General features: G+C 68.8%; 57 protein-coding genes and 1 tRNA gene (2 of these 58 running past the window's edge). 32 read left to right on the top strand and 26 right to left on the bottom strand.

The window, feature by feature from the left end; genetic code table 11:
- Together ACWEV3_RS00530 and ACWEV3_RS00535 are read left to right on the top strand one after the other, a co-directional pair.
- Positions 1-1,215, top strand: the 3' portion of a protein-coding gene (locus ACWEV3_RS00530; RefSeq protein ID WP_452611824.1) for a carbon starvation CstA family protein. The gene continues 945 nt to the left of window position 1, outside the view; 1,215 of the gene's 2,160 nt are visible here — the last part of the coding sequence; the start codon falls outside the window, past its left edge; the stop codon is at positions 1,213-1,215.
- Positions 1,212-1,418 carry a YbdD/YjiX family protein gene (locus ACWEV3_RS00535; RefSeq protein WP_452611825.1) on the top strand — a complete coding sequence of 69 codons (207 nt, stop codon included), beginning with the start codon at positions 1,212-1,214 and terminating at the stop codon, positions 1,416-1,418. The genes ACWEV3_RS00530 and ACWEV3_RS00535 overlap by 4 nt, the downstream gene beginning before the upstream one ends.
- 153 nt (positions 1,419-1,571) lie before the next feature.
- Here ACWEV3_RS00535 and ACWEV3_RS00540 read toward each other — a convergent pair whose 3' ends face one another.
- The 4 genes from ACWEV3_RS00540 to ACWEV3_RS00555 all read right to left on the bottom strand — a co-directional run bounded on the left by ACWEV3_RS00540 (position 1,572) and on the right by ACWEV3_RS00555 (position 5,384).
- Positions 1,572-2,201 carry a LysE family translocator gene (locus tag ACWEV3_RS00540; protein WP_452611826.1) on the bottom strand — a complete coding sequence of 210 codons (630 nt, stop codon included), beginning with the start codon at positions 2,199-2,201 and terminating at the stop codon, positions 1,572-1,574.
- Between the two features lie 93 nt (positions 2,202-2,294).
- The gene (locus ACWEV3_RS00545) at positions 2,295-3,461 is read right to left on the bottom strand and encodes an acyl-CoA dehydrogenase family protein (RefSeq protein ID WP_452611827.1); all 1,167 of its coding nucleotides are present in this window, start codon (positions 3,459-3,461) and stop codon (positions 2,295-2,297) included.
- Between the two features lie 2 nt (positions 3,462-3,463).
- Entirely contained in the window at positions 3,464-4,522 is a 1,059-nt protein-coding gene (locus ACWEV3_RS00550; RefSeq protein ID WP_452611828.1) for an acyl-CoA dehydrogenase family protein, read from the bottom strand.
- Positions 4,523-4,778: 256 nt separating this feature from the next.
- Complete coding sequence (locus ACWEV3_RS00555) at positions 4,779-5,384, bottom strand: TetR/AcrR family transcriptional regulator (protein WP_452611829.1); 606 nt, start codon at positions 5,382-5,384, stop codon at positions 4,779-4,781.
- Between the two features lie 130 nt (positions 5,385-5,514).
- On the opposite strand from ACWEV3_RS00555, the gene ACWEV3_RS00560 reads away from it, so the two are divergent.
- Positions 5,515-6,687: a 4-hydroxybenzoate 3-monooxygenase gene (locus ACWEV3_RS00560; RefSeq protein WP_452611830.1), complete on the top strand. Its 1,173-nt coding sequence runs from the start codon at positions 5,515-5,517 to the stop codon at positions 6,685-6,687.
- 4 nt (positions 6,688-6,691) lie between these two features.
- Here ACWEV3_RS00560 and ACWEV3_RS00565 read toward each other — a convergent pair whose 3' ends face one another.
- The 3 genes from ACWEV3_RS00565 to ACWEV3_RS00575 are packed head-to-tail and all read right to left on the bottom strand — an operon-like array spanning position 6,692 to position 9,684.
- Positions 6,692-8,074, bottom strand: coding sequence for a toll/interleukin-1 receptor domain-containing protein (locus tag ACWEV3_RS00565; protein ID WP_452611831.1), 1,383 nt, complete (start codon positions 8,072-8,074; stop codon positions 6,692-6,694).
- 27 nt (positions 8,075-8,101) lie between these two features.
- Positions 8,102-8,797, bottom strand: coding sequence for a hypothetical protein (locus ACWEV3_RS00570; RefSeq protein ID WP_452611832.1), 696 nt, complete (start codon positions 8,795-8,797; stop codon positions 8,102-8,104).
- Positions 8,719-9,684, bottom strand: a complete 966-nt coding sequence (locus ACWEV3_RS00575; protein WP_452611833.1) for a hypothetical protein — start codon at positions 9,682-9,684, stop codon at positions 8,719-8,721. The genes ACWEV3_RS00570 and ACWEV3_RS00575 overlap by 79 nt, the downstream gene beginning before the upstream one ends.
- Positions 9,685-9,859: 175 nt before the next feature.
- Here ACWEV3_RS00575 and ACWEV3_RS00580 point away from each other — a divergent pair, with 175 nt between their 5' ends.
- The 3 genes from ACWEV3_RS00580 to ACWEV3_RS00590 all read left to right on the top strand — a co-directional run bounded on the left by ACWEV3_RS00580 (position 9,860) and on the right by ACWEV3_RS00590 (position 12,312).
- Positions 9,860-10,558 carry a class I SAM-dependent DNA methyltransferase gene (locus tag ACWEV3_RS00580; RefSeq protein WP_452611834.1) on the top strand — a complete coding sequence of 233 codons (699 nt, stop codon included), beginning with the start codon at positions 9,860-9,862 and terminating at the stop codon, positions 10,556-10,558.
- Positions 10,559-10,612: 54 nt separating this feature from the next.
- Positions 10,613-11,434: an LLM class F420-dependent oxidoreductase gene (locus ACWEV3_RS00585; protein ID WP_452612225.1), complete on the top strand. Its 822-nt coding sequence runs from the start codon at positions 10,613-10,615 to the stop codon at positions 11,432-11,434.
- An 89-nt stretch (positions 11,435-11,523) separates the two neighbouring features.
- On the top strand, positions 11,524-12,312 hold the full coding sequence (locus ACWEV3_RS00590) for a CPBP family intramembrane glutamic endopeptidase (RefSeq protein ID WP_452611835.1): 789 nt from the start codon (positions 11,524-11,526) through the stop codon (positions 12,310-12,312).
- On the opposite strand, the gene ACWEV3_RS00595 is transcribed toward ACWEV3_RS00590, so the two are convergent.
- A complete protein-coding gene (locus ACWEV3_RS00595) occupies positions 12,313-13,101 on the bottom strand; it encodes a TetR/AcrR family transcriptional regulator (protein ID WP_452611836.1) in 789 nt (262 codons plus the stop codon).
- 115 nt (positions 13,102-13,216) lie between these two features.
- Here ACWEV3_RS00595 and ACWEV3_RS00600 point away from each other — a divergent pair, with 115 nt between their 5' ends.
- Positions 13,217-13,819, top strand: coding sequence for a GNAT family N-acetyltransferase (locus ACWEV3_RS00600; protein WP_452611837.1), 603 nt, complete (start codon positions 13,217-13,219; stop codon positions 13,817-13,819).
- A 398-nt stretch (positions 13,820-14,217) separates the two neighbouring features.
- Here the strand turns inward: ACWEV3_RS00600 and ACWEV3_RS00605 are convergent, their stop codons facing one another.
- Together ACWEV3_RS00605 and ACWEV3_RS00610 are read right to left on the bottom strand one after the other, a co-directional pair.
- A complete protein-coding gene (locus ACWEV3_RS00605; protein ID WP_452611838.1) occupies positions 14,218-14,625 on the bottom strand; it encodes a RidA family protein in 408 nt (135 codons plus the stop codon).
- Positions 14,626-14,774: 149 nt separating this feature from the next.
- Positions 14,775-15,668 (bottom strand): LysR family transcriptional regulator, encoded by an 894-nt coding sequence (locus tag ACWEV3_RS00610; RefSeq protein WP_452611839.1) that lies wholly within the window; start codon positions 15,666-15,668, stop codon positions 14,775-14,777.
- 82 nt (positions 15,669-15,750) lie between these two features.
- On the opposite strand from ACWEV3_RS00610, the gene ACWEV3_RS00615 reads away from it, so the two are divergent.
- Positions 15,751-16,680: an EamA family transporter gene (locus ACWEV3_RS00615; RefSeq protein ID WP_452612226.1), complete on the top strand. Its 930-nt coding sequence runs from the start codon at positions 15,751-15,753 to the stop codon at positions 16,678-16,680.
- A complete protein-coding gene (locus ACWEV3_RS00620) occupies positions 16,677-17,309 on the top strand; it encodes an NAD(P)-dependent oxidoreductase (RefSeq protein ID WP_452611840.1) in 633 nt (210 codons plus the stop codon). Before ACWEV3_RS00615 ends, ACWEV3_RS00620 begins: the two co-directional genes overlap by 4 nt.
- A gap of 180 nt (positions 17,310-17,489) precedes the next feature.
- On the opposite strand, the gene ACWEV3_RS00625 is transcribed toward ACWEV3_RS00620, so the two are convergent.
- From ACWEV3_RS00625 to ACWEV3_RS00635, 3 genes are all read right to left on the bottom strand, one after another.
- Positions 17,490-17,627 carry a hypothetical protein gene (locus ACWEV3_RS00625; protein WP_452611841.1) on the bottom strand — a complete coding sequence of 46 codons (138 nt, stop codon included), beginning with the start codon at positions 17,625-17,627 and terminating at the stop codon, positions 17,490-17,492.
- A 118-nt stretch (positions 17,628-17,745) separates the two neighbouring features.
- Positions 17,746-18,537 (bottom strand): hypothetical protein, encoded by a 792-nt coding sequence (locus ACWEV3_RS00630; RefSeq protein ID WP_452611842.1) that lies wholly within the window; start codon positions 18,535-18,537, stop codon positions 17,746-17,748.
- A gap of 82 nt (positions 18,538-18,619) precedes the next feature.
- On the bottom strand, positions 18,620-19,288 hold the full coding sequence (locus ACWEV3_RS00635) for a YdcF family protein (RefSeq protein WP_452611843.1): 669 nt from the start codon (positions 19,286-19,288) through the stop codon (positions 18,620-18,622).
- 533 nt (positions 19,289-19,821) lie between these two features.
- Here ACWEV3_RS00635 and ACWEV3_RS00640 point away from each other — a divergent pair.
- From ACWEV3_RS00640 to ACWEV3_RS00660, 5 genes are all read left to right on the top strand, one after another.
- Complete coding sequence (locus tag ACWEV3_RS00640; RefSeq protein WP_452611844.1) at positions 19,822-20,079, top strand: hypothetical protein; 258 nt, start codon at positions 19,822-19,824, stop codon at positions 20,077-20,079.
- A gap of 215 nt (positions 20,080-20,294) precedes the next feature.
- On the top strand, positions 20,295-21,905 hold the full coding sequence (locus tag ACWEV3_RS00645) for a type I restriction-modification system subunit M (RefSeq protein WP_452611845.1): 1,611 nt from the start codon (positions 20,295-20,297) through the stop codon (positions 21,903-21,905).
- A complete protein-coding gene (locus ACWEV3_RS00650) occupies positions 21,892-22,704 on the top strand; it encodes a hypothetical protein (RefSeq protein ID WP_452611846.1) in 813 nt (270 codons plus the stop codon). Before ACWEV3_RS00645 ends, ACWEV3_RS00650 begins: the two co-directional genes overlap by 14 nt.
- Positions 22,701-23,924 carry a restriction endonuclease subunit S gene (locus ACWEV3_RS00655; RefSeq protein ID WP_452611847.1) on the top strand — a complete coding sequence of 408 codons (1,224 nt, stop codon included), beginning with the start codon at positions 22,701-22,703 and terminating at the stop codon, positions 23,922-23,924. The genes ACWEV3_RS00650 and ACWEV3_RS00655 overlap by 4 nt, the downstream gene beginning before the upstream one ends.
- Positions 23,921-26,986: a type I restriction endonuclease subunit R gene (locus ACWEV3_RS00660; RefSeq protein ID WP_452611848.1), complete on the top strand. Its 3,066-nt coding sequence runs from the start codon at positions 23,921-23,923 to the stop codon at positions 26,984-26,986. The genes ACWEV3_RS00655 and ACWEV3_RS00660 overlap by 4 nt, the downstream gene beginning before the upstream one ends.
- Before the next feature lie 534 nt (positions 26,987-27,520).
- Here ACWEV3_RS00660 and ACWEV3_RS00665 read toward each other — a convergent pair.
- The 6 genes from ACWEV3_RS00665 to ACWEV3_RS00690 form a co-directional block, all read right to left on the bottom strand.
- Positions 27,521-28,330, bottom strand: coding sequence for a hypothetical protein (locus tag ACWEV3_RS00665; protein WP_452611849.1), 810 nt, complete (start codon positions 28,328-28,330; stop codon positions 27,521-27,523).
- Entirely contained in the window at positions 28,290-29,336 is a 1,047-nt protein-coding gene (locus tag ACWEV3_RS00670) for an N-terminal phage integrase SAM-like domain-containing protein (RefSeq protein WP_452611850.1), read from the bottom strand. The genes ACWEV3_RS00665 and ACWEV3_RS00670 overlap by 41 nt, the downstream gene beginning before the upstream one ends.
- Before the next feature lie 81 nt (positions 29,337-29,417).
- Positions 29,418-29,492: transfer RNA gene (locus ACWEV3_RS00675), tRNA-Ile, on the bottom strand.
- Positions 29,493-29,703: 211 nt separating this feature from the next.
- Positions 29,704-29,910 carry a hypothetical protein gene (locus tag ACWEV3_RS00680; RefSeq protein WP_132493809.1) on the bottom strand — a complete coding sequence of 69 codons (207 nt, stop codon included), beginning with the start codon at positions 29,908-29,910 and terminating at the stop codon, positions 29,704-29,706.
- A 453-nt stretch (positions 29,911-30,363) separates the two neighbouring features.
- A complete protein-coding gene (locus ACWEV3_RS00685; RefSeq protein WP_452611851.1) occupies positions 30,364-30,573 on the bottom strand; it encodes a hypothetical protein in 210 nt (69 codons plus the stop codon).
- A gap of 132 nt (positions 30,574-30,705) precedes the next feature.
- Positions 30,706-31,959, bottom strand: coding sequence for an adenosylhomocysteinase (locus tag ACWEV3_RS00690; RefSeq protein ID WP_452611852.1), 1,254 nt, complete (start codon positions 31,957-31,959; stop codon positions 30,706-30,708).
- Positions 31,960-32,732: 773 nt separating this feature from the next.
- Here ACWEV3_RS00690 and ACWEV3_RS00695 point away from each other — a divergent pair.
- On the top strand, positions 32,733-33,926 hold the full coding sequence (locus ACWEV3_RS00695; RefSeq protein ID WP_452612227.1) for an MFS transporter: 1,194 nt from the start codon (positions 32,733-32,735) through the stop codon (positions 33,924-33,926).
- Positions 33,927-34,126: 200 nt separating this feature from the next.
- On the opposite strand, the gene ACWEV3_RS00700 is transcribed toward ACWEV3_RS00695, so the two are convergent.
- The 5 genes from ACWEV3_RS00700 to ACWEV3_RS00720 are packed head-to-tail and all read right to left on the bottom strand — an operon-like array spanning position 34,127 to position 38,209.
- Positions 34,127-34,984, bottom strand: a complete 858-nt coding sequence (locus ACWEV3_RS00700) for a Cof-type HAD-IIB family hydrolase (protein ID WP_452611853.1) — start codon at positions 34,982-34,984, stop codon at positions 34,127-34,129.
- A 23-nt stretch (positions 34,985-35,007) separates the two neighbouring features.
- A complete protein-coding gene (locus ACWEV3_RS00705; RefSeq protein ID WP_452611854.1) occupies positions 35,008-35,880 on the bottom strand; it encodes a hypothetical protein in 873 nt (290 codons plus the stop codon).
- 56 nt (positions 35,881-35,936) lie between these two features.
- Positions 35,937-36,644, bottom strand: coding sequence for an SDR family oxidoreductase (locus tag ACWEV3_RS00710; RefSeq protein ID WP_452611855.1), 708 nt, complete (start codon positions 36,642-36,644; stop codon positions 35,937-35,939).
- Positions 36,625-37,368: a phosphoribosylaminoimidazolesuccinocarboxamide synthase gene (locus ACWEV3_RS00715; RefSeq protein WP_452611856.1), complete on the bottom strand. Its 744-nt coding sequence runs from the start codon at positions 37,366-37,368 to the stop codon at positions 36,625-36,627. Before ACWEV3_RS00715 ends, ACWEV3_RS00710 begins: the two co-directional genes overlap by 20 nt.
- Before the next feature lie 34 nt (positions 37,369-37,402).
- The gene (locus ACWEV3_RS00720) at positions 37,403-38,209 is read right to left on the bottom strand and encodes an MTAP family purine nucleoside phosphorylase (RefSeq protein WP_452611857.1); all 807 of its coding nucleotides are present in this window, start codon (positions 38,207-38,209) and stop codon (positions 37,403-37,405) included.
- A gap of 808 nt (positions 38,210-39,017) precedes the next feature.
- On the opposite strand from ACWEV3_RS00720, the gene ACWEV3_RS00725 reads away from it, so the two are divergent.
- The 13 genes from ACWEV3_RS00725 (at position 39,018) to ACWEV3_RS00785 (ending at position 53,029) form a co-directional block, all read left to right on the top strand.
- Positions 39,018-40,022: a Gfo/Idh/MocA family protein gene (locus ACWEV3_RS00725; protein ID WP_452611858.1), complete on the top strand. Its 1,005-nt coding sequence runs from the start codon at positions 39,018-39,020 to the stop codon at positions 40,020-40,022.
- An 84-nt stretch (positions 40,023-40,106) separates the two neighbouring features.
- Positions 40,107-41,180 (top strand): hypothetical protein, encoded by a 1,074-nt coding sequence (locus ACWEV3_RS00730; protein WP_452611859.1) that lies wholly within the window; start codon positions 40,107-40,109, stop codon positions 41,178-41,180.
- A complete protein-coding gene (locus ACWEV3_RS00735) occupies positions 41,180-41,809 on the top strand; it encodes a DJ-1/PfpI family protein (protein WP_452611860.1) in 630 nt (209 codons plus the stop codon). Before ACWEV3_RS00730 ends, ACWEV3_RS00735 begins: the two co-directional genes overlap by 1 nt.
- On the top strand, positions 41,806-42,552 hold the full coding sequence (locus ACWEV3_RS00740; RefSeq protein ID WP_452611861.1) for an SDR family oxidoreductase: 747 nt from the start codon (positions 41,806-41,808) through the stop codon (positions 42,550-42,552). The genes ACWEV3_RS00735 and ACWEV3_RS00740 overlap by 4 nt, the downstream gene beginning before the upstream one ends.
- Complete coding sequence (locus ACWEV3_RS00745; RefSeq protein WP_132493820.1) at positions 42,549-42,971, top strand: RidA family protein; 423 nt, start codon at positions 42,549-42,551, stop codon at positions 42,969-42,971. Before ACWEV3_RS00740 ends, ACWEV3_RS00745 begins: the two co-directional genes overlap by 4 nt.
- A 7-nt stretch (positions 42,972-42,978) precedes the next feature.
- On the top strand, positions 42,979-43,938 hold the full coding sequence (locus ACWEV3_RS00750; RefSeq protein ID WP_452611862.1) for a carbohydrate kinase family protein: 960 nt from the start codon (positions 42,979-42,981) through the stop codon (positions 43,936-43,938).
- A gap of 306 nt (positions 43,939-44,244) precedes the next feature.
- Positions 44,245-45,687, top strand: a complete 1,443-nt coding sequence (locus ACWEV3_RS00755) for a hypothetical protein (protein ID WP_452611863.1) — start codon at positions 44,245-44,247, stop codon at positions 45,685-45,687.
- A 286-nt stretch (positions 45,688-45,973) separates the two neighbouring features.
- The gene (locus ACWEV3_RS00760; RefSeq protein ID WP_207954813.1) at positions 45,974-46,783 is read left to right on the top strand and encodes an S-methyl-5'-thioadenosine phosphorylase; all 810 of its coding nucleotides are present in this window, start codon (positions 45,974-45,976) and stop codon (positions 46,781-46,783) included.
- Complete coding sequence (locus ACWEV3_RS00765) at positions 46,780-49,254, top strand: adenosylhomocysteinase (protein WP_452611864.1); 2,475 nt, start codon at positions 46,780-46,782, stop codon at positions 49,252-49,254. The genes ACWEV3_RS00760 and ACWEV3_RS00765 overlap by 4 nt, the downstream gene beginning before the upstream one ends.
- A gap of 23 nt (positions 49,255-49,277) precedes the next feature.
- Entirely contained in the window at positions 49,278-49,997 is a 720-nt protein-coding gene (locus ACWEV3_RS00770) for a histidine phosphatase family protein (protein ID WP_452611865.1), read from the top strand.
- Positions 49,998-50,031: 34 nt separating this feature from the next.
- Positions 50,032-50,751 carry an HAD family hydrolase gene (locus tag ACWEV3_RS00775; RefSeq protein ID WP_452611866.1) on the top strand — a complete coding sequence of 240 codons (720 nt, stop codon included), beginning with the start codon at positions 50,032-50,034 and terminating at the stop codon, positions 50,749-50,751.
- Positions 50,730-51,956, top strand: coding sequence for an adenosylhomocysteinase (locus ACWEV3_RS00780; protein WP_452611867.1), 1,227 nt, complete (start codon positions 50,730-50,732; stop codon positions 51,954-51,956). The genes ACWEV3_RS00775 and ACWEV3_RS00780 overlap by 22 nt, the downstream gene beginning before the upstream one ends.
- Positions 51,953-53,029, top strand: a complete 1,077-nt coding sequence (locus ACWEV3_RS00785; RefSeq protein WP_452611868.1) for an NAD(P)-dependent oxidoreductase — start codon at positions 51,953-51,955, stop codon at positions 53,027-53,029. The genes ACWEV3_RS00780 and ACWEV3_RS00785 overlap by 4 nt, the downstream gene beginning before the upstream one ends.
- A 167-nt stretch (positions 53,030-53,196) precedes the next feature.
- Here the strand turns inward: ACWEV3_RS00785 and ACWEV3_RS00790 are convergent, their stop codons facing one another.
- A complete protein-coding gene (locus ACWEV3_RS00790) occupies positions 53,197-53,478 on the bottom strand; it encodes a hypothetical protein (RefSeq protein ID WP_452611869.1) in 282 nt (93 codons plus the stop codon).
- Between the two features lie 37 nt (positions 53,479-53,515).
- Positions 53,516-53,728 (bottom strand): zinc finger protein, encoded by a 213-nt coding sequence (locus ACWEV3_RS00795; RefSeq protein WP_452611870.1) that lies wholly within the window; start codon positions 53,726-53,728, stop codon positions 53,516-53,518.
- Between the two features lie 137 nt (positions 53,729-53,865).
- Between ACWEV3_RS00795 and ACWEV3_RS00800 the strand changes: the two genes are divergently transcribed.
- From ACWEV3_RS00800 to ACWEV3_RS00815, 4 genes are all read left to right on the top strand, one after another.
- Positions 53,866-54,726 carry a helix-turn-helix domain-containing protein gene (locus ACWEV3_RS00800; protein ID WP_452611871.1) on the top strand — a complete coding sequence of 287 codons (861 nt, stop codon included), beginning with the start codon at positions 53,866-53,868 and terminating at the stop codon, positions 54,724-54,726.
- Positions 54,727-54,783: 57 nt separating this feature from the next.
- Complete coding sequence (locus ACWEV3_RS00805; protein WP_452611872.1) at positions 54,784-54,918, top strand: DUF397 domain-containing protein; 135 nt, start codon at positions 54,784-54,786, stop codon at positions 54,916-54,918.
- A gap of 136 nt (positions 54,919-55,054) precedes the next feature.
- Positions 55,055-55,453, top strand: coding sequence for a hypothetical protein (locus tag ACWEV3_RS00810; protein ID WP_452611873.1), 399 nt, complete (start codon positions 55,055-55,057; stop codon positions 55,451-55,453).
- A 13-nt stretch (positions 55,454-55,466) separates the two neighbouring features.
- A protein-coding gene (locus ACWEV3_RS00815) for a DUF3558 family protein (RefSeq protein WP_452611874.1) crosses the window boundary here: on the top strand, positions 55,467-55,572 show its beginning. The gene runs 440 nt beyond the window's last position; 106 of the gene's 546 nt are visible here — the first part of the coding sequence; it begins with the start codon at positions 55,467-55,469; its stop codon lies beyond the right edge, outside the window.

The raw sequence follows: 55,572 nt of genomic DNA on the forward strand, positions 1-55,572 counted from the left end.
CAGGGTCCGGTGTTCGCCGGCTCGCTGTTCCCGTTCGTGTTCATCACGATCGCCTGCGGTGCGCTGTCCGGCTTCCACGCGCTGGTGGCCTCGGGCACCACGCCGAAGTTGCTGGAGAAGGAGTCGCAGGTCCGGGTCATCGGCTACGGCGGGATGCTCACCGAGTCGTTCGTGGCGATCATGGCGCTGGCCGCGGCGTGCATCATCGAGCCGGGCCTGTTCTACGCGATGAACATGCCGGCATCGGTGCTCGGCAACACGCTGCAGTCGGCGTCGCAGGCGGTCGCCGGGGTCGGCTTCCAGATCTCCCCGGAGGAGCTGGCGGCGGCCGCGGCGGCGGTGGACGAGAGCACGCTGGTCGGCCGCAGCGGCGGCGCACCGACCCTGGCCGTCGGCCTTTCCGAGGTGTTCTCGCAGGTCATCGGCGGCGACGCGATGAAGGCGTTCTGGTACCACTTCGCGGTGATGTTCGAGGCGCTGTTCATCCTGACCACTGTGGACGCCGGAACCCGGGTGGGCCGGTTCATGCTGCAGGACACCGTGGGCAACGTCTGGAAGCGCTTCGGCGACGTCAGCTGGAAGCCGGGCAACTGGATCGCCAGCGCCGTGATCGTCGGCTCCTGGGGTTACTTCCTGTGGGCCGGGGTGAACGACCCGCTGGGCGGCATCAACCAGCTGTTCCCGCTGTTCGGCATCGCGAACCAGCTGCTGGCGGCGGTGGCGCTGGCGGTGGCCACCACGATCCTGATCAAGACGGGCCGGGCGAAGTACGCGTGGGTGACGGTGATCCCGCTGGCGTGGGACGCGGCGGTGACGCTGGTCGCGAGCTGGCAGAAGATCTTCTCCGTCGATCCCAAGATCGGCTTCTTCGCGCAGCGCGCGGCGTACCAGGCGGCGCTGGACGCGGGCCAGACCAGCAAGGGCTCGGCGCACACGGTCGAGGAGATGCAGAAGGTCGTGGTTAACTCCACTGTGGACGGAGTGCTGAGCATCCTGTTCGCCCTGCTGATCGTGATCGTGCTGCTGGACGCGATCCGGGTGTGGATCAAGGCGCTGCGTGCCGGCGCGCCGCTGCCGGACACCGAAGTCCCGCACGTGGAGTCGGAGCTGTTCGCCCCGTCCGGGCTGATCCCGACGGCCGAGGAACGGCGGATCCAGAAGGAGCTGGCGACGGCCGGGACGCCGGGGGCAGAGAAGGCCGGGGCGGGCACATGACCGGCACGATCGTGGCCAGGCTGCGCGAGTCCGCTCGCACGGCCTGGCAGATCGTGCGCGGCGTGGTCGGCGAGAACGCCTACGAGCGCTACCTGGAGCACCACAGCCGGAACCACCCGGACGAGCAACCGCTGCCGGAACGGGAGTTCTGGCGACGCCACGTCGACCGCCAGGACGCAACTCCCGGCTCCCGCTGCTGCTGACCAGCTCAGCCGAAGGCGCTGCCGCCCGGAACACCCGGGCGGCAGCGCCTTTCCACTCCACCTGCGAACGGATTCGAAATCCCGGCCGGTTTGCTGTCGTTGCGGCTGGTCAGATGCCGTGCGCGGTTTGTGCTGAAACTCGAAGGTTTCGCGTCAGGTCCTCAGGTCTTCGGTCGTCATTCGGAGGGCCAGGGCTCCGAAGACCACGGCCGCCGTTCGGTCCAGCCAGCGTTGGATCGCCCGGCGGCGGAGCAGGACGTTCGACAGCCAGCCCGAGGCGAGGCCCACCGAGGCGTCGACGCTGATGCCCACCACGACCAGCAGTCCGCCGAGGGCCAGCAGCTGCATCGAGATCGGCCAGTCCGACTGCGTGCTGATGAACTGCGGGACGAACGCCAGGTAGAACAGGATCACCTTGGGGTTCGACACGTTCGTCAGCACCGCAAGCGCGTAGATGCGCCGCAGCGACCTCGCCGGTGCCGCCTGCACCTCCGGCACCGCCGACGCCCGCCACGACTGGACCGCCAGGTACAGCAGGAAGACGACACCGGCGATCCGCACGACCTCCAGCGCCGCGGGCACCGCCTGGAACATCGCCGTCAGCCCGAACGCGGCCACGACCGTGTGCACGACGATGCCGCTGGACATGCCCAGGGCCGCGACGACGCCGCCGCGCGGCCCCGAAGAAATGCCGTTGGCCAGGATGAACATCATGTCCGGGCCGGGCACCAGCGAGATCACCGCCGCGGCGCCGATGAACGCAAGCACGATTCCGAGATCCATCTCAGCCCCCGATCCGAGCGCTGTGCGACCGGGGCCGGGGAAGTGGAGTCCGAGTCAGTTGGGAAGTCCTCTCGCGCATGACCGCGACCGCGATCAGCCTGATTTGGGGATCTCCCGGAAGGGTACGTCCCTGAACCGATCCGGTTCCTTGGGCAGGCGGAGGATCCGTTCGCCGATGATGTTGCGCTGGATCTGGTCCGTGCCGCCGCCGATCGAGGTGAAGTAGGCGTTCATCGCGGCGAAGTTCGCGTCGTCGCCGTCGGGGTGGTCGGCGCCCTCCAGCATCGCCTCCGCGCCGACGATCGCCGTCTGCACCCGGCCGGTCTCGTGCAGCAGTCGCGACATCAGCAGCTTCCCCAGCGATGCCAGCGACGAGGAGGTGCCCTGTTCCAGCTCGGCCTGCGCGCGCTGGTTGTTCCAGCGGTTCGCCGCCCGCAGCGTCAGCACCCGCGCGATGTCCTGGCGCACCACCGGATCGTCGAGCCGCCCGTGCCTGCGGGCCAGCTCGATCAGGTCGACCTCCCCGCCGTCCTTCTTCGCGTGCCGCGTGCTGGCGCCGCGGTTGGACTCCGCGAGCACCACCCGCTCGTAGGCCAGCGCGGTCTGCAGCACCCGCCAGCCCTGGCCGGGTTCGCCGAGCATGTTCGCCGCCGGAACCCGGGCACCGGTGAGGAAGACCTCGTTGAAGTGCGCCTCCCCCGTCATCTGCCGCAGCGGCCGCACCGTCACGCCCGGCTGGTCCATCGGCAGGAAGAAGAAGCTGATGCCGCGGTGCTTCGGCACCTCCGGGTCGGTGCGGGCGATGAGCATGCCGTAGTCGGCCTCGGCCGCGTTGGACGTCCACACCTTCTGCCCGTCGACCCGGTAGGAATCGCCGTCCGCGACCGCGGTGGTGCGCAGGCCCGCCAGGTCGGAACCGGCGCCGGGTTCGCTGTAGAGCAGGCACATCCGGATCTCGCCGAGCAGCAGCGGCCGGATGAACCGCTGCCGCAGCTCCGCGCTGCCGTGCGCCAGGACGGTGTTCGCCCACAGGTTGGTCCGGTCCTGGCCGCTGCCCGGCGCGCCGGCCCGGCGGAACTCCGCCTCCACGACATCGGCCGATTCCTCGTCCAGGCCGAGCCCGAAGTCCTCGCGCGACCAGCGCGGCACCGCGTAGCCGCGATCCACCACCGCGGCCAGCCATTCGGCGCGGTCGGCCGCCGGGTCCCAGTGGTCGGCGAGCCACTGCCGCACTTCGCTGCGCAACGAGTCGATGTTCATGGTCACCCCTGATCGGCGATGGCGGAGAGGTAGCGCTCGCGGTGCGTTGCCGCGTCGCCGAGCAGCTGGGCGCTGCTGCGGGCTCGGCGCAAGTAGAGGTGCGCGGGATGGTCCCAGGTGAAGCCGATCCCGCCGTGGATCTGGATGTTGTCGGCGGCCACCCGCACGAACGCGTCGGAGCAGAAGGCCTGCGCCATCGCGGCCAGCGCGGTGGCCTCCGGGCTCCGCTCGGCCAGCGCCCAGGCCGCCGCGTAGGCGGTGGAGTACGCCGACTCGACCTCCACCAGCAGGTCGGCGCACATGTGCTTGATGGCCTGGAAGCTGCCGATGGCGCGGCCGAACTGGAACCGCGTCCGGGCGTATTCCACGGCCATGTCCAGCGCAGCCCGGGCCCCGCCGGCTTGTTCAGCGGCGAGCGCGACCTCCCCGGTGCGCAGCGTCCAGTCCACCGCCGCGGCGGTGCTGCTGGGGTCTCCGACCGGCCGGGCGGGCACGTCGTCGAGGGCGATCGCGGCGAGCCGCCGAGTACCATCCACAGTGGACATCGGCTGGATCGAGACGCCGTCGGCGGCCGGGTCGACGGCGAACACCCGCGGCCCGCCGGCGACCACCAGCAGCAGGTCGGCCGTCGCGCCGTCGAGCACGAAGCGCTGCTCGCCGGAAAGCCTTTCACCGGAGGCGATCGACTGCTGCGCGAACACGACCGTCGCGGTGCGCTGTCCGCTCGCCAGGTCCGGCAGGAACTCCGCGCACGAGATTTCGGTCAGCAGCGTGGCGGCGAGCACCGAGCTCGACAGATACGGGCCGCAGAACAGCTTCTTGCCCATCTCCTCCAGCACGATGGCGAGCTCGACCGGCCCGGCCTCCGCCCCGCCAAAGCGCTCAGGCACCACCAGGCCCGCCAGGCCGAGCTGCTCGGCGAGCAACTTCCACAGGTCCTGGTCGACGCCGGTGGCGCTCACGGCCGCCGCGCGCACGGCGGGTTCCGCGCTGTGGTCGTCGAGCAGCTCGCGCACCGCCTGACGCAGCGCGCGCTGCTCATCGGTGAAGTCGAAGGTCATGTGGACGCTCCCGGAGGGCGGATCGGTTCGGCAGGCACGGCCTCATCCATGCCCAGCAACCCGGTGCGGATCTCCCGCGCGCGCCGACCCCGCGCCGGCGCGGGAAGTCCCGCCACTGGTGGGCGGTCGGCCTGACACCGAAGACCCGGATCGTCGTCGCGGCAGTGGCTCATTCGAAACCTCCTGGTTTCGCGCTGAGTCCGACGTACCCGAACATATTTCCGACGACTTCCGTCCGCAATAGCCCTTCGGGGGCTCAGGACCGGGCGTGCACCCCGGCCAGGACGGTGTCGACCAGCTCGGCCAGGTAGCCCGCGGACTCCGCCCAGACCTGCCCGCGCAGGTGCAGCGGCGTGGCGCGGACGTGGTTGGACACCGCGCCCGCGATCAGGTCGGCGATCAGCGCCACCGACGCGCCGGGCGGCAGTTCGCCGCGCTCGATGCCGCGGCGCACGATCGCGCGGGTCGCCCGGATGTGCTCTGGGTACGGGTCGTCGGTCAGCGACTCGGCGAGCTCCGGCGAGAACTGCGCGTCCACGCCCAGCCGGGAGGTCAGCGCGCCCTCGTCGGCGCCCAGGTACTCCATCCAGCCGCGGGCGAACTCGATCAGGTCGGCCCGCAGCTCACCGGTGTCGATCTCGGCGATGAACCGGGTGCGCTCCCGCACCGCGGCGACCAGCAGCGCTGCCTTGTTCGGCCAGCGCAGGTAGAGCGAGCCCTTCCCGATCCCGGAGCGCCGGGCAACCTCGTCGAGCGAGAAGCCGCTCCAGCCGCGCTCGGCGTACACCACCCGCGCCGCCTCCAAGGCGCGCGTGTCCACCGCTGGATCCCGGGGCCGTCCGACGCGCTGTGCCTTCGCCACCACGCCATCCTGGCACCCGATCCGGGGGCGCAACGCTTCCAGGCTCGTTTTCGCGCGGCGCGGCCCGCACGGCTTGCGGACTCCGGGAACCCGCAGTGGAGTGGTGCCAGACCCGACGGGAGGAGCCGCCTTGCGCACCCAGGTCGCGATCGTCGGCGGCGGTCCCGCCGGGCTGCTGCTGTCCCACCTGCTGCACCTGCACGGCATCGACTCCGTCGTGCTGGAGCGGCACAGCCAGGAGTACGTCCAGCACCGCGTGCGTGCCGGCGTGCTCGAACAGGGCACCGCGGACCTGCTGCGCGAAGCCGGGGTCGGCGACCGGATGCTGCGCGAGGGCGACATGCACGACGGCGTGCACCTGCAGTTCGACGAGGAACGCCTGCGCATCCCGTTCCGGGAGCTCACCGGCCGCGGGATCACCGTGTACGGCCAGCAGGAGGTGGTGCGCGACCTCGCCGAGCGCCGCCGGCGCGACGACGGCCAGGTGCTGTTCGAGGTCGCCGACGTCGGCGTGCACGACGTGACGACCGACCGGCCGTTCGTCCGCTTCACCCACGAGGGCGTCGAGCGCGAACTGCACGCCGACTTCGTCGCGGGCTGCGACGGCTTCCACGGCGTCTGCCGGGACACCATCCCGGCCGGGACGCGGACCGTCTACGAGCGCGTCCACCCCTTCGGCTGGCTGGGCGTCCTGGCCTCCGTCGCGCCGTCCTCCGCCGAGCTGATCTACGCCAACCACGCCAACGGGTTCGCGCTGCACAGCATGCGATCGGCCGAGGTGAGCCGCTTCTACCTGCAATGCGCCCCGGACGAGCCGCTCGGCGAGTGGCCGGACGAGCGGATCTGGGCGGAGCTGCGGACCCGGCTGGGCACGCCGGGCTGGACGCTGCACGACGGCCCGATCATCGACAAGACCGTCACCGCGATGCGCAGCTTCGTGGCCGAACCGCTGCGCCACGGCCGTCTCTTCCTGGCCGGCGATTCCGCCCACATCGTCCCGCCGACCGGCGCGAAGGGGCTCAACCTCGCGGTGTCCGATGTGGACCGGCTCGCCGACGCGGTGGCCACCTACCACCGGACCGGCAGCACCACCGGCCTGGACGGCTACTCCGCGGCCTGCCTGCAACGGGTCTGGCGGGTGCAGAACTTCTCGTGGTGGATGACCTCGCTGACGCACCACTTCGGCGGCCCGGACGCGGCCTTCGAACGGCGCCTGCAGCGCGCCCAGTTCGACTACCTCCGCACCTCCACCGCGGCGGCCACCACGCTGGCGGAGAACTACGTCGGCCTCCCCCTGCGCTGACGGTTCACAGATCGACCGGCAGCCACTCGGAGCCCCGGTTCTCCTGCCACTCCGCCAGGGCCGGCAGGTCGACGGCCTCCGGGGCGTCCAGCGGCGGCTGCCACTGCCGGCCCGCCGCGACGACCACGAGCGGATCGGGCGGGAGCCCTCGCCGGAGGTCGAGCAGCAGGTCCAGGAACCGCTCGCCGAGCGGCGCATCCGCGTTGTCCAGCAGGGCCACGCAGTTCATCGCGCGCCCCGGCCGCCGGCCCGCGTGGGCCTGGCGCAGGTCTGCGAGGAAGGCCGCCAGGAGCACCTCGTCGAACTCGCGCGAACCCACCGCATCCGGCTCCGCCCACGGATCGGGTGCCACACCGGCGGAATCCCGGAACCCGGTCAACGCCCGCAGCCGCCTGCGCCACTGCGCCCGCTCGCCGCCGCTGAGCAACGCGTCCGCGAGGACGCCGGACCAGTTCAGCAGGGCTCCCGACGCCTGCAACGCGCCGACCACGGCGTCGAACGTCACCCGGGAGAAGTCCGGCTGCTCCGCGGCGAGCACCGCGTTGCGCAGCTTGGACAACGCCGTCCCGGCGCCGAAACCCGAACCCGCGGCGACGATGCACAGCATCAGGTGGCGGAACTGCGGCGAACCCCGGCCGCCGAAGCGCACGGCCAGCTCGACCACCGCCCGGCGCAGCGACGTCAGCCCCTCCGCGTCGAAGTCGAGCCGGGTGTGCGGCACGGAAGGCCCGCAGTCCTCCGCCAGGTACGCCAGCATCTCGGTGCCGCTGCCGAGCAGCCGGATCACCGGCAGCTCGCGACCCGGGCCGTCCGGCGGCGTGATGCACTCCTGCACGAGGTCGTGGAGCAGGTCGTACCGGCTCCGGGGCTCCGGTTCCGGTTCGGGATCCGGCGGCGCGCTCGGGCTCGCCAGGTGCTTGTCGAGGGCGGCGAGGAGCCTGCCGAGTTCGGAGTCGGAGGTGCCGGGGTTGAGCACCACGCCGTTGTGCTGCGTCAGCGGCCGCAGGCCGGTCGGCAGTTCCGCCGATTTCGGCATCGCCGCGTCGTCGATCAGCACCGGGATCACCGGCACGCCGTTGTGCAGCGCCGTCGAGATCTCCCGCACCACGACGTCGTTCGGGTTCTCCAGGCGCCGCTGCCCGAGCTCGTCGGCGATGGCCATCCACTGCGGACCGATCACCGCGAGCAGCACAGCGCAGGAATCCAGCTCGCGCTCGATCTCCTGGACGTAGTTGACGCCCGGGTCCATCCCCGTGTCGAAGAAAACCCGCTCGGCGCCGTACCGCTCGCGCAGCACGACATTCAGCCAACGTGCCGCGTAGGCGTTGTCGCCGTGGCGGTAGCTGATGAAGATGCGTTCGCGCGCGGGCGCTTCGAACGGCTGCATCGACCACTCCCCATCGTCGACCGGTCGCTACGGCAGGTACGGGGTTCCCGTCTCCGAGATCACGACCGGCACCGACGAGACGGGCCGGCCGATCTCCTTGGTCACCCGGAACACCAGCAGGGCCTTGCTGTCCGGGCGCCCGGTCTCCGTGTCGAAGGAGAGCCAGCCGCTGGCGCCGTCCACGGCCCCCGTGTCGCTCATCCGGTCGAACTCCGCGGCGACCCCGTCCGCGCTGGGCAGCTTCTCGCCGAACTTGTTGTTGTGCACGGCGCGGCGGGCCGCGGTGATGGCCACGCCCAGCGCGTCGAAGGTGACGATGGCCAGGCCGTCGTCGATCGACTCGCCGGGGAACTCCTGCTGGAAGACGGCGGTCGCGGTGGAACCGGGGATGAAGTACTCGGTCGATCGCCGCGGGAAGTACTGCGGCGCGGCGCGCCACGCCTCCGGAGCCGCCAGCTGCGAGTACTCCAACGTGATCCCGGATTCCAGGCTGCGCTGGATTTCCGGGTCGCCGCCGATGTTGATGACGCTGTCGGTGATGAGCACGCGCATCTTCAGCTCCGTGCAGGACCGGGAGGACAGCGCGTTGAGGAACGGCTTCAGCTCGCGCAGCCGGCCGGCGAACAGGATCACGTCCGGCCTCTTCAGGCAGATGTTCGGCACCATCGCCGGGAAGGTGTTGGCGGTGGCCAGCTGCGCGGAGTCGAACGGCTCGCCGCGCACCAGCTTCCCGCCGCGCTGCTGGTACGCGGCCTCGTACGCGTTCGCCAGGTCCCGGGCGAAGACCTCGTCCTCGTTGCGGTCCCAGACGACCAGCGCGAGCTGCGTCTCCTCCAGGCGCCTGACCAGCGCGCCGGCCTGCGCGGAGTTCGGCGGCGCCACCCGCAGCAGCCCCTTCGCCTCGGGCGCCGCCGGATCGGTCGCGAACTCGTCGGCGGTGAGATCGCGCCGACCATCGGAATCCTGTGCTGGGACAGGCGGTTTATCGCGTCCCGGGTGCCCGCGAGGCTCTGCCCGAGCCCGGTCACCGCCACCAGCCGGCCGTTCTCCTCGGGCTCCGCGAGCTGCCGCAGCTGCTCGACCACCGGCTCCCACTGCGCGCTCCGGCTGCCGGGATTGGCCAGCAGCACCTGGATCAGCGGCAGGTTGCCGCCCCACTCCTCCCGGCCGTCGGCGTTCGCGCGCAGCTGCGAAACGTAGGTGCCCTCCAGGCCGCGCCGGACCGCCTCGATCGTGGTGGTGTCCGGCTTGGCGACGGTGAGCGGGCTGAAGTAGGCGATGCTGACGTAGGGCTTGTTCTGCTCGCGGCTGATCCGCCGAACCCGGGCGTTCTCCGCCGCGATCTTGTCCTGCACGACCCGCAGGCTGCCGTCGAAGCCGCCCCGCCCGTCGCTGAGCCCGAACTCACCCGGCCCGTCGGTGACCCCGATGCACTCGTCCAGCGGCCCGGTCCGGTGCAGCCCGGAAGCGCAGCCGCTCGTCGTCGTGACGACGAAGTAGGCGGCGACCACCAGCACCACCGCGCAGGCCGCGGCGATGCCCAGCTGCGGCCAGCGCCGCCTGACCACCGGAACGTGGAACGGCCGCCGCTGTCTGCCGTCCTCCCCCATGCCGACCTCCCCGTCCGCACAAACAGGCAGTCCGCAACCATGTCGTCGCGGAACGTGATCAGTCAAGCCGTTCCCCGAATCCGGGGCGGACCTGTGATCCCGCACGGAGCAACGCTGGGCCGGCCGGCGGAAAAATCGTTTCGCGGCAGGAGCACCGGGCTGAATAATCGGCCCAATGGAGTTCAGCGATTTCGACGCGCGGGGATACCGCACCGTGGACGTCCGCACCGGATACGGCGAATGGGTCGCGCACTACGAGCAGACCGTCGAGGACGCGATGGACATCGCGCTGCTCGACCGGCTCCAGGAGCCGTCCTGGGCGGCCGTCACGCGGGCCGCCGACCTCGGCTGCGGCACCGGACGGACCGGGCAGTGGCTGCGGGACAAGGGAATCCCATCGATCGACGGGGTGGACCTGACGCCGGAAATGCTCGCCTTCGCGCAGCGCCGCGGCGCCCACGACCGGCTCGTGGAAGCCAACGTCGCCGCCACCGGTCTCCCCGATGCGGCCTACGACCTGGTGATCTCGTCGCTGATCGACGAGCACCTGGACGACCTGAACCCGCTGTACCGGGAGGCGTGGCGGCTGGCCGCGCCGAAGGCCGCGTTCGTGCTGGTGACGTTCCACCCGCACTTCATCATGACCTCGGGCATGCCGACGCACTACACCAACGACGCCGGCGAATCGGTGGCCATCACCACCAACGTGCACCTCATCAGCGACCACGTGGCGGCGGCGCTCGCGGCGGGCTGGCGGCTGGCGGAGCTGCGCGAGGGCGTGATCGACGACGGATGGCTCGCGGTGAAGCCGAAGTGGGAGCGCTTCCGCAACCACCCGATCTCCGCCGCCTACGTCTGGCGCAAGGACAGCTGACACGGTCGGGCGATGCCGGGAATGCCGCGGGAGCTCGCCGTGTTGGCCATGGCCATGACCGCAGAACTCGGCAAACTCGGCATCTGGCGGCTGTCCACCGGGCTCGACCCCGAACTGGCGATCGAGGTGGAGAGGCTCGGCTACGGCACGATCTGGATCGGCGGCTCGCCGCCGGCGGACCTGGCGCTGGCGGAGCGGCTGCTGGACGCCACCGACGGGATCACCGTCGCCACCGGGATCGTGAACATCTGGAACTCCGACGCCCGGACCGTGGCCGAGTCCTACCACCGGATCGCCGCGAAGCACCCGGACCGGTTCGTCCTCGGCATCGGCGCCGGCCACCGCGAGATGACCGACACCTACACCAAGCCGTACCAGGCGCTGGTCGACTACCTCGACCGGCTGGACGCCGCCGGGGTTCCCGCGTCCGGCCGCGTGCTCGCCGCGCTCGGTCCGAAGGTGCTCCAGCTGGCCGGCGACCGGGCCGCGGGAGCCCACCCGTACCTGACCGTTCCCGAGCACACCAGGCACGCCAGGGAGATCCTCGGCGACGCGCCGCTGCTCGCCCCGGAGCAGAAGGTCGTGCTCGACACCGACCCGGAGCGCGCCCGCACCACCGGCCGCGCGGCGGTGGAGATGTACCTGAACCTGAGCAACTACACCAGGAACCTGCGCCGGTACGACTTCACCGCCGAGGACGTCGCGGTGCCCGGCAGCAACCGCCTGATCGACGCCCTGGCCCTGCACGGCAACGCGGAGCAGATCGCCGAAGGCATCAACGCGCACCTGGAGGCGGGCGCGAACCACGTGGGCATCCAGGCGCTCGGCGGCGACCCGCTGCCGACCTTCCGCGCGCTCGCCGAAGCACTGCGCTGACGTCAGGGGCGGCTCGGGGTTCTCCCCGATGCGCGGTCGTCGGTGCGGCGGGAGGATTCCCTGGTCCGAAGTGGAGGATCGGGGGTTTCGTGGCGACGCATGGGGCTTGGTCGAGGTCACCGTGGACGTTCTTCGCGCTGGTCTTCGTCCTGGCCGCCCCGTTCGTGCTCCTCGGCGAGTTCTCCGACGTGCGACTGCCGGCGAACCTGCCGTTGAGCGCCCTGCAGTTCGTCGTCCCGCTGGTGGCCGCTGCGATCCTCGTCGGCATCAACGACGGTGCCGGCGAGGTGCGCAGGATTCTCCGCGCCGCCGTTGACGTTTCGAGCATCAGGCGGCGGATCTGGTACGCGCCGATCCTGCTGATCATGCCCGCGGTCACGCTGGTGTCGTACTGGCTGATGCTGCTCGCCGGGCAACCGCTGCCCGAACCGCACATCTCGTGGACGTCGGTGCTGATCTACTGCGTCCTCTACTTCATCGCGGGCGTCGCGGAGGAAGTGGGCTGGACGGGCTACGCCACCGGCCCGATGCAGCAGCGGTGGGGAGCGCTCGGCGGTGGCGCCATCGTCGGAACCGTGTGGGCGGCCTGGCACCTGGTGCCGTACCTGCAGCTCCACGAGCCCGCGTGGGCTTTCTGGCAATGCGCTTTCACCGTCGCGGCCAGGGTGATCATCGTGTGGCTGCACAACAACACGGGGCGCAGCGTGTTCGCCGCGGTCCTGTTCCACATGACGATGAACGTGACGTACTCGATGTCGGAGGACGGCTGGGCCTACGACCCGGCGTTCGCGGCGCCCGTCACGCTGGCCGCGGCGGCCCTGGTCGTGACCCTCTGGGGGCCGAAAACCCTTGCCCGATACCGGTTCTCGTCCCGCTGATCACAGGCGAGCGCCGATGCCGTCCAGCACGCGTTGCAGGCCGAACTCGAACCAGTCGTCGAGCCGCGCCGCCGAAGACACCTCGGCCAGCCACGGGTAGCGGACTCCGGCGGTGCCGACCAGGTGGTCCCGCCGCGCCGACCACCACCGCTCGTAGCCGACCCCGGACTCCCGGAACGCCTGCCCCTCCGCGGTCAGCAGCAGAGCCATGCCCTGCACGTAGCCGCTGACCAGCAGGTACACCGAGAGGCTCGTGTCGGCGTCGAAGTGCCCGGCGAGCGCGGTCATCGACCGGTCGACCATCGCGAGCACGGAGCCGCCCAGCGGCGGGCGCGTCGAGGCGAGCACCGCCAGCACCCACGGATGTCGTTGGTACAGCGCCCATTCCTGCCGCGCCTGATGCTCCAGCGCTGCACGCCAATCGGCGGAATCCGGATCTGCTGGCCGGTATTCCGCGACAACGGCGTCCACCATCGCGCGGACCAGTTCGTCCTTTCCGGACACGTGCCGGTACAACGCCATCGCCGCAACGCCGTTGCTCGCCGCGACGGCGCGCATGGAGACCGCGGAAAGCCCTTCGGCGTCGGCGATCCGGATCGCGCTCCGCACGATCGCCGCCCGGTCCAGCTCTCCGCGCGCGCGTTCGCCCCTGGGCGCGGAACGGCGGTTCAGCCCGACGCCGTCCTTTCTGGCCCGGTACGCGCGCGCCTGGCAGGACCGGCTGCAGTAGCGGCGCGGCCTGCCCCGCTCGGCGGCCGCGAGCTCGACGCCGCATTGCGCACACCGCATGGGATCTTCCTTTTCGTCACACGACTTCCCGTGACGAAAAGGCTCGCCACCACCCGATAGTGCCCGAAGAATGGCGGGAGAGCAGGGCTGTTTACCGCGTATTGAAGGGACCGCGATGGAGCTGATCGTCCGCCGGGCCGCGCCCGCCGAACTCGACCGCATCGTCCCGGCCTACGCCGCGGCCTGCGCCGACGAAGCGGTCACCAGCTGGGTCGCGTCCGGCCGGGAGCTCCCCGGTGCGCTGTTCCGGGACTCCGTCCGCGAAGCGCTGGGCGCGGACGAAGTCCTGGTCGCACAACGCGCGGACGGGACGATCGAGGGACTGTCGGTCTGGCTGACCTTGCGGTCGGCGGAGCGGGTCCGCCGGGAGGCGGTGGCTCTGGCCGAATCGGCCGGTGCCGATCCCGTGCTGCGCCGCATGGCCACCGTGCTGACGCTGGTCGCGCAGCGGCACCCGGACGAGCCGCACGTCTTCCTGTCCTCCATGGGCGTGCTCGCCGCGAGCCGCGGAAGCGGCGTCGGAAGCGCGATCCTGCGGCACCGGCTCCACCGAGCCGACGCCGAGGCCCAGCCGACGTACCTGGAAGCGAGCACGCCGCGCAACCAGGCCCTCTACGCGCGGCACGGCTTCGAGCCGCTGGGCGAGCCGATCGAGCTTCCCGACGACGGCCCCCGGCTGCAACCCATGTGGCGCGAACCGCGTCCGGCAAGCGGGTGACCCACCGCAATTTCCATTGAGATTTTTCCAACCTCGTTCTGCGTGGCGGTGCGGGTAGCGGAACCTCAGAGGCTCCCTGGACTGTGGGTGCCCCTCCTGATGTATGCCCAATACACGGCGGAGGAGCCGTCCTCGCCAGGAAACCTCTGAGAACCCGCGGCGGTGCGGGTGTCGTAGGTGGGCTATGCGCCTGCGGCGCATGCGACACCCCATCGACGTGCAGCTTCACGACCCGCGGCTGCGGGCCGACCAGAATGAAAAACGCTCATTGAAATCGAAGGTTCGATTTCAATGGAAATTGCGGCCAGAACAGGACCCGCTGATCTCCGCAGGTGGCCGAAAGCCCTTGTCCGTTGGGGCTCTCGCCCGGTCGGGCGGCCCGCCGGGGACGCGCCTGATCAGTCGATGATCGCGGTGGCCTCGACCTCGACCAGGTGCTCGGGCACGTGCAGCGCCGCCACTCCGAGCAGCGTGGCCGGCGGCACCGGGGCGACGCCCAGCTTCGCCGCCGCACGCGCGACGCCTTCCATGAACAGGGGCAGCTTGTCGGGCGTCCAGTCGGCGACGTAGACGGTCAGCTTCGCCACGTCGTCGAAGGAAGCGCCGACCTCGGCAAGGGCGGTGCCGACGTTGAGGTAGCACTGCTCGACCTGGGCGGTGAGATCGCCTTCGCCGACCGTGATCCCGTTGGCGTCCCACGCGACCTGCCCGGCGATGAAGACCAGCTTCGAGCCGGTCGCGATCGAAACCTGCCGGTAGGCGCCGATTTCCGGCAATCCGCTGGGGTTCACCAGGGTGATGGCCATGCTGCCTGCTTCCTCCTCGTGCGAGCCAGGGCTCGCCTCCTCCGGTTCTTCGCAAACGGTAGGAAAGTGGTCACTGTCATGGAAGAACGCACTTTTCGGTGACTCGGGAACCTCGCGGTGACCGAGCAGTTCAGCGCGATGACGGCGGCTCAGGACCGGTCGGCGAGGTCGTGCGCGGGCACGCCGGCGATCTCCAGGAAGGCCTTCGCCGCGGGCGTCGGGCCGACGTCGTTCCACGCCAGGTACTCGATGCGGGCAGGTGCGTCGGACACCTCGATGGTCTGCACGCCCGTCAGCTGCGGCACGTAGGTGGAGGCGAGCATGGCGATGCCGAGGCCCCGCCGGACGATCCGGATCATCAGGTCCGGGGCGGGCACCTCGAAGGCGATGTCGCGGTCGAGGCCCGCCGCGGCGAAGGCCTGATCGGATTGGGCGCGACCGGCCGACCCGAGGGGGAAGTCCACGAACACCTCGGCGGCAAGCCTGCGGAGGTCGACCTCCGGTTCCCCGGCGAGCGGGTGCCCGGGCGCGACGACGGCGACGAGCCGATCCCGGGCGGTCACCCGGGTGCGGACCCCGCGCGGCTCGATCGTGGCCGGCAGCCCCAGGCAGGCGACGTCGAGGACGCCATCCCTGACCTGCGCGACGAGCTCCTCGCTGGCGCCGACGCGCAGGCCGATGCGCACGTTCGGGTACCGGCTGCGGAATTCGTGCAGCGCGGCCGGAATGTCCACCGCGGCGACGGTGGGGATCACGCCGACGGTCAGCCGCCCGCGCACCTCGCCGAGGGCCGCGGCGACCTCGGCCGCGGCGCGCTCGGCGGCGTCGAGGCATTGCCGGGCGGCGGGCAGGAACGCCTCGCCGGCCGGCGTCAGCCGCACCCGGCGGCTGGTGCGCTCGAAGAGCTTGCCGCCGAGTTCCCGTTCCAGGCGCGCCACCTGGTGGCTGAGCGCGGACTGGACGACCAGGCACCGCTCGGCGGCGCGGGTGAAGCTGTTCGTCTCGGCGACCGCGACGACGTAGCGCATCTGCTGGAGCTCCATGGATCTATCGTGCATCGAGATGGATCCGTTGACAAACATGTGTTGGACTCATTGATGCTGGTCGACCGAGACTTGCCGGGTGATGAACCATACGATCTCCGCGACCGCCGACAGCGGCGCGGCAAGCGGGATCGCATCCCGCACCGCGTTGACGGCGCTCGCGCCCATGGTGTGGGGCACGACCTACGTGGTCACCACCGAACTCCTCCCGCCAGGCCACCCCTTCTTCGCGGGGATCCTGCGCGCGTTGCCCGCGGGGCTGATCGCGTTGGCGCTCACGCGGACGCTGCCGCGCGGGACGTGGTGGGGAAAGGCCGCGGTGCTCGGCGTGCTGAACATCGGGATGCTCTTCGCGATGCTGTTCGTGGCGGCCGAGCGGCTGCCGGGCGGCGTCGCCGCCACGCTCGGCGCGTCGCAACCGCTCATCGTGGCGGTCCTGGCGGTCGCGGTCCTCGGTGAGCGCCCCTCCGCTTGGCGGTTCACCTGGGGTGTCGTCGGCGTCGTGGGCGTCGGCCTGGTGGTGATCGGCCCGGATGCGGCGTTCGACGGCCCCGGGATCCTGGCCGGCCTCACCGCCGCGGCTTCGATGGCGCTGGGCGTGACGCTCACCAAGCGGTGGGGACGTCCCGCCGGTGTTGGGCCCACCGCTTTCGCGGGATGGCAGCTCACCGCAGGCGGCCTGTTCCTCGTGCCCGTCACGTTCTTCTTCGAGGGACCCCCGCCGGCGATCGACCTGCCCGGCGCACTCGGCTACCTCTGGCTGGGCCTGGTCGGCGGTTTGGCCGCATACGTCCTGTGGTTCCGCGGCATCAAGACGCTGCCGGTCACCTCGGTCGCCGTCCTCGGCCTGTTCTCCCCGATCGTCGCCGCGCTCCTCGGCGCGGTGCTGCTCGGCCAGACGCTCGGCCCGATCCAGCTGCTCGGCTTCGCGCTCTCGCTCGCCGCAATCGTCGCGGGCCAGTTCTCCCCGCGACTCACTCCGAACTTCACCGCAGAAAGGACCGCACGATGAGGATCTCCGTCATCGGAGCCGCCGGCATGGTCGGCTCCCGGGTCACCTCCGAAGCCTCCGACCGAGGGCACGACGTCACCGCCGTGTTCCGCGGAGAAGTACCCACATCCCTGCCCGGAGGCGTGAACGCCGTCCGGGGCGATGCCACCGACCGGGACCAGATGAGCAAGCTGTTCACCGAAGCCGACGCGATCGTGGCGGCGACCCGCCCCCGTCCGGGGCGGGAAGGCACGGTCCCCGCGACGATCACGGCATTGCTCGACGCGGCCGTGGAAACCCGAACCCGCATCGTCATCATCGGCGGCGCCGGACCGCTGCAGACCCCGGGAAGCTCCGAGCAGCTCGTGGTCGACAACCCCGACTACGTGGCCCCGGAGTGGCGCGTCATCGCCGAGGCGAGCGTCGCGCAACTGGACGCCTGCCGCGAACACCCGGCCGACTGGGTGTACCTGTCGCCGCCCGCGGTCCTCGCACCGGGCCACCGCACCGGAACCTACCGGCGCGGCGGAACCACGCTCCTCACCGACGCGGAAGGCGCGTCCCGGATCTCGGCGGAGGACCTCGCGGTCGCGGTCCTCGACGAACTGGAGAACCCGCGTGCCGAGAAGCACTTCACCGTCGGCTACTGACCAGCTCAGCTGGCCGGGGTGGGTGAACGGCCCGTTCGCCTCGATAGATGGGGCGAACGGGCCGTTCACCTCTCTCCGGATTCGTGCGGCCGATGGGGAACGGCAGGGCGATCCGGTCCGCGGAATCCCCTTCGGTGTCCGGCGGCGACAGCATCGGCGGGTCGCTGTCCAGGTTGGCGTTCAGCTCGAACCGGCTCCCGAAGCGGGCCGGACCAGGAAACCGGTCCGCGGCGCACTGTCCCGGCCGACCTCCTCGATCCGGATGTCGTCGAGCAACAGCCCGGCCGGTCCTCGCGCCGGCAGCTGATGAAGATCCACTTCTCCGCGAGAGACGCAGAACTCCCGGAAGACGACACCGGCTCCCCCTCTGCGGCTGGATCGACACCGCGCCACAACGCCCGGAAGGCCGTCGAGGCATTGCGGACTTCCCCGCGAGTCAGACGGTCGGGCGTTCGTCCTGACGCGTCCAGGTCCAGGGGACGCAGGGGTCCATCTCGCCGGACAGCGCGAGGGTGATCAGGCACCGGCGCACGTCGTCGACGGGGATCACGTCGCCGGGCAGGAACGTGGCGTTGTGCTCCCGGTTGACGGTGATGGCGGGCAGGTCGTCGCCGCCGGAGCCGCGGGTGGTGAAGCACAGCGCGGCGGTGTGCTCGGTTTCGGGGAACTCGGCCATGACCGCGCCCCATCCGCCGCGGTAGCCGAAGGTGACGAAGATGTGCTGGTCGAGCACTTCGCCGGACGGGGCGATGCGCCACGCTTCCGGCGGCTCGACGAGCAGGTAGACCTGGTCGTCGTCGGGCACCGCCAAGATCTCGTCGATCATCGCGATCTTGTCCCCGTCGGTGGCCACGACGACGTAGTCGTCATCGGCGGCGGCAGCCCGGTCGATGCGCATCCGCCCGGCGCTCTGGCTCCGGCCTCCTGTGACGCGCTCGTGAACGCAGGGCAACCCGTTGGGCACCGGGATCACGGTCAGCGCGGCATCGTCGACCACCGCGGTGGTGATGCCCCCGTCACGGGCGTTGGAGACCCACTGGGCGTGATCATCGGACAGGTCGGTGCCGTCGTCGAGAACGTGCCCGATGAGCTCGGCCAGCCAGTCGGCGGCCTCGACAGGGGTGTCGAGGATCCGGTCCGGAACGAGCGTCTTGACCCGCTCGTCATCGGGTAAGGCATCGTTGGCCTCGGCGGCCTCGATGTAACCGTGGAAGTGCTGACCGCCCATGGAGCCGGAATTCCCTTCTGTTGATCTTCCAGCGAAGGCTAGTTCAACGACGAGACCCCCACGGCGGTCAACGGCAGGGAAACTAGTCGTGCACGAGTCTGGTCGTGTAGCCCGCTTCGACGAGGTGGGCGTACGCCTCGTTCACCTCGGGTGGGACTTCTTGGGGGATGGCGAAGCCCTTCTCGGCGTAGAGCTCCACTCGCTGCGTGTCCCCCACGAGCATGTTGATCACCCGGTTCACGTCGCCGATCGACCGCACGTACTCGTCCAGGGGCAGGCGCTGGGAGCTGCACATGATCTCCACCTCCGGCCAGATCTTCCTGGCCGTCGCGAACGCTCGTCGCTGCTGGTACGGGCGCGACACCAGCAGCATCGACTCGCACCGGATTCCCTTGGCCGCCAGGAGTTCTCGCGTGTACTCGATGTTCTCGGCCGTGTTCGTGGCTCGCGGCTCCACCGCGATCGCGGTGTCCGGCACTCCGCGTTCCAGCGCGTGTTCGCGGTAGTGCACGGCCTCTCCTCTCGGGAAGCGCTCCACCGTTGTCGGCGCGTTCGCTCCGGTGAACACGATCAGCGGGAAGTAGCCGCCCCGGTAGAGGTCGACGACGTGGTCCGCCACGCCGAGGTCGTGGCCGCCCAGACCGACGCCCACGTCGCAGGGCCGGAGCTCGTGGTGGAGGTCGTGGTAGTCCCAGAGCCGCTGCACGTCCGCTCGGATGCGTTCGGGGATGGCCGGCGTCGGTGCGTTCATGGCCGCCTTTCGCGCCTTCGGCTCGGTCAGGGATCTCGCCTTCAGGATGCTCGCTGCTGGGCGGCGACCGCGCACGGCGATGCCGACCGCCCCGGGAGCGCAAGATCGCGGATCAGCACGGTTCGCAAAAAGCGCGGGAAAGGTCCGGAGATGATCTCCCCCGCCTGCCCACCGCGGTGTTCCACCAGGTGTTTTGTGGGGCAGGTGGGACTTGAACCCACGACCTGACGGGTCATGAGTCCGCCATCTGTTACCGCTTCGTTGTAAAACAGGAGCAAATCGGATGCATGGAGTAGATCCGAGGGCTCCAGCGGGCATCTTTCGCGGGAGTTCGCACCCAGTCCCGCACCCAGCGGTCCACCCGCCATCGGTGTCGCCCACGTCACACACCCGCCACGGCTGCGCTCTTACCGCTGCTCTGTTCGAGTGGCGACCGTCGAGAATGAGTAGAACTCCTGAGTCCGCCGCAGGTCAGGTTCGTTATCGTCCCGGGCACTGACACAACGTGACCTTTGCGGAGAGGGGCCAAGTTGGTGTTGCGGATCGAGCCGTCCAGGCTCGACGTGATGGCTGGCGGCTTGGAACGGTCGACAGACGAACTGGGGCGAACTCAACCGTTGCTGCCTGGCGATGCCGGGCAGTCGAGTGCGGCGGTTTCAGCGACGACAGCCGATCTGTTTCGCGTGGACACCGGACTCGTGGAGACCGTGCGTCGCGGCGCATCGGACCTGGACGCCAACAAGGCGACCTACAGCGGCACGGACGACGGCAACGCCCCCACAGGCAGCTGAACCTGTCGCCCACCCAATTGCACGCCCCAGAGTTCGACCGGTGAGCCTCACACTCCCCTGCCTTACGGTCGCCTTGGCCACTCGCTTGAGGTTCAGGTTGTATCGGTGTCTTGGGTGGGCGCCTGCATGTGGTCTCGGCTTCACAGGATGCGTCGGAAGTGCTTCTGTGCGTGACTTTGATCGGCGATCACAGCTGCTGTGAGAGACTCAATCTTGTGACGACAGTGCCGCTCTGGACCATCCCCGTTGAGGCCCGCAAGAAGGAACAGGAACGAGACGCTCTCCACCGAGTGATCTGGAAGATCGCCAATGACTTGCGTGGAAGCGTGGACGGCTGGGACTTCAAGGCGTACGTGCTGGGGCTGTTGTTCTACCGGTTCATCTCCGAGAACCTGACGGCCTACCTCAACAAGGCCGAACGCAGTGCGGGCAACGAAGACTTCGACTACCGCTACCTGTCCAACGAAGAGGCGGAGTTCGGGCGCGAGGAGACAGTCAAGGAGAAGGGCTTCTTCATCCTGCCCCAGGACCTCTTCGCGAACGTACGTGAGCGGGCGAGCAGGGACGAGAACCTCAACGAGACGCTGGACCGGGTTTTCGGCAACATCGAAGCCAGCGCGGTCGGCGCCGATTCTGAGAACGACATCAAAGGCCTCTTCGCTGACCTCGACGTCAACAGCGGCAAGCTGGGCCCAACGGTGGCGAAGCGTAACGAGAAGCTGGTCAAACTCCTCGACGCGATCGGGTCGCTCGACCTCGGCAACGGCGAGTTCAACGAGAACACCATCGACCTGTTCGGTGACACCTACGAATTCCTAATGCAGATGTACGCTTCCTCGGCCGGTAAGTCTGGAGGGGAGTACTACACACCGCAGGAGGTCTCCGAGCTACTCGCCAAGATCACCGTCGTCGGCAAGACCGAGGTGAACAAGGTTTACGACCCCGCCTGCGGCTCCGGTTCGCTGCTGCTGAAGTTCAAGAAGGTGCTGCCCGACGGGGTTCGGCTGGGTTACTTCGGCCAGGAGATCAACCTGACCACCTACAACCTGTGCCGGATTAACATGTTCCTGCACGACGTGCCGTACGAGAAGTTCGACATCGCCCATGGTGACACGCTGACGGCCCCGTACCACTGGGACGACGAACCGTTCGAGGCGATCGTCTCCAACCCGCCCTACTCCACGCGCTGGGAGGGCGACGCGAACCCGCTGCTGATCAACGACCAACGGTACGCTCCAGCTGGTGTGCTAGCGCCGAAGTCGAAGGCCGACCTGGCGTTCACGATGCACATGCTGTCGTGGCTGGCGGTCAACGGCACGGCCGCAATCGTCGAGTTCCCCGGGGTGCTCTACCGCGGTGGTGCGGAGCAAAAGATCCGTAAGTACCTGATCGACAACAACTACGTCGACACGGTCATCCAGCTCCCACCGGACCTCTTCTTCGGGGTGACGATCGCGACCTGCATCATCGTGCTGAAGAAGTCAAAGACCGACAACCAGGTGCTCTTCATCGACGCCTCGGCGGAGTTCACACGCCATGGCAACAAAAACAAGCTCGCCGCTGACCACCAAGCTAAGATTCTGGACGCGTTCGCCCGCCGCGAGGCGATCGCCCACTTCGCGACCCTGGTCGACTACGAGACTATCCGCGACAACAACTACAACATCGCCGTCAGTTCTTATGTCGAGGCCGAAGACACTCGCGAAGCGGTCGATATCACGGCGTTGAACGCCGAGATCACACGGATCGTGGCCCGCCAATCCGAGCTGCGTACTCAAATCGACGCCATCGTCGCCGACCTGGAGTCCGACGATGCGTCTCGGTGACCTGCTATCGAAAGCTCCAGCCAAGGAAGAGGCTCAGGTCGAGGGCTTCCTCAATGGTAATGGCTTGGCATGGGGAAAGCACAAGACCATCGACGCCGGTCAGGTAGCTCTCAACTTCATGTGCAAGACCTGCCGAGATGTCAGGACATTCATGTCCGGCAAGAAGCTGTCCTGCCTGGGTGTCGGCGACCGGGTGTTGAGCATCGACGCGTGCCTCAAGTGCCCAGCATGTCAGGCGACCGTCGAAGCTTGGTTTCTCGTCGTGTCCAGGGACGAGCTGTACGAGCAAGCGCTGACAGTTCGTTTGGAGCGCTACGTGGACAACCGGCGCGATCTGGCTAGTCGCGTTGGAGTCGGTTCCGATGACTTTGACGACCTGCTGGAGCGTGCGCAGCTCGCCTACGAGGAAAAGCTCGGGGCGGGATCCATGGTCTATCTCCGGAAGATCTTCGAAGCGATCACCAAGCAGGTCGCCGATATCACAGGAATCCCCACGACCGGAAACAACGGCGGCCGCAAGCCGTTCCGCAACCTCCTGCAAGAGGTCGACGCGCAGCACCACATCATTCCTCCGGCATTCTCCAGCGATGGATACAAGTTATTCCGCGAGCTGAGTGAGATCGTCCACGGAGACTCAAGCGAGGAAAAGGCACTGCAGAAGTATGAACCTTGCCGAAGCTTGGTCATCGGAATCATTCAGAATGTCGCCAGCGATCAGGAGATGCAGCAGGCGATCAACGCGCTCGGATGGACTGTGAACAGCGTGAACTTGCCTTCAAGTGGGGCGATGGTGCCATGAGCGAGATCGACAGACTGCTTGCCGAGCACTGCTCGGACGGTGTTGACGTCATGACACTCGGTGAGATCGGCACCTTTGTCCGTGGACGTCGATTTACCAAGGCTGACATGGGTGACGAAGGAATCCCCTGTATCCACTACGGGGAGATCTACACAGAATACGGCGTGTCCACGCGCAACACGGTCTCGTATGTGCGGGAAGGCCTACGTGATCAGTTGCGTTATGCGCAGCCTGGGGACGTGATCATCGCCGGTGTCGGGGAGACGGTCGAGGACGTAGGCAAGGCTGTCGCTTGGCTCGGACTGGAAGCAGTCGCGATCCACGATGACTCGTTTCTGTTCCGGAGCGAAATCGATCCGACCTATGTCTCCTACTACTTCCAGACCAGCGTATTCCATGCCGAGAAAGAGAAGCATGTCTCTCGCGCGAAGGTGAAACGGCTTTCCAGCGGCGGACTAAGTAGGATCACCATCCCGGTTCCTCCGCTTGAGGTGCAGCGCGAGATCGTACGGATTCTGGATAAGATGACGGAGTTGCAAGCGGCGTTGCAAGCGGAGCTGCAAGCCCGAGCGCGCCAGTACGAGTATTATCGCGACTCTCTGCTTCAACCCACGGATGAAGTTCTGTGGCGTCCCCTTGGGGACTGCGCGACGATTGTCCGCGGAGCTTCTCCTCGACCAATCCAAGAATTTGTTACTGATTCCAAAGACGGCGTCCCGTGGATCAAGATCGGCGATGTTTCCGCCAACGGGAAGTACATCACGAACACGGCTGAACGAGTCACCTCCGAGGGTGCGACAAAGTCCAGAAGAGTGCGGCCTGGCGATTTCGTTCTCTCGAACTCAATGAGTTTCGGACGTCCGTACATCTGTCAGATTGAGGGTTGCATTCACGACGGCTGGCTCGCCATCAGTGATTTTGAGGGTGTTTTCGTGGCGGACTTTCTCTACCACATGCTCCGCTGCAAATTTATCCAAGCAGAGTTTGCGCGCCGTGCAGGGTCCGGGACGGTCAAGAATCTTAACGCTGACATCGTGAAGTCAGTCCCCGTCCCTGTCCCTGATCTTGTTGAGCAGAAGCGAGTGGTCGCTGTCCTCGACAAGTTCGACGCTCTAGTGAACGATCTCTCCCGGGGCCTGCCGGCCGAGATCGAGGCTCGGCGGAAGCAGTATGAGTACTACCGGGACAAGCTGTTGACTTTCGAGGAGTGGGTGGCGTGAGTCAGGGCGGCGGTGTCGAGGTACCGGACTCAGCACTGAGGTACGAGCCGATTGCGGTGAGCGACGAATCCACCGTCGTGGCGGTGTACGAGCCGGATGATGGTGTTGATCAGGGCTACCAGTCCGAGGCGCAGCTTGAGGCAGAGTTCATTGAGCTGCTGGGGCAGCAGGCGTACGAATGGCTTCACATCGCGTCGGCGAGTGATCTGGAGGCGAATCTCCGTCGGCAGTTGGAGTTGCTGAACGATGTGGTCTTCAGTGACGACGAGTGGAAATGGTTCTTCGCCAAGAAGGTTGCCTCGAAGAATGAGGGCATCGTCGAGAAGACGGCGCGCATTCAGGAGGACCCGATTCAGGTTCTTGCTCGTGACGACGGTACGAGCAAGAACATCAAACTGATCGACAAGTCGAATATCCATGCCAACCGGCTCCAGGTGATCAATCAGTACGAGACGGTTGGCGCGGGCGCCGGGGCTACTCGCACGCACCGGTACGACGTGACGATCCTGGTCAACGGGCTGCCCCTGGTGCATGTGGAGCTGAAGCGCCGCGGCGTGGCGTTGCAGGAGGCGTTCAACCAGATCACCCGCTACCAGCGGGAGTCGTTCTGGGCGGACGCAGGGCTGTTTGAGTATGTCCAGCTCTTCGTGATCTCCAATGGAACGCACACCAAGTACTACGCGAACACGACGCGTGCGCGGAAGGTAGCCGAGTCTGAGGGTGGCAAGCGTGCCCGGAAACAGACGTCGAACTCGTTCGAGTTCACCTCATGGTGGACCGATTCGAAGAACCGGCGTATCGGTGACCTGACCGCGTTCACCCGGACTTTCTTTGCCAAGCACACGCTGCTGAACGTGCTGACGAAGTACTGCGTTTTCGACGTCTCCCGCACCCTTCTGGTGATGCGGCCCTACCAGATCGTGGCGGCCGAGCGGATCCTGCAGCGGGTGGTGTGCTCGACGAACGCGAAGTCAACCGGGCCCGATGCTGGCGGCTACATCTGGCACACCACCGGGTCCGGCAAGACCCTGACGTCATTCAAGACCGCGCAGCTCGCGTCGAAGATGGAGGGCATCGACAAGGTTCTCTTCGTGGTCGATCGTAAGGACCTCGACTACCAGACGATGCTGGAGTACAACCGGTTCGAAAAGGACTCGGTCAACGGGTCACGTTCAACGGCCGAACTTAAGCGGCAGCTCCAAGATCCCAGCGCCTCGATCATCGTCACCACGATCCAGAAGCTCTCGCGGTTCATCGAGCAGAATAAGGGCCATGAGATCACCAAAGGTCACGTGGTGCTGATCTTCGACGAGTGCCACCGCAGCCAGTTCGGGGACATGGGCACTGCCGTGCGCAAGGCGTTCCGCCGCTCCCACCTGTTCGGCTTCACCGGCACCCCGATCTTCCCGCAGAACGCAGGCGGGGCGACGAAGGACACCACGGAGAAGATCTTCGGCAACCGGCTGCACACCTACACGATCGTGAACGCGATCAACGACGGCAGCGTGCTGCCCTTCCGGATCTCGTACCAGAACACCGTGCGGGCCGCAGACGATGTCGAGGACAAGCAGGTTGCCGGGATCGACACCGAGGAAGTCCTGCGCCACCCAGAGCGAATCCGGCAGATCGTGCGTTACATCCTCGACCACTTCGACACCAAGACCATGCGCACCCAGGGCTACAGCCTGGGTGAGAAGCGGGTGCGTGGCTTCAACTCGATGCTGGCCACCGCCTCGATCCCGGCGCTGCGTCTGTATTACGACGAGTTCATCCGACAACATGCCGAGCGCAAAGACACCGACCCGTCGTACCAGCCACTGAAGATCGCCACGATCTTCAGTTACACGGCTAATGAGGATGACGAGGTAGCCGGCATTCTCGACGACGAGGCGATGGATGCCGACCGGCTCGACGACTCCTCCCGTGATTTCCTCGAACGCGCGATCGGTGACTACAACACCACGTTCGGCACCACCTACGACACCTCGGCGGCGAAGTTCGAGAACTATTACAAGGACCTCGCACGCCGAGTGAAGGACCGTGAAGTCGACCTGGTCATCGTGGTCAACATGTTCCTGACCGGGTTCGACGCAACTACGCTGAACACGCTGTGGGTGGACAAGAACCTCAAGTCCCATGGCCTGATCCAGGCGTTTTCGCGTACCAACCGGATTCTCAACTCGGTCAAGGCGTACGGGAACATCGTCTGCTTCCGCAATCTGGAGAAGGCAGTCGACGACGCTTTGGCGCTCTTCGGCGACTCCGAGGCCGGTGGCGTGGTGCTGCTCAAGCCGTACGCCCACTACCACGCCGCGTACGTCGACCTCGTCGGTCAACTCCTGGACGGATTCCCTCCCGGGACTGAGCCATCCGGTGAGGCACAGGAGAAGTCGTTCGTCTTGTTCTTCGGCCAGATCCTCAAGCTGCGCAACATCCTGACCTCCTTCGACGAGTTCGCCGACGACGAGACGATGACCCCTCGGCAGCTACAGAACTACACGAGCATCTACAACGCGCTGTGGGAGAAACATCGCAAGCGGGACAGGGATGAGAAGGAGTCCATCCTTGATGACGTCGTCTTCGAGATCGAGCTGATCAAGCAAGTCGAGGTCAACATTGACTACATCCTGATGCTGGTACAGAGGTGGCGTGATGAGCGTCAGGCCGAGATGGAAGACACGACCAGGATGCCGCTACGCGCCATCGAGGATGCCGTCGATGCCAGCCCGTCAATGCGGAACAAGAAAGACTTGATCATGGACTTCGTCGACGGCATGTCAGCCACTGGCGAGGTCAGCGACAACTGGCGAACCTTTGTCACCGAACGACAGGCAGCCGAACTCGGTGAGATCATCGAGGCCGAGTTCCTTCGACCCAAGCAGACGCAGTCGTTCATCGAGGCAGCCTTCCGCGATGGCGCGATCGCAACTAACGGAACAGCGATCACCCAGATCTTGCCTCCGGTCTCTCGCTTCGCGAAGGACAACAACCTCGGGGCCAAGAAGGAGCGCGTTATCGAGAAACTGACCGCGTATTTCGAGCGCTTCTTCGGGCTGTCCTAAAGGCCACCGCAACCGCAGGTCAACCCGCCAGAAAAGAAACAGGGTACGGTGGATGTCACCGAACCCGTCGTCAAAGAGCGCGTCGACGGGCAGTGCTTCTCTAAGCTGGGCGAAGCCACTGGCTCTTGTCGACGATGTAACGGCGACATACGTGTACAATGCGATGCGAGTTGGCAATAGAGGGCGTGCACTTTTACGCGCACAAGAAGGGACGCCAGACATCCCGACTCCACGGATCGCCGTTTGCAATCGTAACTCAGACCGACGGCGATACCTATTGCCAAGAGGCGCGCCTCGGAGTCTCGCCTCTTGACGCGGGCGATGCAGGCCACGAAAACCGTCTGGCGGCCGCACAACTGGTTCCGGCAAGGCGTGAAGCCCGTTAGTTACACCATTTTACCCCCATAGATCAACGAGAGACGTCCGAAAAAACTTGGGCACGGACCGTGCATTCTCAGCTGGAATTGCGCTTGCGACAGCGCAATTCGGGAAGTACCTGAAAGAGACATGAGAAACCGTCCCCTACGGCCGGTGTCACAGGTAACGGCGCCAAAGGTCCGCGTCGCTGTGCCGTTTACAGCGAGCAAGTCTTCTTTGCTGCCGCACCGAACCGATGGCGATGGCCAGACGCTCCGCTTCCTCAACTTCGGCTCGTAGCGCGCTATCTTCGCCGATGGACCGCAATGCCGTCGCCAGATCGACGCGTAATGCAGTCTCAGCGCGGGTGAAGCTCGTGTCGAGTTCGCTTAGTACGTCTAACAGTACGTCGACCGCCGCTAGCTCCGCGAAACTGGCGAGCGCGTGCCCCCGCCAGCGATTGAGGTGCACAGAATCAAGCACCACGTACGGGCCGCAGGAGTCCCCCGCTTCGGTCGGTAGGAGTTCAGCAGCGTTGTCGAACGAACGGAGGCTCTCGCATTGTTGATGATGCGAGCGAGTGCCTCGCCGTGTGCGGCAGCGAGCCAGGACCGGAGGAGCTGCGAACATTTGGTGTTCGCCAGCCGACGCGTGGCGTGCAACAAGTCGACGGCGTTCTTCGTTTTCACCGAGGTCAAGAAGCACGAACGCTTGTTCGGCGGCTGTGTGGATCTCGTACGACTCGGCGCTGGTCTCTCGTGCTGCGTGTTTCGCCCGCTCGTAGTGCTGCCATGAGTACTGCAATTTGCGGAGGCCGAGGGCTTGCCAGCCTGCGAGCGTGTGGAGTTCTGTGAGGATGACGGCGAGTTGCTCGCGCGTGTGTCCGGGAAGGCTGTGAGCGAAGAGCTTCTCGACTTGGCTCGCCTTGGCGCGGACTTGCGGGAGATCACGCACCAGCTCGACGAGCTGAACAACCGGGGGCGTCATGGCGTTCGGTGAGTACGGCTCGGTGTGGTCTGGTGTCTCGACACTGCTGAAGACGAACAGGTCTTCCCGAAACACAGCACCGGCCTCCGCAACTCGCTCCGCCACCCGCTCGCGTTGTTCTCGGAGCAGGGCGACCGTTTCCGAGTCGAGGGCGATGCGGCGGCGCTGGTGGGTCTTGGTGTCCTTCTCCTTGCTCGAACCCAGTTTCGGTGGACCCACACGACTTCCTGGTCCAGATCGATGTGAGAGAAGCGCAGTGCGGCCAGCTCGCCGCGGCGATGCCGGTGGTCATGGCCAGCCAACGAGGGTTGCCCCAGTCGTCGTCGATCCGGAACGCTTCCTCTGACAAGCGTGCGGCCTCGGCTGGCGTGGGCGGTGTGGGTTCGGGACGCTTCTGCTTCGGCTTGCGGGCGACGCGGGCTGGGTTGGAGTCGATCCACTCCCAGCGTTCGGCTGCGTCGAGGGTGCCGCTGATGATCGCGTGAATCTGCCGGACCGTCGACTGAGCCATCGGGCTGCACGCGTGTGCTCGGCACTTCGCTTTCTGGCAGTCGTGCTCGCCGGTTTTCCGGTGTTCGACGTAGGGCTTGCCGTCGCACCGCGCTCGGCAGCGGCGCAGATCTGAGTAGAAGGACTCCAGCATCCGCGCCGAGATCTTGTTGACCGGTTGATCACCGAGCGCGGGGACGATCGTGCGGTTGATGTAGCCCAGGTAGGTGTTGCGGGTGCTCTCCTCGATCTCGTTCGTGCGCATCCACTCGTCGAGCGCGAACGAGAACTTCACCGACGACGTCGCGGTCTGCTGCTTGTCGGCCTGGGCCAGCAGCTTGTTGAGCACCCTCTCGGCGCGCTTGTGCGCGGCCTTGTCCGTGCCTTGGATCGTTCCGCGGAGATAGACACGCTTGCCCGTCACCGGGTCGATGCCGGCGTAGACGATCACTCGGAGTGTCCGGGCGCGTTCTTCGATGCGTCCCCGAGAACGGTCTTCCCTGGGTGCGTGCGTCATGGCTGCGAGGCTACTCGCACCCAAAACCGCACCCAGGTGAAAACGCGCTCGCCAAATTCGGCCGTCTTGCCTGCTCAGGAGTGGGGCAGGTGGGACTTGAACCCACGACCTGACGGATTATGAGTCCGCTGCTCTGACCTGCTGAGCTACTGCCCCAGGATTGCTTTCGCAATACCGGCGATCGTAGCGATGTCGCGGGGGGTTGGAGCTGGCGGGTGGACCCGCCGACCGGCCTACGACCCGATTGGTCGGACCGGTCGAATGCACTGCGCACGGCGTTACGCCGAGCGGCCTACCGGGGGTTTCGGGCGGACGAAAACGGGGCCGGCGCACCCGTGCGATGCGCCGGCCCCGATCGGTCTGCTGCTCAGCCGATGAAGCTGAACACGTCGAAGGCTCCGGTCAGCTGGCCGATGACCGCGATCGTGGCCATCAGCGCGCCGATCCCGGCCACCGTCAGCACCGAGAGCATGATCAAGTAGACGAGCGCCTTGATCGGCTTCGGCAGCTTGGCGACCGAGGCGAAATCCGGCAGCGAGATGTGCGATTCCTTGCCGATACCTGGTGCGGACATACTGACTCCCCCGTCCTCTGTCAGTCCCCTTGGACGAACCACCACTGCTCAAGAGACGAAGCGCAACGGGATTCCGTTGCGCGCAACGCATCACGAGTTCGTTTCGGTCAGCAATCGAGCGGATCAACCAGCACAGTCGGTCTTTCCGGCCCGCGGCTCACGGGCCCGGACAAATCATCCGTGCTCCAACCGACCGCCGCGAGCCGGGCATGGACGAGATCGTGCGGTGATCCCGGATCGTTATCCGACCCGCCGTCCAATTCGCTCGGACAGGTGACACGAACGCGGAACCGCCCCACTACCAGAAGATCCAGTCGCGGGACTCTCCCCGGCTCATGCGCTGCTCGCACCCGCCACCGGCCGAATGCCTGCCGTCGCGGTTGCGCTCCTGCTCAAGCTTACCTTGTCGGGTGAACTCCGGTGCCACCGACCGCGTGCGTCCACAGAGGCCGGTCACGGGCAGCGGCGACGGCGGGGCAAGCCGGGCGCGCGCACGTTCCACTCCTGCTCGGTGAAGCCGGAACCGACTGCGGCGCAGGCCGGCTCGAACGCGTGGGCCACGACATCAGGCAGGTCTCCCACGTTCGACAGCACCGCCGTCGTGATCGTGGTCTCGTTGCTCGCGGCCGGCAGGGGCCGGCCGCTGCGGTGGGGCAGTTTCAATTGAAACTGGCAGTTGCACCGGGCTCAGGCTGCCGGAGCAACATGATCAGCAGTGACTTCGCTGCGGGTCCTGGGACGACGCCGCCCCGGGCGTCGAGACGACCGGGGCGGGACCGCTGCGGGACGCGACGATCAGGTGCCGACGCGCCAGTCGGTCAGGTACCGCTTCTGCTGGTCGGACAGCTGCTCGATCTCGACGCCGTAGGCGTCCAGCTTCGCCTTCGCCACGCGGTTCTCGATGTCCTTCGGGATGCCGTGCACGCCCGCGGGCAGCGACTCCGCGTTGGCCACCAGGTACTCCAGCGCCAGCGCCTGGGTCGCGAAGGTCATGTCCATCACCTCGGCCGGGTGCGCCTCCGCGGCCGACTGGCCGACCAGCCGGCCCTCGGCCAGCAGCAGCACCCGGTTGCCCGCCGGGAGCCGGTACTCGACGCAGTTCGGGCGGAGCTCGGTGACCTCTTCGGCCTCCTTGCGCAGGTCCTCAACGCCGATCTCGATGTCGAAGTGGCCGGAGTTCGCGACGACCGCGCCGTCCTTCATCTTGCGCATGTGCTCGATCGTGATGACGTCCCGGTTCCCGGTGACCGTCACGAAGATGTCGCCGTGCTCGGCGGCGCGCGACATCGGCATCACGGTCAGGCCGTCGAGGACGGCCTCCAGCGCCCGCACCGGGTCGACCTCGACGACGATGACGTTGGCGCCCATGCCCCTGGCGCGCATCGCGACACCGCGGCCGCACCAGCCGTAGCCGACGACGACGAAGGTGGAACCGGCGAGCAGCATGTTGGTCGCCCGCAGGATGCCGTCGATGGTGTTCTGGCCGGTGCCGTAGCGGTTGTCGAACAGGTGCTTGGTGGCCGCGTCGTTCGTCGGGAACACCGGGTAGCGCAGCGCGCCGTCGTCGGCCATGTTCTTGATCCGGAGGACGCCCGTGGACGTCACCTCGGTGCCGCCGATCACGTCGGTGAGGAGCTCGGCGTGGTCGTTGTGGATCGTGGTGGTGAGGTCCGCGCCGTCGTCGACGACGATGGTCGGACGAGTCTTGAGCACCGCCTGGACGTGCTCGTAGAACGTGTCGCGGTCGGCGCCGTACACCGCGAAGACCTCGGCGCCGATGTCCCGCTGGATCGAGGCGGCGACGTCGTCCTTGGTGGACAGCGGGTTGGATCCGCACAGCGCGACCTCTGCCCCGCCCGCGACCAGCGCGCGCACCATGTTCGCCGTCTCCGTGGTGACGTGCAGGCAAGCCGCGATGCGGTGACCGGTGAACGGCTTCGTCTCCGCGAACTGCTCGGTCAGCGTGCGCAGAACCGGCATGCGCCGGGACGCGAAATCTATCTTGCGTTGTCCTTGATCGGCCAGCGCCAGATCGTGCACCATACCCATCGAAAAGCCCTGCTCTCCTCAGTCACGTCAGCCTGGAGCGCACTCCGGAAAGATCGGGGTGCGCTCATCTTCGAAAGGCAGCCCCGCCAATTTTCACGGGGCGCCGGCGCTGGAGAAGACTCCCGGAACATTGAGCGGGTGAATTCACATTTCCCCAACACTGGAGCCGACCCTACAGCAGCCCCGCAATGAAGTCGAGCGCTCCATTTGCCCGACGGACGAGAACGCGTTGTCGAACAAAACCGACATCTGCTGGTTCTTCCACCCGCGCCACGCTGGGCGGTTAGCGGGAGCGAACTCCATGTTCACCCATTCGCTGCAACGCATTACGCGGTCCGCCGTCGGGGCGAGCGGAATTTTCAGACGCCCCACACCGAAGCCGAAAGGGCGTACACCGATGTGCGTCAATCGCCAGAACGAGTGGCGCGAAGGGTCGAATCGACGTATACCGGCGCTTTTGGAATATTCCCGGTAAAGACCACTGGGACAGCACTATTCGCAGGTCATCAAGGCTGGATCGGCCAGTGGAACGCGCCCGGGCGGAGTTGATCACATTTCACGAGAGGGCGCCGGAAACCTCGCCCGCTCCCTCGCGCGCGACTAGGATCTCCACCGGGTCGCCAACGTCGGCGAAATCTCCGCCGGTACGCTCGCCCCGGCTGATCCGTCACCTAGGCAGGAACGGGCGAGAACACGACAAGGCCGCCAACCGGAGCGCCGGTCGTTTCCCGCCGCCGATCTCGCAGGAGGTAGAAACAGTGCAGTACGTGGCCATGCTTCGGCAGAAGTATGTCGCTCACCTGCTCGGATCAAGCATTGTCGGCAGATTGCCGAACGGAATGGCTCCGATCGCGATCGCCATCCATCTCCGGCAGCAGCAGGCCGGTTACGAGGTCGCCGGCCTTTTCACCGCGATTTACGCCTTGAGCACCGCGGGCGGTTCTCCACTGCTCGGCAGACTCGTCGACCGGTTCGGCCAACCGATTGTCATGCTCATTTCCGCCGCCGGCTCGGCGATCGGTTTCTTCGGGGCCGCGTTCCTCCCCGTCGACGACTATTTGCCGCTCGGCGCCTCGGTGGTGCTGGCGGGCGCCCTCACCCCGCCGCTGGAGGCGTGCCTGCGCAGCCTGTGGGCGGACATCCTGCCCAAGGAACAGCTCGAAGCCGGCTACGCGCTGGACTCCTCCACCCAGCAGGTCATCTTCATCAGCGGCCCCCTGCTGGTGGCCGGCGGCATCGCCATCGCCCCCTCCGCCTACGTCGTGCTGGCGACCGGGATGTTCGGCCTGATCGGCGTGGTGGTCTTCTGCCTCGCCCCGCCGGTCTGGCGCTGGCGGCCGGTGCACGCTGAACGGCACTGGCTCGGCCCGCTCCGCTCGCCGCTGCTGACCGTCGTGCTGGTGTGCAACTGCGGCGTCGGCGCGGCCATGGGGGCGTTCAGCATCCTCGCCGTCGCCTACTCCGAGCACGTGTCCCTACCCAGCATGAACGGCGTGCTGCTGAGCGCGAACGCGGTCGGCGCGATGATCGGCGGCATCGTCTACGGGGCCCGGGTGTGGCAGAGCCGGGACAGCAAGCGGCTCCTGGTGCTGCTCGGCACGCTGGCCGCGCTGTACCTGCCGCTGATGCTGACGCCCGGTGCCATCGCGATGACCGTCCTCGCCTTCATCGGCGGGCTCTTCCTCGCCCCAGCCCTCACCTGTTCGTACGTGCTGGTGGGCCGGATCTGCCCGCCGGGCACCGTCACGGAAGCGTTCGCCTGGCTGGTGACGATCTTCCTGGTCGGCAACGCGGCGGGCGCGGCGACGGCGGGCGCGGCGGTGAGCTCGCTGCCGATCAACTTCGCCTTCGGTGCCATGGCGTTGTTCGCGCTGGTCGGGTTCGTGATCTACGTCGTCGGCCTGCGGCTGATCGGCTCCGAAGCATCAAGCACCCCAACGGAATCCGAGCAGTCGACCGCCCGCTGAGGCGGCCGGTCCCCGCAAGTTCCATTGAAATCGTGGGTCCAATTTCAATGGAACTTGCGGATCATCGGCGTGTCGCACCCCGACACGCCGGTTCCTGTGGGTAACTCCCGCAAGTTCAATGGAAATCGGACCTTCGATTTCAATGGAAATTGCGGTGGATCCGGGACACGGCGTCGGTCGGCCTGACCCGACGAACGCCGTCACATCCATGACAACCGTTGAGGCGGCGGGGGTCGCTCGTGCGCGTCGGCGCGGGCGGCCTTCCGCTGCTCGACCACCGCGTCCAGCAGCGTCGCGACTCCGTGCTCCTCGTTGGTCGGGATGACGAGGTCGGCCGCCGCGAGCACGGAATCCGCCGCGTTGGCCACCGCGACCGCGAGGCCGCCGCGGCCCAGCATCGGCAGGTCGTTGGGCATGTCGCCGACGCACGCGACGCGGCTGAGCTCCACCTGCAGCGCGTCGGCGATCAGCTCGACCGCCACGCCCTTGTCCGCCGACCGGTGCGAGACCTCCAGGAAGCGCGTCGTCGAGTAGGTGACGGCGAAACCGCCGCCCAGCAGCTCCGCCGTCGCGGTCGCCAGCTCACCCGCCGGCCGGTGCGGGTGGGCGACCAGCAGCTTGAGCACCCGCCCGCCGCGCACCAGGTCCGGCACGGACCCGGCCCCCAGCTGATCGCGCCAGTTGCTCGCGAGGTCGGCCGGGAAGTCCGGGTCCAGCGCCAGTTCCTCGGCGCTGACCGCGCCGATGGAGACCGACCCGATCCCCGCCCGCAGCCGTTCGACGGCCCAGGCCGCGCTGGTCTCGGTCAGCACCTGCTCGTACCGGATCTCCCCGCGCTCGTCGCTGATCAGGGCGCCGTTGCTCGCGGCGGTGAAGCCGCGCAGCCCCGCCCGGGCCAGCATCGAGATCGTCTCGCGGAAGGGACGGCCGGTGATGAAGGCGACGTGGACGCCGTGCTCCTGCGCGCGCCGGACAGCCGCCCGGACGCGGTCGCCGAGCTCGCCGTCGCCGGTGAGCAGCGTGCCGTCCAGGTCGGTCGCGACGAGATCGATGGGCACCGGCACCCCCGCCGAGCCCCCCGTCACCAGTCGCTCACGATCAGCGGTTCCCGCGGGTAGACGTGCAGGGCCGTGAGGTGGAACCCGTCGAGCAGCGCGTCCACGTCGGCGACCCCGGTGCGGCGTGCCGTCGCCGTCTCCGCCGCGACCGTGATCCACAGCCAGCCGGAGTCGTAATCCGCCTTGGCGGGCCCCGATCCCGGCACCGTCACCGTCGCGAGGAGGTCCGGCGTGTCGAGCAGGTCCAGTGCCACCACGCCGCCCGCCGCCACGTCGAGCCGCACCGGGCTGGTGAAGCTGACGACGGTGTTCCGGGTGGAGCTCGCCGGGGCGAACCGGACCGAGACGTGCTCCCCGTCGTCGTGCACGAGCGGCTCGCCACCTTCCGGGAGTTGCGGTTCCTCGTCGGAAAGCCTGCGCAGCTCCTTGGTGAGGCGCTGAACCACCTGCCGCTTGCCGGCGATCGCACTGCGCACGGCGGATCTGCTCGCACAGCGCTCCAGCACGGCGAGTTCCGCTTCCACCTCCACGCGGAACCGCCGGCCCGCGTACTCGCAGCAGATCGCGTCGAGCACGTCGGCGGCCAGCGCGTCGGCCGCGCTGCCGAGGGGACTGCTCGGGTAGGGCGACGGCGCGATCGCCAGCCCGGACAGGACCGCGCGCCCGGCCCGCATGCTCAGCGCCACGGACTCCTCGTCGACCGCGGCTCCGCGGCTGCGGAGCGCGTCGATGGCGTCGCCCTCCCACGGCCGGTGGCGGCCTCCCGACCGCCCCCACCTGGCCGCGAGCTCGACGATCGCGCCGATCAGCGCGGGATCGGCCTCGGTCAGCAGCGCGGCGCGGCGGGAGATCGCGTCGATGTCCTCGCGGGCCCAGGTCCGGGGATCCGGGCCCACGCCTGTCCCGGGGCGGCGCGCACCACCGCCTCCGCTCGATTCGATGTCCACTGTGGTCACACCGCCTGGAGTCGGTCGATGCCGCTGACGGTGGGCGCGGCCAATGCGGACGGACGGCACTCCAGCTCGCCGATCACCGTGTCCGACGGCACGCAGGCGGCCTGCCAGACCACTTCGGCCACGGACTCCACCGTCATCTTCAGCTTCGAGCGGTCGTCGTCCTCGTTGGCGATCGCACCCGGGCTGATCAGCGTGGTGCGCACGCCGTTCGGCCGCTCCTCCAGCAGCAGCGACTCGCACACCGCCTTCATCGCCGCCTTCGCCGCGCTGTAGGAGACGCCGCCCTCGAAGTACCGCGTGCCCGCGTGGCTGCCCATCAGCACGATGCTGCCGTTCGTGCGGCGCAGCGCCGGCAACGCCGCCTGCACGAGGGCGAGCACGGAGGTGAGGTTCACCGTGAGCGCCTGCGACCAGCGGGCGAGGTCGAGCTCGGCGACCGTGGCGAAGTAGCGGTCCACGGCGTTGGCGACCACCAGGTCCAGGTCGCCTTCCGCCTCGACCACCTCGGCGACGCGGTCCCGCACCGCATCGACGTCCGCCAGGTCGCACGGCAGCGACCGCGGGCCCGGGGCCGGACGCCTGCTCAGCGTCCACACCCGCACGCCGGCCCGCGTCAGGCGCTCCGCGATCGCCTTGCCCGTGCCGCGGTTGGCGCCGGTCACCAGCGCGACGCGGGGCAGGCGGTCAGCGCGCGTCTCGGACATGCGCGATCAACTCCTGCCAGCGTTGCGTGATCACGTCGGCGCCGTCGCCCGCGCGGAAGAGGTCCTTGTCCAGCGCGTTGCCGTGCTGGTCGCGAACCCGCATGCAGTCCGGCGAAACCTCGGAGATCACCGTGGGCTCGCCGTCGGTGTCGACCGCGACCACGAGGCAGAAGTCCCAGAGGTCCAGCGGCGCCATCCAGTGCCGCAGCGCGGCGTTGGTCCGCAGGGCCAGGTCGTGGAACGCCGCGACGGGAACCCCGGCCGCCCGCAGGTAGTCCTCGCCGATGGGCTGGTCCTCCGGGTCGATGCGGAAGTCGAACTTCACCACCGGCGGCTCGAACCGGTGCCCCTCGGCGAACAGGCCGGGGTACTTCCTGGTGGTCGATCCAGTGGCCACGTTCTTGACGATGACCTCGAACGGCGGCGCCGGGCGGTAGTCCGCCAGGTAGCCGATCGGGCCGGTGCGGCGCCGGAAAGCCGTCCGCACGCCGGCTTCCGCCAACTGCTGCGCCGCCAGCTCGTAGAAGTCCATCCGCAGCGAACCGGTCGACTCGATCAGCTCGTCCCGGTCGTAGGTGAAGCTGCGCAGGCTCGGCACCAGCTCGATGAGGCAGGCGTCCTCGCCGATCCGCCAGACCCGCTTGCTGCGCCCGACGACGTCCGGCTCCCGGGCCTGGATCTCCGCGAGGTCCTCGACTGCCACGTCATGCACTGAGTCGCCCATTCGTCCTCTCCTCGTCGATCGCGCCGTGCCGGGCTCAGGCACGCACCCAGCAGCCGTCCAGAGCCGAGCGGCATCCGCAGGAGGGGTCGTCCCGGAGCGCTTGCGTCACGGTGCGGACCACCGGCTCGACGCGGTGGAGGTTGCGCTGGAACTGCGCCACGACGTCGACGTGCTTCACCGGCGCGTCGCCGCTTTCCGGGGCCAGGTCTTCGGAGATGACGCCGTAGTCGGTGCAGTAGGAGAGGTTGACGTAGCAGAGCTCCAGCTCGCGTGCGAGCGACGCCTCGGTGGACTGCGTCATGTTGATGACGTCGGCTCCCCAGTTGCGGTACATGCGGCTCTCGGCCTTGGTCTGGAACCGGGGGCCGTTGATGACCGCGGCCGTGGCGCGCGGGTGCACGACCTCGTCGGTGTCCTTCAGCGCCTCGATGGCCTGCCGGCGCAGCCGCTCGCAGTACGGGTGCGCGGCGTCGGCGTGGGCGCCGCCGGGCTCGTCGAAGATCGTCCAGTTGCGGCCCCAGGTGAGGTCGATGAGCTGGTCGATCAGCACGAAGTGGCCCTTGCCCACCTCCGGCGAGAGGCTGCCGATGACGTTGAAGCCGAGGATCTGCTGCGCGCCGAGGTCGTGCAGCGCGGCGAGGTTCGCCGGGTACGGGACCCGGTGCGGCAGGTACTCGTGGTTGCGCCCGTGCCGGGGCAGGAAGCCGATCGTCTTCCCGGCCCATTCCGTGATGGTGATCGGGGCGCTCGGGTCGCCGTACTTCGTCGTAACGGTCACCTGCTCCGACTGGTCGAAGAACTTGTAGAACCCCGTCCCACCGATGATTCCGATGTCAATCACATTCACTCCTGTCTCGAATGGGAAGGGCGGCGCACGCCGCCGAACCGAACATCACGCGTATTTCCGGAAGCCGGGCACGGCTCCGCGCGGCGGAGCGAAAACTCGTTGGACCGATGGGCGCAGTTGGTCCAGTCCAGCATCTTTTTCAAATGCTACCGACACCGCATCCGATGTCAAGAAACTGTCCGTTCGCCACCACTGAGCCCGTTTAGCACACATTATCCGGCCATCCAGCAGAAGGCGGCCGAACGCCCGCTCGAAAGCCTGGCAGGATACCAACCGGGGTCAAAAATCGCAGAGTGTCCCACATCATATTCAAGTGGCCGAATGGTGACCCTGCGGCACCGAAAGGCCCCCGGCACGCGGCCGAACAGGGCCGTCGCCACCGGAACGGCCGCAGGCCGCGACCGCGAAGGGTGTTCGCCGATTCGCGTCCCGGGCGTGTACGCCGCGTTAACCCCGCGGTCGGGCACGCCCCGCACGACGGCAAACGGCGTCCCGTTCGACCGAACTGGACGATCGCGAATGCCGCCATCACCAGTTCCGGGAAGTGCGGGAAAAACACCACTCCTTCGGCGGGGCCGAGCACCGAATTTGCCCGGACCTGGTAGGGCCCCGGCTCCCTTGCGGCCGGTGGGGGCCGGTGATAACTTCAAACAAAAGTGCGGAAATGTGCACTGGTTATCGTTCTCAAATGGGAAACAAACATTCTCGCAGTTCGACCGCGCGGGCCCGCGACGCATTTTCCCATCGCCGCAGCCCATTTCTCATGCGGCCGCTGCGCCGGCGTTGCAGAAGGAGAGTTCACGTGCGTTTCCTCGTGGCCGGAGCGGGATTCGGGCAGCAGCACCTCGAATGGCTCGACAGATGCGCCGCCGATGTGCGCGTGCTCGGCTACCACTCCAACCGCGCACGCGCCGAGGAATTGGCCGCCCGGTACGGGATCGGCACGGTCACGACCGACGTGGTGGGCGCGATCGCCGATGGCGGGGTGGACGCCGCGGTGATCTCGTCGCCGCCCGACACGCACGAGGAGCTGGCGGCGGCCGCGCTCGACAGCGGCTTGGCGGTGATCACGGACAAGCCGCTCGCCCACGACGTCGCCGCGGCCGCTCGGCTGGCCGGCCACCCGAGCGCGCAGCGGGCCGCCGTCGTCTTCCAGTGGCGCATCAACCCCGCGCTGCGGGAACTGCGGCGCCTCCTGCAGGCCGGCGAGTTCGGCGAGGTGCACCACGTGGAACTCACCTTCCACCACGACTTCCTGGCCGGCCCGGAGACCGCCTTCCCGTGGCGCCACCGGCGCGAGCACGCGGGCGCGGGCGCGCTGGCCGACCAGGGCGTGCACCTCTTCGACGTCCTCCGCTGGATCGCGCCGGGAGACTGGCAGGTCACCGGAGCGCGGACGGCGGTGGCGTGCAAGGAACGCCGCGGGCCGAGCGGGCCGGTGCGGTGCGAGACGGAGGACGTCGCAGACGTCTGGCTCGCCGACGCGGGCGACCGGCACGCGCGGGTGTTCGTCTCCCGGATCGCCGCCGGGCGCCGGTGCTTCCAGGTGGTCGTGCAGGCCGCGCGCGCCGTCCTGGTGGTCGAGGCCTCCCCCGACGACGGCAGCGCACGGCTGCTGGTGAGCACCGTGGGCACGGCCGGTCCCGTCGTCACGGCGTTCCCGGCGCACGACATGAACCCGTACCCGGCCATCCTCGACCGGCTGTCCGAAGTGGACGGACAGCATGCCGGGCTGATCGCCGGATTCGACGATGCCCTTGTCGCCCAACAGCTCCTGCACCAGGCGCTCGCGCACGGCGAGAGGTGAAACGAATGGCCGCCGGCCGACCGGGCGCACCGCGCCCGGCGGCCGGCGGCCGGTAATCGCACGACAGTTGAAGATAGGAGAGAAATGACCGCCAAGCTACGACTGGCCGTGGCAGGTGTCGGCAACAACATCTCCGCGCTGTTCCAGGGTGCCCAGCTCTACGCGAAGCTGGCCGCCCAGGGCGTGCCGGAGTTGGAGTTCCCGGGGATCAAGCGCGCCCGCATCGGCGGCCTCGGGGTGAGCGACATCGAGTTCGTGGCCGCGTTCGACCTGCACCCCAACAAGGTCGGCAAGCCGTTCGCCGAGGCCGTCCTGGCCGAGCCGAACAACTACCCGCGCCTCGAAGTCGACCTGCCCGACCCGAAGTTCGAGGTCACCGCCGGCCTCGCGGAGGCGGACGCCGACCCGGAGTCCGAGGCGTTCCGGCGGATCGTCACCGAGCTGCGCGAGAGCGACGCCGAGGTGCTGCTCTACTCGCTGCCGACCGGGCTGCAGTGGGCGGCCGACGCGTACGCGAAGGCGGCGCTGGAGGCCAAGGTCGCGTTCGTCAACTGCACGCCGGAGATCGTCGCGCGGTCGCCCGAGATGCTCACCGCCTACGAGTCCGCCGGCGTCCCGCTCGTCGGCGACGACCTCGCAAGCCACTTCGGCACGTCGGTGGTGCACCGGGCGCTGCTCGGGCTGATCGCCGAGCGCGGCCTCACCCTGGCCAGCTCCTACCAGCTGAACTTCGGCGGCAACGAGGACTTCCGCAACCTGCGCGACCACGGCGCGAGCAAGCGGGATTCCAAGATCAACGCGCTGGCCCAGGACAACATCAGCCCGGACAAGATCGAGGTCATCCCGTCCGCCGGGTACATCGGGCACCTCAAGGACCACAAGGTGGCCGTGCTGAACATCGAGGGCCTCGGGTGGGCGGGCACGCCGATCTCGCTGGACCTGAAGCTGCAGGTGCAGGACTCCAGCAACGCGGCCGGGGTGATCATCGACCTGATCCGCGTCGCCGCCGCGAGCCGCCGCGCCGAGCTGCCCGGGTTCCCGGTGGCCGCGGTGCGGGTGCTGAAGTCCCCGGCCGGTGGGCACCCGAGCTACACGCCGGACATGGTCGAGGAGGGCTTCCGCAAGCTCGAAGCCGCCGACGTGGCGACCGGTCGGTGATGCGGTCCGCCGACGGAGCGCACCCGGCCCGGATCGCGGTGCTGGCCTATCCCGGCGTGAACGAGCTGGACCTGTTCGGCGCGTACGCGGTGCTGGCCAAGGCCGCGAGCGTCGCGCCGGGCGAGCTGGAGGTGCGGCTGGCCGGCCCGGTCCCGCACCTCAGCACGTCCGGCGGCGTGCCGATCGGGGTGGCAGCGGATCTGCGCTACTTCACCGCTGCCGACGCGGTCGTGATCCCGGGCGGTCGCGGGGCCGCCGATGCGGCGCTGGACGAGGAGCTGCTGGCCGCGGTCCGCGATGCGAGCGCCGCGGGAACGCCGGTCTACGGCGTGTGTTCCGGCGCGCTGCTGATCGCCGCAGCCGGTACCGCCCGGGGCCGCACGATCGCCGTGCACCACGCGAAGCGCGGGGCGCTCGCCCCCGGCTCGGTGGGCGTGGTGGCGGCCGGGCTGGTCCGGGACGGGCGGCTGTGCACCGTCGGCGGCGACCACCGCACCTCGGTGAAGTCCGTCGACCTCGCCTTTCAGCTGATCGATGACCTCGCGCCGCACCTGGTGGCGACGGTGTCGGAAGGAATGGAGATCGTGCCGGGACGCATCGCACGGCCGGAGCTGCGGGGTTCGCCATGAGCGGCCGGGGGCGGGTGCTCGTCACGGGCGCGAGCCGCGGGATCGGCCGCGAGATCGCGATCGCCCTGGCCCGCACCGGCCACGACCTGGTCCTGTGGGCGCGCAGCCGGGACGACCTCGGCGAGACCGCGGAGCTGGCGCGCGGCCACGGCGCGGCCGTGGTGGAGCAGGCGGTCGACGTCGGAGACCGGGACCAGGTCGAGGTGGGGATCCGTTCCTGCGCAACGGGTTCCGAGGCGCTGACCGGGCTGGTGCTCAACGCCGGAGCCGGGGTGTGGCGGCCGCTGGCGGAGGTCCCGGCGCCGGAGTGGTCCGCCGCGCTGCGCACCAACCTCGACGGTGCCTTCCACGTCCTGCAGGCCGCGCTCCCGGCGCTGCGCCGGGCGGCGCACCCGCTGGTGGTGGGCGTGCTCTCGGACTCCGCGGTGCACCCGTTCCCCGACCGCGCGGCGTACTCGGCCGCGAAGGCGGGCACCCTCGCCCTGCTGGAGGTCGCCCGACGGGAGCACCGCGCGGCCGGGCTGCGGATCAGCCTGGTGCTGCCGAGCCGGGTGGACACCCACTTCAGCGGGTCGCACGCGGACGCGCGGCCGGGCACCCGGGCGGGCGCGCTCTCCGCACGCGACGTCGCGCAGGTCGTCGACGGCCTGTTCGCGCTGCCCCCGCACGTCGAAGTCCGCGAAATCCGCTTGGCCGCAACGACATCCACGTACGGGCCCTATCCAGAAAGAGTTCCCGCATGACGCTGCAGAAGGACTTCCTGGTGCCCGAGGGGCACTCCAAGCCGATCGGCAACTACTCGCCGGGCATCGCCGTGCGCGTGCCCGCCGACGCCCGGTGGGTGTTCGTGACCGGGCAGGTGGCGACCGACGCGGACGGCGGGGTCGTCGCGCCGGACGACGCTGGCAAGCAGACCGAGGTGGTCTTCGACCGGATCCGGGCGGTGCTGGCCGCCGCCGGCGGGGAGCTCGCCGACGTGGTCAGCCTGACCGTCTACCTCTCCGACCTGGCAGGAGACTTCGACCGCGTTTCCGCGGTCCGCAACGAGGTCCTCGCCGGCCTCTCCCCCACCAGCACGCTCGTCGAGGTCGCGCGGCTGGCCGAAACCGGGTGCCGCGTGGAGATCAGCGCCATCGCGATCGTGCCCGCGGGGAGGGGGTGAACCCGCGATGTCCAGCCGGCTCGGCCCCGGAACACCGACCGGGGTGGCCTCCCCGGCGGCGGAGCTCGCCGACGTGGCGGGGCGCGCGCGGGTGCTGCTCGTCGGATCGCTGAACGTCGACACGATCCTGCTCGCCCAGAAGGAACCCGACGACGAGGGCGCCGTTCTCGTCACCGAGTCGATCACCTCCGTCGGCGGGCACGCCGGCAACTGCGCGTCGGCGTTCGCCGCGCTCGGCGTGCGGGCCGGCCTGGCCGCGGCCGTCGGAGTGGACGAGCACGGCGACTGGATCGTGGCCGACCTGGCCGAGCGGGGCGTGGACACCTCGCTCATCGTCCGGCACCCGGGCGCGTCGACGGGGCACGCGGTGATCCCGGTCTTCGACGAGAAGCACTACATGCTGCTGGTGCGCGGCGCGAACGAGCTGCTCACCGAGGCCCACCTCGGCGCGATCGACTTCGACGGCTACGACGCCGTGGTGCTGTTCGACCCCAGCCGCGCGGCGTTGCAGGAGGCGGTGCGGCTCGCGCGCGCCGCGCCGCACCGGCCGCTGCTGTGCTGGAACCCGGGCGGCATCTACTCCCGGGATCCGGTCATCGCGGAGCTGCTGCCCGAGTGCGACGTGGTGCTGGCCAACCGGGACGAGTTCGGGCACCTCCAGCGGGCGCTGGAGGCCACCGGGCGGGCGCGGGACGACCAGGACTTCGTCATCACCCTCGGCGACGGCGGCTCCCGGCTGGTGCGCTCGGGCCGGCGCTGGGACTGCCCCTCGGTGCCGGTCGAGGTGGTGGACCCGACCGGCGCGGGCGACGCCTTCGCCGCGAGCTACGTGCTGGCGGCGCTCGCCGGGTTCGAGCCGGAAATCCGCCTCCGGCTGGGAAACCGGGCAGGCGCGCTGGCGGTGACCGCGCCGGGCGCCCGCGGCCACCTCGCCGCACTGTCCGAAGTGGTCGGTGCACTGGCTTGAGGGCCGCTTCTGAATGGTGCGCGGGCGCGTGTGGGAGGTGTGCGGGGCGGCGGTTTCGCGCGAAACCGGCGTTTCGCGTGGGGCCCGGTGGCGGTTTCGCGCGAAACCGCCACCTCCTGCCAGGCGCCAGGCGCCTCCGGGACGAGCCGGGCGGAACCTCAGACGCCGCCTGGCCGTGGGATACCGCGGCGGTGCAAGTTGCCAGGTGGGCTGAGCGGCTGGCGCCGCTTCAAAGACGAAGAACGAAACGACATTCGCCAACGAGCTCTTGAACCAGGCATCCACCTCCCCGTAGGAGAGAACCAGGTGAACCCCCCACTCGGACCGCGCCCCAGCGCCGACGGCTGGCGGGGCGTGATCGGCGACGAGTTCACCGCCGCGAACGCCGCCACCGTGGCCGCCTGCATCCTGCGGGTCGTCCGGCAGGCCCAGCCCTGCGACGACCTGCTGATCGGATTCGACGGCCGCGAGCAGGGCGAAGCCGCGGCGAACGCGGTCGCCGCGGCGGCCCAAGCTCTCGGCGTGCGGCGCAACACCGTGGTGCCGCACCTGCCGACGCCCACCGCGACGCACGCGGTGCGCACCGGCGCCGCGGACGCCGCCCTGCTGATCACTGCCAGCCACAACCCGCCGAACTGGAACGGCGTCAAGGCGAAGGTCGCCCCGGGCGCGCCGCTGACCAGCGAGGCCGAGCGCCGCGTGGTCGAGCTGCTCAGCGGGCCCGCGGACCCGAGCCCACCGCCCGGCGACGCGCGCGCGACGACGACGTGGAAACCGGCCGCCGACCTCACCGATCCGCACGTGGCGGCCGCGGCTGCCCTGACGCGCGAACCTGCCCGCCGGCGGCTGCGCGTCGTCGTGGACGGGCTGCACGGCGTCGCGGGCACTCCGATGGCGAAGCTGTGCACGACGCTGGGGTGGCAGCCGATTCCCGTTGGCTGCCAACCGATGCCGGACTTCGGCGGGTTGATCCCGGACCCGTCCTCGCCCGCCAGCCGGACCCGCGCGACGCGGGAAGTCCTCGCCTCCGGCGCGGATCTCGGGATCGTCCTGGACGGCGACGGGGACCGGATGTACGTGCTGGACGAGCGCGGCGATTCGGTGCTGCCGCACGAATTGTTCGCGCTGCTGCTGGAACATCGCGGCTCGGACGAGCCGACCGGTGCGGCGCGCCGGGTCGCGATCACCGTCGCCACCGGCACGATCGTGCACCGGGTCGCCGAACGCCTCGGCTACGAGATCGACGAACACCCGATCGGCTTCAAACACCTCTCGCCGCTGCTCGCGCAGGGGCTCGCCGCGGCGGCCTGCGGCGGCGTCGGCGACCTGGGCTTCGCCGAGCACGGCCTCGACCGCGATCCGTTCGCCGCCGTCGCCGCGCTCGCCGACGTCCTGCACCGCACCCGGGCGCCGCTGTCCGTGCTGGTCGACGACGTGCGCACGCGCAACGGCGCGCTGCGCTGGTTCGAGACCCGCGTGCCGGGATCGGCCGGTCCGGACCGGCTGCGGGCGATCGGCGTCCGGGCACTCGCCGAGGTCCTCGGCACCCGGCCGCAGCGGATCACCGAGGTGGACGGCATCAAGTGCTGGCTCGGGAACGGGCAGTGGTTCCTGCTGCGCCCGTCTTCGACCGAAGGGGGGATCCGGCTCTACGGCGAGCTGGCCGACACCCCACAGGTCGCCGCACAACTCGACAAGCTCACCGGGATGGTCCGCGCCGACATCGGCGCCGGCCCACACCACAAGTGAACGTGCCGCCAGTGAGAGGCCTGCTTCCAAACTCATCCTGCGTGGCGGTGCGGGTAGCGGAACCTCAGACGCCGCCTGGCTGTGGGATCCCCGACTTACGTATGACCAATACGCGGCGTCGGGGCTGTCCTCGCCAAGAACCCCTTCGGGGTGGGCACAGCCTGAGAACCCGCGGCGGTGCCAGCTGCGTACGTGGGCTAAGCGGCTTCGCCGCTTCAAAGAACAAACCCGCCCTACCACACCCGACCGTGCCACTTCCAAAACAGCCTCTGTGAGGAGACACATCATGGAAAACGCATCGATCGCCCTCATCGGTGGAACCGGCTTCTACCGGTTCCTGGACGACAGCACGGACGTCGAAGTCGACACGCCCTACGGCAAGCCGAGCGCGCCGATCAGCATCGCCGAGGTCGCCGGGCGGCGCGTGGCGTTCCTCCCCCGGCACGGCCGCAACCACGACTTCCTGCCCTCCGAGCTGCCGTACCGCGCCAACCTGTGGGCGCTCAAGCAGCTCGGCGTCCGCCAGGTCGTCGCCTTCAACACCGTCGGCAGCCTGCAGCGCGAGTACCGCAAGGGCGACTTCGTGCTGGTCGACCAGTTCGTCGACCGCACCTGGGGCCGGCCGGACAGCTACTTCAGCGGCGGCGACACCTCCGCGCACATCAGCTCCGCCTACCCGTACTGCGAGCGGATGCGCGGCCTGGCCTACGAAACCCTCACCGGGCTGGGCACCCGGGTGCACCGCAACGGGACGGTGGTGGTGATCCAGGGGCCGCGGTTCTCCACCGCGGCCGAGAGCAAGTGGTTCAGCGGCCAGGGCTGGCACCTCGTGAACATGACCCAGTTCCCGGAGGTCGTGCTGGCCCGCGAGCTGGAGCTCTGCTACTCCAACGTCTCCTACATCACCGACTACGACGTCGCCGCCAAGGAAGTGGCCGGCGACGAGGAGTCCGACGTCGTCTCGCACGCGGGCGTGCTCAAGGCGTTCAACGCCAACTCCGAGCACGTCCTGGACATGGTCCGCGGCCTCGTGGGCGCCCTGCCGGAGGACGTCGACTGCGCGTGCAGGCACGCGCTGGACGGAGCGATCGTATGACCTGGGCGGTATCGCCGACCGATGCCGAGCTCGTCGCGCAGGGCGAGGAGGCGCTGCGCGCGGCGCGCTCGCAGATGCCCGTGCTCGACGGGCTGCAAGCCGATCTGCGCACCTCCCAGCCGCTGCGCGGGCACCGGATCAGCGGATGCGCGCACCTCACCAAGCAGACCGGCGTGCTGGTCGAGCTCCTCGCCGCGGCCGGCGCGGAGGTCGCCTGGACCGGCGGGAACGAGGTCTCCACCCAGGACGACGTGGCCGCGGCCCTCGCGAAGACGGGGGTGCGGGTGTTCGGCCGCCGCGGGATGACCCCGGAGGCGGTGCAGGAGGCCGTCGTCGAATGCGCCCGGGCGTTCGACGGCGGCCCCACCCTGGCGCTCGACAGCGGCGGGTCGATGCTGCGGGGCATCGTGCAGGACCCCGAGGCGTTCCCGAACCTGGTCGCCGCGACCGAGAAGACCTCCGAGGGAAGCCAGCTCCTGCGCGAGGAGCTGCGCCCGCGGCTGACCTTCCCGGTGGTGCTGGTCAACGATGTCGTGACCAAGTGGGAGGTGGACAACACCCACGGCACCGGTCAGTCCACACTGGACGGAATCCTGCGCGCGACCGGCACCTTCCTCGCCGGGAAGCGGTTCGTGGTGTGCGGGTACGGGCACGTCGGACGCGGGCTGGCGCGACGCGCCCGCGGCATGGGCGCCCGCGTGACGATCACCTGCCGCAGCGAGCTGACCGCGATCCGGGCCCGGCTCGACGGCTTCGACGTGCAGCCGATGGCCGTGGCCGCCCGGTCCGCCGACCTGGTGTGCACCGCGACCGGCCAGCCCGACGTCGTCACCGGCGAACACCTCGACCTGCTGCCCGCCGGCGCGATCCTGTGCAACACCGGCCACTCGGTCGTCGAGATCAACCTGGCGGACCTGGCGAGGCGAACCGACTACGTGGCGGACGTCGGACCGCACGTCCAGCGGCACTTCCTCACCAACGGCAGGCACGTGGACCTGCTCTCCGGCGGCGGGTTGGTCAACCTCGACGCCGCCGAGGGCAACCCGAGCGAGGCGATGGACCTGACCTTCACCAACCAGGCGCTCGCGGTGCTGCACCTGGCCGCCAACGCCGGCGACCTCGCACCCGGCGTGCACGAGGTCGACCAGGAGCAGGACGAGGAGGTGGCGCGCCGGAAGCTCCGCCACCTCGGCGTCGGCTGGGACGCCGAGGTCGCCGCGCGGCCGCGCCCGCCGTACGGGTCGGCCCTGCGCTCGCCGCTGGACCACCAGAGCGGCAGCTCGCGCGGCGGCTACATCGGTGGCACGACGGCGTTCGCCCGGCTCGACCTCGCGGAGGGCTCGATGCCGGCGCTCGCCGCGCTGCGCCGGGACTTCAGCTCGTCGAAGCCGCTGGCGGGCCGGCGCCTGCTGATCGCGGGCCTGGTGACGGCCGGTTCGGCGGTCGCCGCGCACACCGCCCGGGCGATGGGCGCGAGCGTCGTGTGGTGCGCGACGAGCGCCCGGCACTTCGACCGGGACGTCGCCGACCACCTGCGCGAATCCGGTTGCGTGGTGCACGATCCGACCGGGCCCGGCGGTGTGCGGTCGGCGATCCGGAGCTCGCTGGCGGCGTGGCGGGAAGGGCCGACGGCGCTGCTCGACGACGACGCGGTGCTGACCACCGCCATGCACGACGAGTTCGCCGAGTTCCCCGGGCCGCAGTTCGCCGTCGAGCGGACCACCCGCGGCGCGCAGCTGATCAAGAAGCGGCCCTACCTGCGCTTCCCGGTGATCACCGCGGACCGGTCGACGGCCGAGGTGGTCGCCTCCGACTCGCACGCGAAAGGGCTGATCGACGTCATCGGCGTGGTCGGCGGCGAGCCCATCGCCGGACAGGTGGTGGCGGTCGCCGGCTACGGCGCCGTGGGTTCCCGGGTCGCGGCCCGGGCCGGCGGGATCGGCGCGCGGGTGGTGGTGACCGAGGTCCGGCCGACCAGGGCGCTGATGGCGGTCCTCGACGGCTTCGACGTGCTCCCGCTGGAGGAGGCCGCCGGGATCGCCGACATCATCTGCACCACCACCGGTCGCGCCGACACGCTCCGCGAGGCGCACCTGGCGAAGATGCGCACCGGGGCGCTGGTGGTCGCCTCGGTCGCCCAGGAGGTCGACGCCGGCGCGCTGCACCGGACCGCAGCGAAGTGGCGGACCGGGGTGGCCGGCCTGCGGGTGGCGCACCTGACGCACGAGCGCGTCATCCGGATCGCCTTGCCCGACAAGGAGTTGTCGCACCCGCACGGCGAACCGACCCCGTACGCGGCGCAGGACATCTCGTTCGCCACGCAGCTCCACACGACCTGCGAGGCGCTGCGCGAGTCGGCGGCCGCACGCCCGTCCGTCGGCGCGATGCCCGGCCAGTCCGGGAACTACGCCCTGTCGGCGATCGCCTCGGCGATGCGGCTTCGCCTGCGCGGCGACAACCCGCCCCGATGACCCCTACCGATGCGGAAGAAACCATGATCCCCCAACGCACTTCGCCGCCCGCTCCCGGCCGCCTCCTGCTCATCCGGCACGCCCAGACGCAATGCACCGTCGAGGGCAGGTTCTGCGGCGCGCACGACGCGACGCTGACCGCCACCGGCGAGACCATGGCGCGGCACCTGGCCGGTCATCCCGCGCTCGACGGCATCGACCTCGTCCTGAGCAGCCCCGCCACCCGGGCCAGGGCGACCGCCGAGCGGCTGACGCGCGGCACGGGAAAGTACGAAGTGGACGATCGACTGCGCGAATTGTCCTTCGGCGCTTGGGAGAGCAAGAAACCGTCCGAGCTGCACGGCGACGAGCGCTACGAATCCTGGAAGCGCAATCCGGCGCTGCACTGCCCGCCGGGCGGCGAATCCGGCCTGGAGGTGGCGGCGCGAGTAGTCGCGGCCGTCCGCGACGCGCTCGAACGGAGCCGCGAGGTGGCCGTGGTGACCCACAAGGCCCCGGTCCGGCTGGCCGCCTGCTTCCTGCTGGGCATCCCGCTGTCCCGTTACCGCGACCTGGCCGCGGCACCGGTCGGCTCGGTCACCGAGCTCACCTTCGACCGGGACCACGTGCGGCTGCGCGGGCTGGGCGACGTGTCCCACCTCCCACCCGAATGGCGTAGGAATCCGGACGGATCCGGCCCGGGACCGGCACCTTCTGGTAGTAGCTCTCCCCGTGAACACCCCGCGCCAGAACACGTCCGCTGATTCCTCCGATGCCGCGCGTGGAAAGGAGAACGACTTGACGCGCTTCGCCGAGATCGACCACATCGTGTGGGACTGGAACGGCACGCTATTCGCCGACACCGCCGCGCTGATCGACGCGACGATCGACATCTTCGCCCGGGCGGGGCTACCGGCCGTCACGCGAGCCCGGTACCAGGAGCACCACACCCAGCCCATCCCGCTGTTCTACGACCGGCTCGCCGAGCGCGATCTCAGCGACGACGAGCAGCAGTGGCTGGCCCAGGCGTTCCAGGAGACCTACGTCCGCTACCGCCAGAACGTCGGCCTGCACCCGCAGGCCCGCGACGTCCTGCGGCAGTGCGCCGACGCGGGCTTCGCCCAATCGCTGCTTTCGATGTACCCGCACGAAAAACTGCTGCCGCTGGTGGAGACCGCGGAGATCACCGCGTTCTTCCGCCGGATCGACGGGCTGCGCACCGACGAGGCCGCGAAGAAGGCCCCGCACCTCCGGCGGCACCTGGCCGAGATCGGTGCGCGCCCGGAGCGCGTGCTCCTCGTCGGCGACAGCGTGGACGACGCGCTGGCCGCGCGGGAATGCGGCGCGCACTGCGTGCTGTACCACGCGGGCCGAGACGCGCTCCACTCCCGGGAGCACTTCGAGGCGCTGGACGTGCCGATCGCCGAAAACCTGCACGACGCCGTGACCGCGCTGCTGGGCAACCGACAGCCGGACCAAGACACCGGGAGGCCGACGTGGACCACCACGACACCGTGACCGTTCCCGATTCCGGCGGCGTCGCCGGCGAGATGGCGTGGATCCAGCGGAACTCCCCGCTGCTGGACTCCTACGTCCGGGGGCTGGTTGGCGACGGCTCCTTCCAGGGCCTGCGGGTGGCGGTCGCCCTGCACCTCGACCCGAAGACGGGATTCCTGGCGACCGTCCTGCAGGACGCCGGGGCCGAGGTCGTGGTGGGCGGCAGCAACCCGCGCACCACCCGGGACGACGTCGTGGAGCACCTCCGACGGCGCGGGATCGAGACCGTGGGGCGGCGCGGCGAGCCGGTCGAGGACTGGCGCGCGGGCCTGCTGTCCATCGGCGACTCGGAACCGGACCTCATCCTCGACGACGGCGTCGAACTCGTGGTGCTGATGGCGGAGCACCAGCCGGAGAAGCTCGCCAAGGTGCGGGGAATCTGCGAGAAGACCACGACCGGAACCGTGCGGATGCGCGAGCTGGCGGAGGCGGGCACCGTCCGGCTCCCGCCTTCGCTGACCGTCGACGAAGCGCGCTGCAAGCACCTCTTCGACAACCGCCATTCCACGGGCCAGACCACCCTGCTGGCGATCTCCCGGCTCACCGGGATGCTCTTGACCGGCAAGCGGATCGCGATCATCGGCTACGGCTGGGTGGGCCGGGGCCTGGCGATCTACGCCCGGGCGCTGGGCGCGGCCGTGTCGGTCATCGAGATCGATCCGGTGAGCGCGCTGGAAGCGCACATGGACGGCATGGCCGTCGGCGACCACGCCACCTGCCTGCCGGGCGCGGACCTGGTGATCACGGCCACCGGCGTGGAGCACGTGCTCGCGGGCGCGGACTTCGACCTGCTCGACGACGGGGTCGTGCTGGCCAACGCCGGGCACAGCGACTTCGAGATCGACCTGCCCGGTCTCGCCGCGGCGGGCGCGGTCGGCGAGCCGGTGTCGGAGCACCTCACCTGCTACCGGCTGGGGGCGAAGCGGATCAACGTGCTCTGCGAGGGGGCCTTGGTGAACATCAGCGGCGGGGCGGGCAACCAGATCGAGGTCATCGACCTGACGTTCGCGGTGCAGGCGCTGGGCGCGCGGCTGCTCGCCAGGGGCGAGATCCCGCCGGGCGTGCATTCGCTGCCGCCCGAAGTCGACGACGCCATCGCCCGCGCGCGCCTCGCGAGCCTCGGCATCGCGATGCCCGGCGATGCGGAGGCGGTGACGCTGCGATGACCGACACGGCGATGGCGGTCCACCCCGACTGGCGGATCGAGCAGATGCCCGCGCTGCGCGAACTGCTCGCGCTGTGGGGCGGCGTGCCGATGCACGACCGCAAGGCCCTCGTGCTGGTCGATCCCGGCGGTGCCGACCTCGTTCTCGCGAGGGCGCTGGGCGAGCTGGGCTGCGAGGTGCACCTCGCCCACCGCAGCACCGCGGCCGGCGACGACGAGAACCTGCTGGGGCAGGCCGAAGCGGAGGCGCTGCTGCGGGGGTTCGCACCGGACCTGCTGTTCGACCACGACGGCTTCCTGACCCGGATCGCGCACCGCGCCGCGCCGGACGTCACCGGTGCGCTGCTCGGGGTGGTCAACCGGACCGATTCGGCACCGTTGGACATCCAGCTGGAAGTCCCGGTGCTCGAAGCCCACCCGCCGCGGATGTTCGCGCTGCTCCACCTCGCGGAGGCGCGGCAGCGGGCCCTGTGGCAGGTCATGGCGTGCGCCGACCTGCAGCCGGCGGGCCGGCGCGTCGCGGTGGTCGGGTTCGGCGCGGTGGGCCGCATGGTGGCGGGCTACTGCACGGCGATGGGGATGCGGGTGGTGGTCGTGGAGCCCGATCCGGTCGAAGCGCTCGGCGCCCACTTCCAGGGCCACGAGGTCCGCTCCCGTGACGCGGCGGTCACCGAATCCTCGGTGGTGATCTTCACCGGCCGGCCGTCGCTGGCGGACATCACCTCGCTGCCGGACGGTTCCCTGGCAGCGGTGGTGGATCCGCGACTCGCCGAGCAGATAGTGCACGGCCTGGACGGGGTCTGCGCGACGCGCGCGCACATCCGCCCGGGCCTCACGGAATACGAGCTGGGCAGGGGAACCCGGATCTACTTCGCAGGAGACGGCACGGGACCGCCTGGTGTCGGGGAGCAGACGACGGAGGTCACCGAACTCCAGGTCGCGCTGGCGCTCCTGGGCGCGGACCACCTCCTAGCCGAGGGGCACGACCCGGGCCGGCACGAACTGCCGCGAGCGCTGGGAGACCGCGTAGCGGCGATGAAGCTGATGAGACTGGCGGAAACGCGAAGGCTCTGAGAACGGGAAACGACACGGGAATTGGTCGGTGACCGGGCGCGTGGGTCGGGGGGAGGTCGCGCCCGGTCACCGGGGTGAGCCGGTGTGGGTGGGGGTCGGGGAGGTCACCGCACCGGCCCGGCTCGGGTCTCGTGAGCGTTGGTCAGGGCCAGAACACTCACGAGCATTCAGGCGCGCAGGTGGTGCCGCCCGGTGGGCTCGTCGGGGTCGGTGGTGGGGAATCCCGTTGGTATGCGGGGATGTTCGTGCTCCGGGCCGTGCTGTTCTTCTTCTGCGCGGGTTTCGGCGTCGATGTCCGCTATGAGGTGCCAAACCGTGTAAGCACCTTCGCCACCTCCGGCATGCTGCCCTGCCGAGAACACGATGGCCCGCGCAGGCAGCTGGCTGGCGAGCATCGCCAGGATCAACAGGTTGAACAGGACGAACGTGCTGAGCTGGATCCAGAACATGAATCTGGGTTCCTTTCGTGGCTTGAGGCGTGGCGTGTCAGGGGCGGGCGGCGAGGATGTGCCAGCAGCGCATGCAGGTGTCCTCGCGAATCCAGTCCACTTCGGAGCGGTCGTGCAGTTCCACCGCGTCCGCCTCCGCTCCGCAGAACGCCACCACCCGCTCACCCGCTGGCAATTTCGTTGCAGCGATGCGGAAAGCGTGGCGTCCTCCCGGGACCGGGCGCCAAACGTAGGTCAAGTAATCGGTCATCGGGCACTCCCCAGCTCATCACTACTCTTCGTTTCCTTGACAACACAGAGAGTGTCAGCATCGAGATCGACAGGCAACTTATCTGATTGGAAAATTTTCCAATCAGCCCGTATCGGGTGATCGGATACGGTGTGCGCATGGCCAAGCGCTCTTTGCCGACAGTTCGCAAGCGCCGCCTCGCGGCCACGTTGCGGAGCCTTCGCGAGCAAGCAGGAGTGACTCCCGAGCAAGTCATGCAGGAGATGGACTGGTCGCGGTCGAAGGTGTCCAAAGTAGAGACCGCGAACATCGGCGTTTCCGTATCGGACGTCCGCGTGCTGTGCGATCTCTACCGAGCCGAACCCGAGGTAGCCGAGTGGCTGACGCAGACAGCTCGCGACGCACGGCGGCGCGGTTGGTGGGACGCCTACGACGAGGCCATGCCCACGAGTTTCGCCGACTACGTCGAGTTGGAGTCCGAGGCGACCCACGCCCACTACTTCGAGATCGACTTGATCCCCGGCTTGCTTCAAACAGAGGACTACGCGCTCGCCTTGATGGAAACGACCGCACCGCAGGAGGACAAGCAAACCATCCAGGCGCGGACGGAACTGCGGATGCGGAGACAAGAACGCTTGCATGCCGGGGAGCTGTCGCTCTGGGCGATCATCGATGAGTCCGCTCTCCTGCGCGGCACCGGGACTCCGGCAACCCGTCGCGCCCAACTACGCCATCTTCTGGACTCGATGGACATGCCGAACATCGTCCTGCAGATCCTGCCGCTGCGGGCCGGAGCCCACGCCGCCAGCGGTTCCCCGTTCGGCCAGCTCCACTTTCCCGAACCGATCCCGAGTGTCGTCTTCGTCGACAACGTCGCTGGCAGCCTCTATGTCGAGGAACCAGACGAGGTCGCACGGTTCAGCACCGCATTCGATCACCTTCGAGCGACAGCCCTAGATGCGAGAGAATCTCGGAAGCTGCTCAACGCAGCCTTGAGGGCGGTCGATTCGATGAGGTGACCAATGGATGCCATCGCACGCTGGCGTACCTCCAGTCGCAGCAACGGGCAGGGTGGGATGTGCGTTGAGGTAGGCGGTGGCCCCGGCATCGTCGGGGTTCGGGACACCAAGGACCGGGACGGGGCCATGCTGGTGTTCCCCCGGCGGCAGTGGGTGGCGTTCGTCTCAGGGTTACGGGATCGCCGCTGGTGAATTGGGCCGTCCGGGCGGTTCGTGGAGGGCGTTTCACGATTGGTGCTCTGACCTGGAGCTAGCTCTTGTACTCTCTGCGTTCGTGATCACACCACAGTGTGAGCAGTAGTGGTCACGAACGTGGAGGGGAGCTGCGTTGACCACGGGGATGGAAGGCTTAGCCGCCGGGGCAAGCGCGCTGATGGGCCAGGCCCAAGGCCTACGCGCGGCAGTCGACAGCGGCCAGCTCGTCATGGACCCGAAGGCGGCCGAGGCGGTTGCCAAGGTCTACGAGGAGAAGGCCGAGAAGCTCGCTGCGAAGATCGCGCGGACGGATCAGCTGGTGGCGAACAACGCGTTCGGCAATTGTTTCATCGGTCGCGATCTGGAGAGAAAGTTCAACGAGAAGGTGAATGCGCCTGACGTGGGCCTTGTCGCCATCGTCACCAAAGTTGAGAAGATCCTCCGGAACATGGCGCAGGCATATCGGGACTCGGCTCGCGACATGCAGAACACGGACGACGAGCACGCTCGCAACTTGGCACGAAACATCTGATCTGATGGTGAGTATGCGTACGACACGAATCGCCATGACAGGCGCGTTGGTTGCTGCTGGTCTTCTCCTCGCTGGATGCGGCGGGCCAGGCGGTAGCAACAGTCCGTCAACGACCGAGC

This window comes from Saccharopolyspora sp. NPDC003752, assembly GCF_053605825.1.

Excerpts from the sequence above, each read along its gene's own strand:
- ACWEV3_RS00805 (WP_452611872.1), top strand. The coding sequence starts at position 54,784 with ATGTGCGTTGAGGTAGGCGGTGGCCCCGGCATCGTCGGGGTTCGGGAC.
- ACWEV3_RS00765 (WP_452611864.1), top strand. The coding sequence starts at position 46,780 with ATGACCTGGGCGGTATCGCCGACCGATGCCGAGCTCGTCGCGCAGGGC.
- ACWEV3_RS00620 (WP_452611840.1), top strand. The coding sequence starts at position 16,677 with ATGAGGATCTCCGTCATCGGAGCCGCCGGCATGGTCGGCTCCCGGGTC.
- ACWEV3_RS00665 (WP_452611849.1), bottom strand. The coding sequence starts at position 28,330 with ATGACGCCCCCGGTTGTTCAGCTCGTCGAGCTGGTGCGTGATCTCCCG.
- ACWEV3_RS00580 (WP_452611834.1), top strand. The coding sequence starts at position 9,860 with ATGGAGTTCAGCGATTTCGACGCGCGGGGATACCGCACCGTGGACGTC.
- ACWEV3_RS00655 (WP_452611847.1), top strand. The coding sequence starts at position 22,701 with ATGAGCGAGATCGACAGACTGCTTGCCGAGCACTGCTCGGACGGTGTT.
- ACWEV3_RS00650 (WP_452611846.1), top strand. The coding sequence starts at position 21,892 with ATGCGTCTCGGTGACCTGCTATCGAAAGCTCCAGCCAAGGAAGAGGCT.
- ACWEV3_RS00760 (WP_207954813.1), top strand. The coding sequence starts at position 45,974 with ATGGAAAACGCATCGATCGCCCTCATCGGTGGAACCGGCTTCTACCGG.
- ACWEV3_RS00695 (WP_452612227.1), top strand. The coding sequence starts at position 32,733 with ATGCTTCGGCAGAAGTATGTCGCTCACCTGCTCGGATCAAGCATTGTC.
- ACWEV3_RS00600 (WP_452611837.1), top strand. The coding sequence starts at position 13,217 with ATGGAGCTGATCGTCCGCCGGGCCGCGCCCGCCGAACTCGACCGCATC.
- ACWEV3_RS00610 (WP_452611839.1), bottom strand. The coding sequence starts at position 15,668 with ATGGAGCTCCAGCAGATGCGCTACGTCGTCGCGGTCGCCGAGACGAAC.
- ACWEV3_RS00730 (WP_452611859.1), top strand. The coding sequence starts at position 40,107 with ATGACCGCCAAGCTACGACTGGCCGTGGCAGGTGTCGGCAACAACATC.
- ACWEV3_RS00750 (WP_452611862.1), top strand. The coding sequence starts at position 42,979 with ATGTCCAGCCGGCTCGGCCCCGGAACACCGACCGGGGTGGCCTCCCCG.
- ACWEV3_RS00740 (WP_452611861.1), top strand. The coding sequence starts at position 41,806 with ATGAGCGGCCGGGGGCGGGTGCTCGTCACGGGCGCGAGCCGCGGGATC.
- ACWEV3_RS00795 (WP_452611870.1), bottom strand. The coding sequence starts at position 53,728 with ATGACCGATTACTTGACCTACGTTTGGCGCCCGGTCCCGGGAGGACGC.
- ACWEV3_RS00635 (WP_452611843.1), bottom strand. The coding sequence starts at position 19,288 with ATGAACGCACCGACGCCGGCCATCCCCGAACGCATCCGAGCGGACGTG.
- ACWEV3_RS00785 (WP_452611868.1), top strand. The coding sequence starts at position 51,953 with ATGACCGACACGGCGATGGCGGTCCACCCCGACTGGCGGATCGAGCAG.
- ACWEV3_RS00550 (WP_452611828.1), bottom strand. The coding sequence starts at position 4,522 with ATGACCTTCGACTTCACCGATGAGCAGCGCGCGCTGCGTCAGGCGGTG.
- ACWEV3_RS00790 (WP_452611869.1), bottom strand. The coding sequence starts at position 53,478 with ATGTTCTGGATCCAGCTCAGCACGTTCGTCCTGTTCAACCTGTTGATC.
- ACWEV3_RS00545 (WP_452611827.1), bottom strand. The coding sequence starts at position 3,461 with ATGAACATCGACTCGTTGCGCAGCGAAGTGCGGCAGTGGCTCGCCGAC.
- ACWEV3_RS00630 (WP_452611842.1), bottom strand. The coding sequence starts at position 18,537 with ATGGGCGGTCAGCACTTCCACGGTTACATCGAGGCCGCCGAGGCCAAC.
- ACWEV3_RS00605 (WP_452611838.1), bottom strand. The coding sequence starts at position 14,625 with ATGGCCATCACCCTGGTGAACCCCAGCGGATTGCCGGAAATCGGCGCC.
- ACWEV3_RS00800 (WP_452611871.1), top strand. The coding sequence starts at position 53,866 with ATGGCCAAGCGCTCTTTGCCGACAGTTCGCAAGCGCCGCCTCGCGGCC.
- ACWEV3_RS00680 (WP_132493809.1), bottom strand. The coding sequence starts at position 29,910 with ATGTCCGCACCAGGTATCGGCAAGGAATCGCACATCTCGCTGCCGGAT.
- ACWEV3_RS00575 (WP_452611833.1), bottom strand. The coding sequence starts at position 9,684 with ATGGGGGAGGACGGCAGACAGCGGCGGCCGTTCCACGTTCCGGTGGTC.
- ACWEV3_RS00745 (WP_132493820.1), top strand. The coding sequence starts at position 42,549 with ATGACGCTGCAGAAGGACTTCCTGGTGCCCGAGGGGCACTCCAAGCCG.
- ACWEV3_RS00585 (WP_452612225.1), top strand. The coding sequence starts at position 10,613 with ATGACCGCAGAACTCGGCAAACTCGGCATCTGGCGGCTGTCCACCGGG.
- ACWEV3_RS00735 (WP_452611860.1), top strand. The coding sequence starts at position 41,180 with ATGCGGTCCGCCGACGGAGCGCACCCGGCCCGGATCGCGGTGCTGGCC.
- ACWEV3_RS00670 (WP_452611850.1), bottom strand. The coding sequence starts at position 29,336 with ATGACGCACGCACCCAGGGAAGACCGTTCTCGGGGACGCATCGAAGAA.
- ACWEV3_RS00770 (WP_452611865.1), top strand. The coding sequence starts at position 49,278 with ATGATCCCCCAACGCACTTCGCCGCCCGCTCCCGGCCGCCTCCTGCTC.
- ACWEV3_RS00535 (WP_452611825.1), top strand. The coding sequence starts at position 1,212 with ATGACCGGCACGATCGTGGCCAGGCTGCGCGAGTCCGCTCGCACGGCC.
- ACWEV3_RS00565 (WP_452611831.1), bottom strand. The coding sequence starts at position 8,074 with ATGCAGCCGTTCGAAGCGCCCGCGCGCGAACGCATCTTCATCAGCTAC.
- ACWEV3_RS00710 (WP_452611855.1), bottom strand. The coding sequence starts at position 36,644 with ATGTCCGAGACGCGCGCTGACCGCCTGCCCCGCGTCGCGCTGGTGACC.
- ACWEV3_RS00715 (WP_452611856.1), bottom strand. The coding sequence starts at position 37,368 with ATGGGCGACTCAGTGCATGACGTGGCAGTCGAGGACCTCGCGGAGATC.
- ACWEV3_RS00540 (WP_452611826.1), bottom strand. The coding sequence starts at position 2,201 with ATGGATCTCGGAATCGTGCTTGCGTTCATCGGCGCCGCGGCGGTGATC.
- ACWEV3_RS00595 (WP_452611836.1), bottom strand. The coding sequence starts at position 13,101 with ATGCGGTGTGCGCAATGCGGCGTCGAGCTCGCGGCCGCCGAGCGGGGC.
- ACWEV3_RS00615 (WP_452612226.1), top strand. The coding sequence starts at position 15,751 with ATGAACCATACGATCTCCGCGACCGCCGACAGCGGCGCGGCAAGCGGG.
- ACWEV3_RS00690 (WP_452611852.1), bottom strand. The coding sequence starts at position 31,959 with ATGGGTATGGTGCACGATCTGGCGCTGGCCGATCAAGGACAACGCAAG.